Source organism: Leuconostoc gelidum subsp. gelidum KCTC 3527, from assembly GCF_000166715.1.
GTDB lineage: Bacteria > Bacillota > Bacilli > Lactobacillales > Lactobacillaceae > Leuconostoc > Leuconostoc gelidum.
In genome coordinates this window covers 115,343-171,517 of record NZ_AEMI01000019.1, presented here as the reverse complement: position 1 = coordinate 171,517, position 56,175 = coordinate 115,343, and the positions used below count along the sequence as shown (strand labels likewise).

The window sequence follows — 56,175 nt, the reverse complement described above, 5'->3', positions numbered from 1 at the left end:
TAATAATATATATATNTNTTTTTTTGTAATAATAATATTTAATACTATATTTTTTTTGGATTTTTTAAAATACTTTCCTCCCTTAATATTGTTTTCTTGTCCCCATGATCGTTTTCTAAAAGGAAGGCAGTAAAAATAGTAATAATTAACACAATACTTCCCATCAGTAAGTAGGTGTGTTGAAATCCGATTGAATCATACATATGGCCGGCTAACGCTGAAAATATAAAAACAGATATTTGCTTCATGAAATTAGCTGCCAAGGCGTAAATTGTAGCATATAAATTATTGTCAAATGTCCCGTTAATGTACTTCATTATTGAGACTAGTACCAGCGGCATTTCAAATCCGGCCATCAGACGTAGTATTACAATAAAAATCCAATTTGGTGCTAGCGCAGTACCTATAATACGAATAGCCGTAATAAATCCATAAATAATTAGTCCATTACGTGCACCAATTTTATTGATAATATATGGCATTGGTATCATTAACAAAATTTCAATCACCATTTGAATAGTTACAATGTTAGAATAAACTGTTGTAGCGTGTGCTACTGATGGAAAGAAGGTTTGAAAAAAAATGACAAACTGTTGATCAAACACGTCATACAGCGCTGATGCCCCCATGAAGAATACTCCAAGTACCCAAAAATTTCGTAATTTAAATAAATGACGAACATCGCTCATAGAAATTTTGTCGTTAACATCTGTGACTTCGTCAACATTTTCGAGGTTGATCTTATCAAAAAATGCAAACATTATTATTGCAATCATTGCTGTACCTGTGGCGGCCCAAAAAATAAGATTTGGATTAATTAGAAATAAACGTCCTCCGACAAACGAAGCTACGGCTCCTGCAATTGAACCGCCAATTCTTGAATGTCCGAACTCAAATTGATTGGTTATTGACGCACGTTGAATATATTGTTCAATAACTGAAACACCGCCATTTAGGACGAATGATAAATAAATTCCGGTAATAACAGCTATACTAAACGAGTTGGTAGCAGACAACAGTGGCATAAATGCCCATTCAAAGTAGGGGCCTATCAATAACCCTGCCCCCAAAATTACGAATACCAAGTTTTTTTTCATTACTAACTTATCGGAAAAAAATCCAAATATAGGTTGAAAAACCAATGACATAGCAGCCATCATTGAAAAAATAATACCGGCTTGGCTACCATTTAAATTAGCGACCTGCTCTAACCAAAGCGTCAAATATCCAGATACAATAGCCCAAATAAAGAAATATGAAAAATGAGAAATCGGAAATGACCAAAACATTCCCTTTCTAGTTGAGTGCTTCATTGTTATATTCCCTCCTAAATATTAGTTAGACATAAAGTGTTCAGGTTTACCAAATATTGGATAACCCTGTTCATCATACGAAAAAGGTTGTACCATAGTATGCCGATTGGGATCATATAGTGGATCCCCTTTGATATCCGAGTAATTTCTAATATGATAAACCAACAAGTCTGTCATGTCATCTTCCGATACAGTAAATGAATTGTGTCCAGGACCTAGTAAACTATTTTCCACATCCGATGTAAATACAGGGTGGTCTATTTTGCGCCAAGAATTTTTATCCAATATGTCAGAATTTTCATCGCAAACTAACATTCCAATGCAGTAATTTTCATCAGTAGCACTACCAGAGTATGTCAAAAAGAATTTACCATTGCGGTGTAAAATAGCTGGGCCCTCATTCACAGCGAATATTTTTGTTTCCCACTCGTATTCAGGGTGAGTTAACATAACAGGAGCAGTTTTTAAAGTCCAAGGGTTTTCCATTTCAGAAATATATAGATTAGTGTTTCCAAAGATTTTAGGATCTTTCTGGGCCCAAACATAATATAATCTTTTATTGTGCTCAAAAGTTGTTGCATCAAGAGCAAATGAATCGATAGGAGTTTGTATGCGTCCTTTTTCGATCCAACTAGCTTCACCAATCAGGGGGTCTTCGTCAGAACATTCAATAACATACATTCGGTGTTGAAACATACCATTTTCATCAAAATTGATTGTACTAGCGGCTGCGTAGTAAATATACCATGTATTATTAATATAGTGAATTTCAGGAGCCCAAATAAGTTCACTTTGTTCTCCAGTACCAGAGTCATGTTTTCTCCAAATAGTATGAGGCAAAGCATGTGCCAACCCAGAAATTGTTTTTGATTTGCGAATTTCAATTAAATTATAAGCTGGAATAGATGCTGAAAAGTAATAATAGCCATCAAAATGTTTATATATATATGGATCTGCCCGCTGAATAATTAGGGGGTTAGGGTAAGAAATAGAATTGCTCATAAAGAAACTCCTTTTAATTTTTTGAAAGCGCTTTCATAAATATAATTAAACACCTTTTTGAAAATATTTACAATACATTTGTTCTTTTTATTGTTTAAAAACACATTAAAAACATATTTATGTTATTATTATACGTATATAAGTATTTGTACATATATAGAAAAATACTTTTATTTGCCATTTTAAAATTGGAGGATAATTATGGAACTTGATATTGAAGAAAAATCGTTAGTTGTCTATAAGGCATTGGCAAGTGATGTCCGCTTAAGTATTATAAGGTTGTTATCTAAAAATAAAATGAGCGTTCAAAATATAGCTAGTGCACTAAATTTAAGTAGCACGATTATATTAATGCATTTGAATAAATTAGCTGAAGCTCAGATAATAACTTTTGAAAAAAAAGGTCATAACAAGATTGCTAAAATAAAAGTTGATAACATTAATATTCATTTTCCTATTGAAATTTACAGTGAGTTGGAACATTATGATGTAGAAATACCTATTGGTCAATATACTGATTTCTCTGTCAAACCAACCTGTGGCCTTGCAGGGAAAAATAACTACATTGGGAAGGTAGATGAACCACCATATTTTATGGACCCTGGGAGAATTGATGCTGGGATGATCTGGTGGAATGAAGGATTTTTAGAATACCAATTGCCAAACTATGTTGAAAAAAATAAAAAGGTTGAGATGATTGAGCTGTCCATGGAACTAGGATCAGAATTTCCATTTTCGAATAATGTCTGGCTATCGGATATTACGTTTTATGTGAATAATGTTAAGTTAGGAACATGGACTAGTCCTGGAGATTTTTCAGATACAAGAGGAATCTATACACCAAGATGGGTTCCAGATAATGTTAATCAATATGGAATTTTAAAGAACATTAGACTTACAAGTGAGGGTTGTTATCTAGATGGAAAGCCACTCTCAAATATTAAATTATCTGACATAATGAACGATGAAGCTACTGTTGTTTTTAAGGTGTCAATTGATGAAGATTCGATAAATAATGGCGGATGTACAATTTTTGGTAAAGGCTTTGGAAATCACGATCAAGGTATTAATATGAAACTTTTCTATGAATAAGAAAGTTGATTTATTTTTTAGTACGAACTCTGGTTGAGACATTATCTAATTTAGAATATTAAAAAGAGGCAGTGAGGACTGGAAATAAACACACTGTTCTTTGTGTGTTTATAGAGATGCTATTAATACTGGTATGATTTTTGCGTGGTAACCGCTGAAAGATGTTGGTACCTATCGATTTATTGGTGATGTGTCACTGCTAGAAAGATGGCACAATGTCAAGTTTCGAAGTAGCTATAAATGTTAGAACCTGCTCCTACACGGAAAATTCGGACTGCTTTGCCACTAAGGCAGAATCTAACATAATCAGGTATAGGCGTTTTTTATTAAGAAATCTAAAAGATACTCACCTGAATTTAAATCGTCAATAGTCACTTTAAAAAATGACAAACTGTGATCACGATGTTTTCGTAATTCAAAATCTTTTCACCAGCACCATTTTATTTTAATCAATACAAGAAAACTTAAAGAGTTGATTTTAAAATTAGATATAAAATATCTCGCTTTCTTTGGGGGCCAGTGTCAGACTTGTTAAGTGTGTAATCATAAGGTATTATTTCAATAACGCTCACTTTTTTATTTGTAGAAATGAAAGGAAAAATAATGAACGAATTTTTGACGACAGAACATGCGGATTGGATGGCTGCTGCACTAGAGAAGGAAACACTATCCGATATCGAAGTTGAAACAGAAATACTTGCAGAAATACTACGCGATAGTTTAACTGATTACGGAGTGGATTATCAAACAATGAGTAGAGTTTTGTATCGTGCCCTTGAAGCTGATTCATCAAGAAAAATCATTAGTCAAAATAAAGTAATTGGAGCATTCATCAAAAGAGACTATACCAATTGAAGTTAACATAATGCACGCTATAATAAGTAACGCTATAACAGGCTTTTGAAAGCCTTTTTTTGTTTGTGAAATCTCGAAATTCACAAGCAAACTTAAGTGTACATTTTTTCATTTCACAAGCATGTATGTTTTAGACCAATTGCTATTCTGGGTTACAGCAAACAAGTTAAGATGGTGGCTATCCTGGAAGGTGGTGGTGCTTATGGTTTTAAAACTGTAAACCCAGATCCTAGGAAAGGAGAGGCCTCGTGTCCGGTATCGGATGCGCTACAACTCATGCTTGCCTTTGGTGGATTCATCTTAGGCATCTTGACGTTCGTAGTTTTGTTAATCGAAAAAATTAGCAAAAAAAAATAACCATCTTATCTTTGGGATAATGGTTATTTTACGTAACTAAATTATAGCCACCGTCGAAACGGGTTTGCTAGGAGTCGTAGTTCGCGCTACGGCTCTTTTTATGTCTTTATTATAACACATGATTTATTCTATTTTCAATAACTTGCTTGCTGATATTGAAAGATATGGGGGGATATACGTGGTTCGTCCATTTTTTCAAGTGTTGGCAAATTACCTGATTCAACATTTTCTTTCATGGTTTTAAAATTTTCGATCAAATTATCAATGACTTTCAATACATCATCTTCATCTCCTGAAATGTCGCCACTTTCTATTTCGTTTTCAAATATGTTAAATGAAACACTAGTAACATCAATATCATGTTTTTTGAAATAAAGCATGTAATCGAGTAATTCGGTCACACGTGCCTTGTCGTGAATGTGGTATTTACCCAAGAAGTTAAATACTGTGTTCTCATCAGCTGTAATTTCATCATATACTTGCCCGCCAGTCTTGCCTAACACTAACCCTATGGCGTGATAAAAACGCCCAGCATAGTTATTAACATCTTGTAGCAATAGGTTCTTAAATGATGATTCAGATATGCCAGATATTTTAGCAACTTCATATCTCGTGGTATTGTTTGATTTCAAATATTCATCTAATTTCATGTTTCCCCTTTAAGAGTTATAGCTTACAAACTTGTTTCGTGCGTACCGTTCTATGGCCTTCGATTGTTCTGTTATTGTAGTCGTCTGAGAATTCTTGTAAGTTAGTAATAAACTGGTACAGGTCAATGCTACTATTGAATACGCTGTAGCAGTTTTAATATCATGATACCATACTACTGTTTAGTTCCTGCATGCGTTTTGTCATTTTTGTCATGTCGTTTACCTCTTTCTTAACCTTGAATTAATTATATCGTTAAATATAGCGGTATTAAATAGATCAATTGTTACTTTGGGTTACGTTATGGGACGTGGTAATACTGAAATACTTAATCGATGACAGCGATTGTTTAAAAAAACCTATATCCCAAAACTAATTAAATTCCAAATTGCTTCGAATCTTTTTTGATAATCAGGTAGATTCCATAGCTCTTTGAAATTTGGTAGCGTAAAAACGGCAAAAGCTGACATAATAGCTTCAGCCTTTTCTAAATCTGGATCATTATAATTCATTATAGCGTCAATTTTTTGGTAAGATTCTTTTAAAACCGATCTCAAGGCAAAGGGGTTATTATCAATATATTGCGTATTTAATACAAACATTTTTGGATTTTCATTATAAGCACGTTTTTTTGCATTGACAAATAGCCATAACCAATCGTGTAAATAGGTCTGTTTGTCTGGCATATTTTGTGCTGTTATAGTAATTTGCTCAGATATCATTTGATTAAACCATCCTTTTGCAACGGCCTCCCACAATTCTTGTTTATTCTTAAAATGCTTATATATAGCGCCATGTGTGACACCTAGTTTATTCGCAATTTGAGAAAGTGTCACATCAGTTGTGTTTGTTTCTAAAATTAACAATTGGGTGGTATCGATGATTTTTTTTTGTGTTAGTTTCTCCATGATTATTTTGTCCACTTTCTATACGTTAATGAAGAGTTAAAGTCTATTACATGATATCACACTAATCATTCAGTGACAAAGCTTGACATTTGTTACTCATAAGAATAATATAAAAAGTAACAAATGTTGTAAAATGTTACGTAATAAAAAATTGAGGAGTGATTATTAATGAAAGCAGCACAAATAATAAAATATTCAAAAGACTTTGAAGCTAAAATTGTCGATGTTCCAATACCAGAAATCAATGATGATGAGGTCTTGGTGCAGGTAAAAGCTGCAGCAGTCAACCCATTAGAAAAATTAATTGGAACAGGTGCTGTAAAGCTGATACAAAATTATAGCATGCCATTGATTCTTGGCAATGAAATGTCAGGTATTGTAGTAAAAGTTGGTAAGAATGTTACACAATATCAGATTAATGATGCAGTCTATTCCCGATTGCCACTAACAAAAATTGGCGCATTTGCAGAATATGTGGCTGTCGAAGCTGATGCGATTGGACTTCTTGCTGCTAATCTTGATTTTGTTAGCGGCGTTGCAGTCCCCCTAACAGGTTTGACAGCATTTCAAGGATTACATGAAGAATTAGAGGCTAAAGCTGGAGAATCAGTTTTCATCTCGGGTGGGTCTGGTTCCTTTGGGCAACTGGCCGTTCCAATTGCCAAAAGCATGGGACTGAAAGTTATTGTTAGTGGCAACTCCGAGTCACAAGAGCACATTTTGGCGTTAGGGGCAGATAAATATATTGATTATAAAAGAGAAAATTATTGGGAAGTATTGCATGATGTTGATTATGTCATTGATACATTAGGAGCAAGCGAAATTGCCCATGAATTATCTATCATCAAATCCGATGGCGGTGGGCGTTTACTTTCGCTTCAAGCTGGCCCAAATAGGCGTTTTGCTATAGCAAATGATTTTCCATTGTGGAAACAAAAATTATTTTCCATATCGGGTATGAAAGTTGATAGTCAAGCTGCGAAACGGAATATTGACTATCATTTTATTTTTGTACGAAGTGATGGAAAACAACTCCAAGAAGTAACCAAAATTATTGAAGATAATAATATTGTACCTTTTGTTGACCCCACTCACTTTATGCTTGATGATATTAACGAAGCATTATCATTGGTTGCGCATGGTCACCCTAAAGGAAAAGTAGTTATTAGATTTTAAGGAAAATTATTATGCAAGCAGTACAAATGTCAGTATATTCTCCCAAACTAAACGTAGATATCAATGATATTTCTACCCCTAAAATAAAAGATAATCAACTATTGATCAAAGTTATGGTAGCTGGTGTTGATCCTCATATCGTGTTGGCACTCACTGGAAAAGTGAAATTATTTGGTCGCTATGATTTTCCAAAAACTTTAGGAAATGAACTTTCAGGAATTGTTGTTGAAGTTGGTTCTCAGGTCAATAAATTTAATGTTGGTGATTATGTGTATACCATGCCACCACTTGATGATATGGGAGCTTTTGCTGAATACATTGCAGTAGACGCTGATTATGTTGCGCAAATGCCTGAAAATTTGTCTTTTGCGCAAGCAGCAGCAGTGCCGTTGTCTGGACTAACGATTATGCAAATACTCCAGATGATCAAACCAAAAGCTGGTGAGAGATTGTTTATTTCCGGTGGTACAGGTGGTTTTGGTCAAGTGGCGGTACCCTACGCCATATCTAAGGGATTGCAAGTAACAGTTAGTGGCAGCAAACCTTCAAGGGAAATAGCAGAGAAGTTGAATGCTGGATTTATTGATTATATGAGTACAGATTATGATCAACATGAACATATCTATGACTATGTGATTGATACACGTGGCGTTGAAACTGTAAGAAAACATTTAAAATTATTGAAGCCAGGTGGGCGTATGATTTCTTTAAACGGTGGACCAAATAAAAGATTTGCTCAGCGTAATCAAAATTTCTCGTACTCTAGAAAAATCCTGTTTTCACTTATTGGTTTTGTTTTGGATAATTTGGCGCAACTATCTAAAGTACAATATGATTTTTTATACGTAGAAGCCAATGGGGAACAATTGAAACAGGTAACTAAATTTATTGAACAAACGCACTTTGAACCAATAATTGATTCGGAATATTCTTTTTTACAAGTTAATGAAGCAATAAAAAAAATTGCAACGCAACAAAGCCAAGGAAAAGTTCTATTAAATTTAGAGAACACATATTAGAAAGGAAATGCTATTTATGAAAACTAGTTATATAAGAGCACCAAATCAGATGATTACAAGTTTAGATGGTACGAGATATGCGTACCGCGAGTTAGGTGAAAAAAAAGGTATTCCAGTCGTATTTTTTACACATTTATCGGCCAATCTTGATAATTGGGATCCTAGAGTTATTGATGGCATTGCTGAGAAACATTGGGTGATCACCTTTGATAATAAAGGTATCGGCTTATCTAGCGGAAAAACGCCAAATAGCATTAAGCAGATGGCTCAAGATGCTTTAGATTTTATTAAGGCATTGGGATTGTCAAAAATTGATGTTTTATCTTTTTCGATGGGTGGTATGATTGCCCAAGAATTAATAAATTACGAACCTAATTTGGTCCGTAAATTAATTTTGTCTGGTACCGGTCCTCGAGGTGGTGAAAAGATTGAAAACGTCGCAAGACTCTCTGATCTAGACACTATTCGAAGTGTCTTTACTCTAAAAGATGTTAAAACTTATCTTTTCTTTACGCGTACTGCTAACGGCCGAAAAAAAGCAAAAGAATTTTTGAGACGTTTGGAGGAAAGAAAAGAACGACGCGATAAGTCAACCAGCTGGTCGTCTTATCGTACACAATTGAAAGCTATTAGACATTGGGGATTAGCTGATCCTGCTGACTTATCTAAAATTACGCAGGCTACATTGGTAGTGAACGGTGATCATGACCGTATGGTACCGACGCCAAATTCAATTGAGTTGGCGCGTCGATTACCTAAAAGTAAACTTATCATTTATCCAGATGCTGGACATGGTGGCATTTTTCAACATTACGAAACATTTGTGAATGATGTTAATAAGTTTTTAGCACAAAACTAGTTATTGGAAAAATAGGAGATTAATTATTATGGCAGATCGTTTAAAGAATAAAGTTGCAATTGTTACTGGTGGTGTTTCAGGAATTGGTAAAGCAATTGCTAAGGACTTCTTGTCTGAAGGCGCCAAAGTTGTTATCACAGGACGTCGTGAAGAATTAGGAAATTCAGTTGCAAAAGAATTGGGTACTTCAGATGACGTGATTTACTTAAAGCAAGATGTTAGCCAAGAAGACGAGTGGAACAGTGTTGTTGATGCAACTATTAGTAAGTTTGGTAAATTTGATATATTAGTCAATAATGCGGGTGTAGGTGCTTCAGGTAAGTTACTGACACAAACAAGTTTGGCAGAATGGCAAAATGTCATGGATATCAATTTAACGGGTAATTTTCTAGGTATTCGTGCAGCGTTAAATAAAATGACAGCAGGGTCAATTGTCAATGTTTCTTCTGTGTTAGGTATGATGGCTGGTATGCCTGGCGTAAGTCCCTATGCTACTTCAAAGGGTGGCACGCGCATGCTCACTAAAGCTGCTGCTATAGAGGCTATTGCAATGAATAAAACTATTCGTGTGAACTCGGTTCATCCCGGATTCGTTGAGACAGCCTTGTTACCACCAGATATGAAATTAGCAATGGAGCAACAACATGAATCAATTCCATCATTTGGTCAAGGAGAAGATGTTGCTAAAGCTGTGACATATCTAGCTTCAGACGAAGCCAAGTATACAACAGGTTCAGAATTGGTGTTGGATGGTGGCGCAGTAGCCGGTCGTCGTTGAGGATAATAAAAAAATGGTATATATGGCAATTTGTAAAATGAGATTAAGCATTTGTCATAAAGGAAGCTTAAGAATACTATGATAAATGTATTGGATTATATGATTAATTTCTCGACATGACTTATAAATTCGACGTCCGTGTGACGATATGAAAATCGAACATGATTTATGAAGTACGTATTGTGGATGAAGTTTATTCCGGTATGATAAATATATTTTTTGAGTATTATAAAATAGGCTATGCGACAACGTCACAACAGATTGCTCGCCTTGAAGGAACATACCGTGAACAGATACCAGCAATCAAGCAACAAATTAAACATGAAACAGGGCTAATCGTCACTATTAAGTAGGTTAGTCTTTTTATTGTGTCGTATTTGTGTAACTATCTTTAGTTTTAAAATTAAAAAAATTGGTAATCATATTAGTTTAAGAGTATGCTTGTTTTATGACATTAGAACAAGCTGATTTACAAAGAACTGAAATTTTTAAAGTATTATCAGATATTAGCCGATTAAGTATTATCAGAACTTTGAATCAAAGTAGAAGAGAAATGACTTGTGGTGAAATCGGACAACAATTAAATATTAGTAAGTCTACCGTATCATATCATTTTAAAATGCTACGTGCAGTTGGACTAACAATAACAAGAAAGGAGGCACAAAGTAAGTTTTTATCTTTAAACTATCAAACTTTTGATAAGTTTTTGCCTGGTTTTTTAGATTCGCTATGAATCTTTTTATTTTAATTAATTGTTCTAATGTCATAGAACAATGAAACAACATAAGAAGTCAGTAACTTCGGGAGAATTATTTGACAAACGAGAACAAAAAATTAATAACTAGAAATTTTATTATGCTTGCCATTTTATTGGCAACATTTATGACTTCAGTTGAGACAACAATTATAATGACAGGTTTGCCTACTATCGTGAGTCAACTTCATGGTATCTCATTGCAAAGTTGGATATTTGCTACCTACTTATTGTTAACAGCATTAACAACACCAATTTATGGTAAATTTGCGGATCGAATTGGCAGAAAACCTGTATTTTTAACTGGATTAATTCTATTTTCAACAGGCTCACTGCTGTGTGGTCTATCAAACAATATAATCATGCTCGTATTGTTTAGAGCTTTACAAGGTATGGGGGCAGGTGCGATCATGCCCATTACTTTCACCATGATTGCTGATTTGTTTGATTATCAGAAGCGTTCAACAATGTTAGCATTGAACAATACAGCTTGGGGAGTATCTGCTCTTTTAGGTCCTTTGTTAGGTGGTTACATTGTGGATAAATTAAATTGGCACTGGGTGTTCTTTATCAATGTACCCATTGGAATTCTTGTCATAGTAATTATTTCACTGAAATACAAAGAGGAAAAGAAAGTACCAGAAAAGAAACCAATAGACTTTAAAGGTATTTTCTCGTTATCAGGATTTTTAGTGTCACTTTTAATACTTTTCCAAATTTTGGGTAATAGTGAAATTTCATTAATTAAAACAACAATCATAGTAGGGCTGACTTTTATCTTTGGATTCTTTTTTTGGAAAGTTGAAACTAAGGTCTATGATCCAATTATTCCGTTGTCACTGTTGCATAATAGTTTATTTTCAATTCAAGTGACAACTGCTTTACTTTTAAGTGCGATACAAATAGGATTTCAGACCTATTTTCCAATGTGGTTACAGGCCATATATAAAAGTACGGCTACTGTAGCAGGCTTGTCAGTGACGCTTAGTCCTGTATTCTGGTTAATATCATCTTTTTTTGTTGGCAAAATTGTTAAGCGTTGGGCACCAAAGTATGTTGCTATATGTCTCATCGTTATTATGGCAATTGCCTATTTACCTTTAATTTTTGTTGATAGCAATGTTACTAAAAACATATTCTTTATTATTTCTGCAGTGTCCGGTATAACGTTAGGAATTGTTATCACAATGAACACATTAATTGCACAAAGGGTAGTACCAGAAGAAAGTTTGGGTACAGCTTCAGCGATGATTACTTTAGGAAGAACATTAGGGCAAACACTCGCAGCAGGTATATTTGGTTTAGCGTTCAATGTTTCTTTGAATAGTGGCATTAAAAAATATAATTTCATTAATCGTAATCTTATTAACCAGTCTATAAGTGGCACTCACCATCTAGATGTCATTGTCCATAGAGACGCATTAAATGAAGTTATCTTAACCAGTATGCACACAGTATTCGGTATGGTATTACTACTTTTTGCTATCGTGTTATTAATTAATGTATTAGATAAGAATAAATCAGTTGTTAAATAGGGGGAAAATAATGAATAAAATAGAAAGCTTTTTCCATATATTAAAAAATAAATATTGTTCACCAAATGCAATATAAAATGGCTCAAAGTTTCAAAAAAACAGTCAATGAATTCGTCATGTATTACAACAATCGTCGCCTCAAAAAAAGGCAGTGGTTTGTCGCCTGTCAGGTATCAGCAACCCACTACTGAGTATGTTAGTTAGTCAATTCTATTTTGTCAAATTCTTTGAGTTCACATCAAGATTCAATAAATAACATTTACTTTTTGTAGGTTCAATTTGAATGATTCTCCCACTCATTAAGTTTCAAAAGCAATGGTAGTAACTCTTTAGACTTATTGGTTAAATAGTATTCTGAATGAAATGGTGCTTTATTTCCAGACAATGATTTCGAAATAAATCTCTCAGACAATAAAGTATCAAGCGAACGAACTAACATCATATTAGTAATTTCAGGTACTTGATTTCGTAGTTGATTAAATCCAATTCCTTCATTTTTAGCAATAATCCAAAACAAATTAAGACGCCATTTACCAGAAAAGGTATCCATTATTTTTGTAATGCCACATAACCATTTATCAGTAGATTGCATCTTGTGATTCCTCCTAAGTAACAAAATTGTGCCTACTAGTTTATCTCTATGATATTGATTATACTTACTTTACTGACAAAAAGAGAGGGTAAACATGAATTTTTTAGAACAATTAGACATGAGAAAATCAATCAGACATTTTGATAGTACTCATACTATTAGTGATGATGAAATTTTAAGCATATTAAATCATGCTTCTAATGCGCCATCAAATAACAATGCTCAACCATGGAAGGTTGTGGTCATCAAAGATAAACAATTATTAGTTGAAATGCAGAAACTTTCTTTTAATCAAGAACAAGTCGGGCAATCTTCAGCTGTATTTTTAATCTTAGGAGATCGACGAAGCTATGAAATTGATCGGTTAGTACAATTAAATCTTAAATATCATCTGATTACTGAGACAGAAATTAACGACAAAAAGCAAAGAATTAAAACATATTTTTCTTTGCATCCAGAAGATGAAGAGGAAGTTGGGCTTCGTTTTGATGTTGGTCTATTTAGTATGAATCTAATGCATGTTTTACGTACATTTGGCTATGATTCAGTGCCAATGAGAGGCGTCGATTTTGAAAAGATGATGCAAGTTCTTAAATTACCAGATGAATGGGATCCAATTCTTGTACTGCCTGTGGGTAAAGCAACTACAATCGGGCATTCACATCAGCGTGAGTCTGCTGAAAAATTTACAACCATTATTAAATAAAGTGTTCAAAAAAAAGCAAGCAAGTACTTATTTACCATAAAATAAGTACTTTTTTAATTACAAAATGAAAAGAGAAAATAATGATACAAAAAATATGGTTAAAGACCGTACAAATAGAGATCTATATTAAGAAACTAGAACGATTTAGGGACTTATATAGTCAATTGGGGCTGACCGCAATACGTAGACGGGATTAAACTTGATTGAACAACAACTTCATCAGGCTAAAAAACAATTAAAAGAAATAGCTATATAGTCGACCTTCACATGATAAAAAACAGATGCCACAACTATTAATTTGTGCCGTTTTTTTGTGAACCTGATTTTAGTGAGCTAACTTATTTAAACAATCTAACAACAGCCTGTATACTAGGTGGGAAAGTAACAAACTAATTTTATCAGTCAAATAATCTCCGCAAAAAAAATCTCGATTGGTTTTAACTCAATAATTTTTCTATTATCTATTGTTTTCAGAAACTCCTTTTTTAAGAGTGTTGTTAAGAATAAGTGTCCTAATTCACCAGATAAATAGGGAACTCTTTCTGAAAAACCAATACCTTGTTTTTAATTGTTGTTGCTGATTGAATATTTTAGTGTTTTTTTCAAGTTTTTCTGACCTTTTTCTGTTAAATAATAGGTATCCATAACCTTAGCTTTGACTAAACCCATATCTAATAATATTTGAAAAAGATTGATAAATGATCATAACAAGTACGTGCTTTATCTAATTTAAGCGCTTGTGGTCGGTTATCCATACAAGCGTTTGCTTTCTTTCAAAAATCTGTTAGTGTTTATAATTTTCGAGCTGCATCAGCTTGCGTTGACAAGAAGAGCCTTCTATTTGGATCAGATTGGAATCCATTCCATTCTAAACTTTTAGCTCATATAGGAAAAAATTGATTTTCACGATCTGATGCAACTTTTTTTAAAATGGTCAAAATAATTTGTGAGTCAGTTTGAATAAGATATTCTTTCAATTGTGAAACTGCTGTATCTGAATTAGCATTTAAATTTTCGAAATTATTAAATAAAACTGATGGCACGCCTAATTCATATATTAGTGAAAAGTAATGTAAATCATTAAAAGAATCATTCGATGAGTGAGACCAATTTGAATCAAACTGACATGCCTTCTTTGAATAAGAATGATAAAAATAATATTATCAATTCCGAAAATTTTTTCCGATCACTACTAATCACAATTTGAGAAACATTCAGAATAGCGATTTTATGACAGACTTCAAAATGACTTAAATCACCCAATATCAATGGTTTGGTCAATGGATGAATTTATTAAACACAGTGGAAAAAATACTATTTCTGGAAAGCATGTTGTGTTGACGTTTGATGATATTGATACCACCCTACCACGAAACATAGTACCAACTTTATGCAATTTAAGTATTTCATTTGCCATATTTGTAATCACAGGTAAAGCAGAGAGCAACTTGGACGGGGAACAATTAAAGAAATTGCAGAGTTTACCAATCATCAAGCTGTTCCTGGTGGACTTTATACCAATAATTTACATTATCAATAGAATAATAAACCAATTTTGTCGACTACGAACATATCTAATAAAACAATAATCTCAGTTTGCAAAAAATCATATATCTAGTTAAAAATTGAACTTGCTATTACCCCCACATTTTTTGCTTATCCCTGTGGAAGTCAGAATGCAACACTAACACTTTATATGCATAAGCATGACGTGAATGAAATGTTTCTGCTTGAATCTGTCACTGTTGGTAATGATATGACAAATATTATAGAGAGTGTGCCTCGATTCATTGTAATGAATACAAACTTTTATGAACTGCAGTTCTGGTTGAAATAATAGTTTAATAGGCTCTTCCAGTTAGATTAATAAGTTATTCACAAAATAAATGATAAGGCGCGTATAATGAGTGAGTAAATAACTTTAAATTTAATTTGAGAAAGGCATGTAGCAATTGAAAAAACATTGTGATTACTAATGAATCCTCAGGTGTTGGATTAGCGATTGCTAGAGATCTATATAAAGATTATCATGTTGTTTTTGTTGGGATAACTCGAGGAAAATCGTTGGGTATATCCAATCAATTGGACAATAAGGTCGATACTATCTCGCTGGTTTATCAGCAGGAGAAGGTATTGAACATGCCAACTCACAAATACGCAAAACATTTTCAAATTTTGACGTACTTATTTAGCAGTGCGATAATCATGTCTAATAGTGCTTCCAAAAATATTGCCAACAACCTGAATTGACATTACGAATTGAACTTGAAACTTAAAAGTCTACTGAAACAAGGTTGTGTATTACTGGTCAGTGGTAATCTAAGAATGATTCACATGTTGCCAATATATGACATTCAAGCAAACCAGATGGCTCGATTGGATTTTAACTTATAAGACTCTGTTAATAATCTTGTTAGCATATATCTTAAAAAAACAAAGAACCATTGTAAATTAATCTCCCTCTAGCGATATTCAGAGTGACTTAATGTCATTTACGCGTGGATTACTGAATCAATCGGTGCCACCCGGGAAATATTTTACTCTTGATTCCAGTGTGTCGGGTCTCACTAGATACTTGGTTGACAAAAGAGAGGCAATTACCACTTTTGAGGAACAAAAATATAATCTTTCAAAGGCAAAATCTGTATTAAAACAGTACCGAGATCGATGACATGAATTAATTTGGAGCTAAAATAAAAAGGAGATTTTAAATGATTGAAAAAAACGTTTTCCCCCAAGTTGAAGATGATTTCTTCAAGGCGGGAAACATAGGTTTAAAAATAAGAGAAATTATACTAGCTGTGATTGGTTGGATCATCTTCTTATTGCCCTTTATGTGGTTACTCATCACTTTATATACCCCATTTAATTGGCAAGATCTGCATTTTTTCCAATTTAAAACTGAGATTGATACTTTCCATATTTTAAGTTGGTTTCTCGGAGTCTCATTTGTTCTGATTTTGCTTCACCATGTAATAATGTCAATAAGAGTTAACCATTTCGTTGATAGTATGAGTAATGATAAAGACAGCGAAACAAAATACAGGATTGAAATACGTAATAAACGATTTGACGATATTTTTGAGGAGCGCTTTGGCAACAAAGACTTTAGGCACAATGTTAAATTCTTTAACGTTGATTCAGATAAAAATTTTGACAAGAACTACTTATTCAACAATTTACGGTCAGAGGGGAAAACAAAATGACTTCAATATTAACTATATTGTTATTGATTTTAATTTCTTATCCTATTTTAGGTTCAATGTCTTGGGTAATTGGCTCGGTGATATACAAAGTCAATTACAAATCAAAGCATAAGAATTGGGACACAGACGTTACTTACAAAGAACCCTTCATTTCTATACTAGTTGCGGCACACAACGAGGAAGATGTTATTGAGAAAACACTTGATTATTTGTTACAAGATTTAACATACAAAAGCTTTGAAATATTAGTAGTTGATGATGGCTAAACTGACGCAACTTTATCTATTTTAATGAGACATGCTGAAAAGTTCGATAAATTAAGAATTATTCATATTGAAAAAAATCAGGGTAAGGCTCATGCTCTTAATATCGGATTAGGTTTTGCAAAAGGGAAATACGTAGTAACAAACGATGCTGACACAATTCCTTCCACTGATGCACTTAACAGATACGCGAGTTACTTAAAAAGTGATTTTGCCAATTATATTTGTGCAGTCACTGCTAATATGGATGTTCAAAACCGAACAAAAATTATTACTAAATCACAGACAGTTGAATTTTCAAGTATAGTTGGCATTATTAAACGTACACAGTCAGCTGTTATGGGTGGCATATACGCATATAGTGGGGCAAACACTCTGTATAGCATGGAAGCACTTATTGATGTTGGTCTGTTTAGACAAGATCGTGCTACCGAAGATATTAGTGTAGCTTGGGATCATCAAATCAACGGATGGTTTTCAATTTTTGCTCCAGCCATAACGTTCTTTATGCAAGTGCCAGAAAATCTGCCAGATCTTTATAAACAAAGAAAAAGATGGGCTAAGGGGGGAACTGAGGTCTGGTTGACCAATGGTTTAAAAGTTGCGCGAAGACCCTTTAAAAATATTGGTCTTAGCATAATGTTTCTTGATCAAACTCTAAGTATCATTTGGTCTTTTTTCTTTTTTACTAGTTTGATATACTTTGTCACGATCTGTTTTCATTTTTTAATCATTGATGATTGGGGTAGTTTATTTAAAACGCTGACCGTATCGATGATTTTTTGTGTCTTTGAATTCACCGCCGGTCTAATGCAGGTTTTAGCTGCGTTAGTAATTGACCATGATGGTGATAAAATCAAGTACTTCCTATTTAGTCCTTTATATTTAATTTTTTATTGGATTATGAATGCCTTAACAATAGTAACCACCTTTGTTCCAGCAGTTAAAACAATTTTAGGATATGGAACTGGTGTTTGGACTAGCCCCAAAAGAAAAGTTATCAAATGAAAATTCTTTGTGATCTTTATAAAATAAAAAAGTTCACATTAAGCATCATCATGGCTGTTATCTATCATTAACACCGGAGAGATGTCTGCCTTCTTGAACCATCATATTGGTGTGCTGAAATGGTCCCAGAAACAGTCGCTCATTTTTTAGGCATTGCCTTAAAAAACATTTACAACTGGATTAAGCATGACTTTCTTAGAATTAAGTTATCCGATTTACCTGATAAAGGTGTTAGACAACAAAGTAAAAACAATGGTCGTCTATTGTCCTTAAGCAACATTCATAGAGTAATTTGATCGTTAACTGAGAACATGGAGAGTTTAGAATTAAAAGGATTACTTTATTAAGAAGAGCTTAAAAATGCAAAAAAGCACGAAAAAAGACCAGCTAACGGCTAGTCAATTATGTACCTTTAAAAAATTCACTACACTAATCTTCAATGAGATAATTGTAAAGTATTTTGTGAATTATAGCAATCATGTTTGACTTTTAATAAACTAACTCGGATCCTTTAAAAAGTGTAGATAGAGTACACCTTATTATAAAAACTGACAATTGAAGCGAAGTAGAACGTGATGATTATGATGAGCCAATCATTTCTAATTGTCAGTTCAATTTTATCCAATAAAGCAAATTAGGTAATGATGATAATATTGTCCGTATTTTGGTTGACCCAGTCGAAAGTGAACGATTACAAGTTGGTTTGAAAACGGGTGACAAGTTAGTGCCACAAGGTTTGAAATTTGCTTTTGCTGGTAATGATGCCACTGATTAGATGGTGTATGCTGATACACTAGTGGCTTTTGATGAAAAGAAATCCGAAAATCCAGCATCAAATCAAAGCAAGCTAGCTAATAATCAAGTTGACAAAAACAAATAAAAAGTATTTAAACGATCGTAAGGTAACATTTTGCATATAATCAAAACAGTATTATAATTAAATTAATTTTTGTGGAGGTTACGCATGTATAAAATAAGAAGATTTTCAAATACTGATGCTGAAGTAGTCGCACAATTAATTGCTAAAACAATGAGGATTACCAATCAATATAAATGATTATTCAATTGGATTTATTGAAACAGATTTACAATCACTAAAGGCTAGTAATTTGATTGAGCGTACAACTCAGTTTCATTGTTATGTGATTGAAAATTCGGATAACAAACAAATTGTTGGTATCGGTTCAATTGGTCTTTATTGGGGCAGTATGACGGAAAGTAGTCCCTTTAATATTTTTGTTGATCCTGATTATCAAGGACAGGGTTTGGGAAGAATGATAATTAACACTTTGGAAATGGACGAATACTTCTTTAGAGCTTCACGTATTGAAATACCTGCATCAAAAACTGCATTACATTTTTACAAGAAAATGGACTACTATTTTAAAAATGGTATAGATGAGGTAGATTCGGAAGAGTTGTACCGTTTAGAAAAATTCAACTCTGATGAACTTACAAAGGTTAAGTAATTCTGTTTAATTTAATAGAAAGGCTTAAAGCTGATTATATAATCGTTTTTTTAGTAGTTACAATGGTTCAAAAATGATTTATCTTAGTTTTATGGTTGAGTTTTGGCTAGTCTATGTTGGATTTAATTTGCCTATATTGTTACTCTTTATGAGTTTGCATTTAATCAATCAATTACAAAAGAATATTTTAGAGGAAGGATAAGTAATGTGTACCGCGAAATTTACTTTAACTTTCCGGGTACATATAAACTGAGTGGAGAGCAATTATTTGCATTATCTTGGGGCGTTGACCGCTCTGATTTAGCTGAAAATATTGTCACTAAAAACAAATCCTACAGTAATTCTCAAGTACTCTCTCGTGATTATCATAAGTGTGAAGAAATCGAAACAGTGATTCGAGAAATTGCTGATTAAGTCGCGTCACGTATCCGGTCGCATAACAAGCGGGCAACAGTTGTCGGTTTATTTATAGGATACTCATTTGCTGAGCAGGAAAAACAAGGGCACACTGATTTTAAAAAGCAACAACGAATTACGGCAACAAATGATTCTAAAATACTAATGAATACGGTGGTCTACCTATTTGAAAAGCATTGGCATGGAGAAGTTATTCGTCATATTGGCATTGATTTTGGTGGTTTAATTGTTGTTTTTTCCGATCGTGGGGTGATGGTGAATCAAGAGCATATTTTATTCGAAAATATAAGAGCGGTGGTTAAAGAAAAATGACAAACGAACTATTAAAAATAATTCAATCTAGTGTATGTTATACTCCTTTGGTTTATGAACGGGTGAACAAAAAGCTTAGCCAAATCATGTCACCAACTCAAGTTGATGAGTTAGTGACAAGGGTATTAAACAGTGAGTATGCGTCAATAATTAGTAGAGGTAAAAATTATTACATTGAAGAGAGAACCGAAGGTGTTATACTTACAATCAATAAAAATAATTATCGTCTCATTACTATAAATAAATCACAAGAAGTATCGAAATGAGTCGAATTGATGCTGTGATTGAAGATATAAAAAAGCTATTTAAAAAACAACCCAATACAATTTATAAAGTACGTATTGTGGATGAAGTCTATTCCGGTATGATAAATATATTTTTTGAGTATTATAAAATAGGCTATGCGACAACGTCACAACAGATTGCTCGCCTTTAAGGAACATACCGTGAACAGATACCGGCAATCAAGCAAAAAATTAAACATGAAACAGGGCTAACCGTCACTATTAAGTAGGTTAGTCTTTTTTACTTTGATGTTCTAGCATAATCATCATGCCAAAAAACAGTGAAGCCACAGTAATTAGCAACATGAACCAACCAAACTTAGCGATAAAAATTAGTGTGACGATTCCTAACAACATTAGACGCCAATGGATAAAGAGTGTCCCAAACAAAATAATCTGGGTATATAAAAACCAACCAATGATATGTCCTAAGAGCCAACAAGTAACCATCGCTAAATACATAAACTAAATATCAACATAATGATTGACCTCCTGTCGTTAATTTTCTTGTTGAAAACAGTATTGAAATATTTCTTGCGTGACGCTTTGGTAATTTAATAACGTTTTGATGCCAAAATAAACCTGAGTGTAGGCACAGACTAGGTAACCAAAATACCAATCATGACCACGTTCGGTTAATCCTTCTGGGTGATCTAATAACAACCTTTGCACACGTCGTTTAATCCGTGGGCCAAATAGGGCGTCGTTGTATATTTTGTAGACCAACCAGTCAGAAACCTTTTCCTGCCAGCCCTGTCTGTGATTGGTGTGTTATTTCGTTTTGACGAAGACAATGCGGCCACAACCAGTGACTTGTAAGCGAAGCGCATTTGATCGCGTTTGCGGGTCTGGGTAATATGGCAAAAGAATATGATCGTTTGCGTTCATATTCTTTATGTGCGACCATCATCATACTGACTATGTCATAACATAATCTTCATTTAAAATTCCTCGTATTTCGTTGTTTTTTGCTTGGTGAATGAGCTGATAATAAATTTTCATAAGAAATAAACCTCTCCAAAATTTTTTTCTGTTAGCAATCGCTCCTAATTTAGCCTGTTGAACTCCAAATTAAATTTACTGGTGTGAGTGGTATTAACCAGGCCTGCCAAGATTGTGTCCGGGGGACTGGGTTGGTTTATTTGTGATGACACAAAAAGGAACAACGCTAAAAAACAAAAGTGAAAAAAACAAGGGAAACTTTTGGTTTTTTCTCAAAATGTCATTAAACTGTAATAAACACTATCATCATTGATATGGCAAGCATGGCACGCTAAAAGATAGCCAAAAAAAGATGAAAAGTGCGTCAATATTCTATTTGGGGTTGACATGTGCCCGACTGTTTTTAGTTAACATAATCTGGTTAATTAAAAAAAGAAATGTTGATATAACAGTACGTCAGGTGACGTTGTAGGGATTGACAAATTAAGTTGCACGACGTATAATTTAGTGTAGTTCAATTGAAATGTCGCAGACTGTCGTTTGCGACATTTATTGTTGAAAGGTGGTCTATGGCAAGTCGAATTCCCGAATCGTTCATTACGGAAGTACGTCAAAAAGTGAATATCGTCGATGTGATTGGTCAATATACTGATCTCGTCAAGCGTGGTCGGCAATGGAATGGGTCTTGCCCATTTCATGATGATCATCATCCTTCATTGTTTGTTGAAGAAAATAAGCAAGTGTTTAATTGCTTTTCCTGTGGTCGTTCGGGTTCTGTTTTTTCATTTTTAATGGAAAAAGAAGGCATGAGTTATCCGGAAGCAATTTTGGCATTAGCTGAAAGTGCAGACATGCATGTTGACAGTAGTATTTCTGCTGGCGTAACGCAACAGGTTGATAGCACAACACAAGTTGTTTATCAATTGCATACTGCTGCGCAAAGGCTTTATCAGCATATATTGCTGAATACGACGTCTGGAGAGCAAGCATTGGCTTATCTTCATGAGAAACGTCAATTAACTGATGATATTATTAAACATTTTGGGATTGGATTTGTCCCAGAAGACAATGCACTCTTAAATTACGCGACCGAACAAAATATTTCTCGAGAAATGATGCGAACATCTGAGTTGTTTATTTCAAATGATCAAAGTGAATTGCGAGATCGTTTTTCTGGCCGCATAGTTTGGCCAATTAAAACTGAACGCGGTCAAGTTGTTGGCTTTTCTGGTCGTGCGTTAAATGCTAATAATAATATCAAGTATATGAACAGTCCAGAAAGCCCTTTTTTTACGAAAGGGAAGATTTTATATAATTTTGATCTTGCTAAAAATCAAATTCGGCAAACAAACACGGTTATGGTTTTCGAAGGATTTATGGATGTTATTTCTGCAAGTATGGCCGAAAAACCAGTTGGTGTGGCGACAATGGGTACGGCACTAACACGTGATCATGTGAGACAACTATCGCACGTAGCGAAACGCATTTTGCTAGTATATGACGGCGATGAAGCAGGACAAAATGCAGCACGTCGTTCTATTGATCTCATTCGAGAATACGCAAAAAATGTTGATATTGGTGTGGTATATTTACCAGATCATCTTGACCCTGATGAAGTACGTGTGCAACGTGGATTGCCAGTGTTAAAACAAACATTAGAACAAAATATTCAAACCCCAGTAGAATTTTTGGTAAATGCAGCACGTGTCGGGAAAAATTTAAGTAATCAAGTACAGTATCTTGCATTTTTACAAGAAGTAATGAAAACATTGAAATCGGCATCACCTGTTGAGCAAGATATCCAACTGACTCGAATTGCTAACGAATTTGGAACATCAAAGCACGCGCTACAAACACAATTGCAACAAAGTGTGAACCAAAAAGCCAATAAGTCCCAACAAACCTATAGTACAATGGTTGAACCACCAGTACACAGCAATGATTATGATATTGGTTTAAGACAAACAGATATTAATCAAAGTATTACGCAAGTTGAACAGGCTGAACGAGCACTAATCATGGCGATGATTAAATCACCACAAGTGATGATTCAAGTAAAAGAGACAGCAGGATTTGCTTTTGTACATCCAGATTACCAATTATTAATGATGCTGACAAATATCTATCAAACGCAGCATCCTGGAGATTTTGATTTGGCTCAATACATGGATTTTATCCAGAAACCAGAATTGAATCAAAAAATTATGGCAATTGATCGATCATATGGCGACATTGCAATTGAAAAAGCTGCAATCAATGATTATTTGCGTGTTATCATGCATGATGCACCTATTGATGCGCACATTCGTGAACTGCAACAAGCAATTAATATAGCTAAACAACAGCACGACGATGCAAAATTATTACAACTTATGACAGAGTTAATTAATATCAAAAAGAAACAATCAGAATTATAAATATAATCAAAGACGTATTTTTAGTACGAGTCTTTGAAATGCCCTTTGTGCTAGGAGAAATAATCAATGGCAACTATTTTAGCTTCAAGTAAAATTTCAGATATCAAGGACTATCTAGATGAACAAAAAATTTCATACAATAGTCGTGCTAAAAAAGCAGAACTTTTAGCGTTAGCACAGGGCAAGACACCAGAGGAGGCCGCAGCCGCTGGCAAAGCTTCCAAACCTAAAGTAGCAAAAAAATCAGGCATTATTAAAAATCCGGAATATGATAAAGCTGTTAAGGCGTTGATTGCAGAATATAAAGCTGCTAAAGCAATCACATATGCAGATTTGGCAAAAAGATTAGCAGAACCATTTAACTTAGACGGTGAAAATATCGAACGGTTAATGGAAAAAGTTGAAGATTCTGGTGTTGCAATTGTTGATGAAAAAGGTGAACCAGCACCAGAAGTATTAAAGGCAAAGCAAAATAAGCCCTCTAAAGAAGAGTTAGATCAAGCACAAGAAACGCCTGCCGGCATCAAAATAAACGATCCTGTTCGTATGTATCTTAAAGAAATTGGCCGTGTTAATTTATTGAAAGGTGACGAAGAAATTAATATTGCTAAACGCATTGAAGATGGTGATATTGAAGCCAAACAAGAATTAGCAGAAGCTAATTTACGATTAGTTGTTTCTATTGCTAAACGATATGTTGGTCGTGGTATGCAATTTTTGGACTTGATTCAAGAAGGCAACATGGGTTTGATGAAAGCCGTTGATAAGTTTGATTACACAAAAGGATTCAAATTTTCAACCTATGCTACATGGTGGATTCGTCAAGCAATAACACGTGCTATTGCTGATCAAGCGCGCACCATTCGTATTCCTGTTCATATGGTTGAAACAATTAATAAATTAATTCGTATTCAGCGCCAATTGCTTCAAGATTTGGGTCGTGAACCATTGCCAGAAGAAATTGGGGCTGAAATGGACTTGACACCTGATAAGGTACGTGAAATATTAAAAATTGCGCAGGAACCAGTTTCGCTTGAAACACCGATCGGTGAAGAAGATGATTCACACTTAGGTGACTTCATTGAAGACAATGAAGCAGTTTCACCAGCTGATTCAGCTGCATATGAAATGTTACGTGAACAACTTGAATCTGTGTTGGAGACATTAACTGACCGCGAAGAAAATGTTTTACGTTTACGTTTTGGTCTGGAAGATGGCCGCACACGTACACTTGAAGAAGTAGGCCGTGTATTTGGTGTGACAAGAGAACGTATTCGTCAAATTGAAGCAAAAGCATTACGTAAGCTCCGCCATCCTAGTCGCTCTAAGCAACTAAAAGATTTTATGGATGATGGCAATAATTAACCATTTTTGAAGCCGCAGATTCTGTGGCTTTTTTTATTATCATATGTTATGCTACTTGATAGCGGTTCATCAACCATCCCGCTTATAAAAAAACTAGGAGATTTTTGGTATGCAAAAAAATCTAGCTAAAACGAATACGTCTATTGGTTCAGTACAGAACATTACGCTGATCGCAGTCATTGCGGCTGTTTATGCTGCCATTACGTTTGTGATTCAACCTCTTGCTTTTGGACCCGTGCAATTACGCGCTTCTGAAGGGTTAAATCATTTAGCAGCATGGCACAAACGTTATATTATAGCATTAGGCTTAGGGGTATTTATTGCTAATCTTGTTTCCCCACTTGGTTGGATTGATTGGATATTTGGAACTATGGGGACTGTTATTATGACTAGCATTACTTATTTAGTGACACGTCGTGTTAAGCGTGCTGTTACAAAAATTGTAATCAGTTCAGTTGTGGTTGCCACCATAGGCATGGCAATTTTAGCTGCAGAATTTACATTGGCTTTTAATATTGGTGCTAGTGGTGCTTTCCCTTCTGGTTCAAATGGTGGGATTTTTGCTCAGTGGCTGGCGTATTATTTAAGTGTGATGCCTGGGGAAGTGGCTTCATTAATTGCTGGTGGTATTGTCATCTATGCATTAAGTAAAATGATTGATTTAAGTAAATAATGATTGAACAAAACTATACAAATAAAAATATTTTATTAACCGGTGCCGCGTCAGGAATCGGTTTTTCACAACTAACGACATATTTGGATGCTGGCGCGATTGTTTACGCGTTGGATTATCAAAAAATTCCTTTAAATCATCCACGACTTCACGCTTTTAAAATTGATTTAAGTGAACACGACGCCTTGCTAGAACTTGTTAAAAAAATAACGGATACAGTTGATTTTGATATATTATTAAATACGGCTGGTATTTTAGATAATTACCAATCGTCAACAAACACGTCACTATCTGATTGGCAATTAGTGTTGAATACGAATTTAACACCGATATTTATTCTAAGCAATGCTCTTTTACCAGCTATGTTATCACGCGGTTATGGTCATATTATTAATATGGCTTCAATTGCTGGCTTTTCAGCTGGTGGTGGTGGGGCCGCCTATACTGCAAGCAAACATGCCATTATTGGTTATACAAAACAACTAGCGTATGATTATGCGGCACAGGGATTACATACTAATGCCATTGCTCCTGGTGCAATTAAAACACCTATGAACGCGGCAGATTTCACTGGTAGTGGTGATATGGCAAAAAAAGTCGCGTCGCAAACACCAGCCAAACGTTGGGCCACAGCACAAGAAGTTGCTAATTTGACGCTATATTTAACAAGTCCGCAAGCTGATTATATCAATGGTGCGGTACTGCCAATAGACGGCGGTTGGACAATCGGACATTAACATCATAAAAAAATTGGTCAAGCGCATAGAAACGCGTGTCATAGTAAATTAATGGTGCAAATACCAATTTTTGAGTTAACTACTTTATTCATAGAAGCATACACACAAAATCACTATTTGACATGAACATCAAAAGACACAATTGCTGTAACTATTCAAAACTATAACGCATTTTTATCGCACTGTTTTCCAATTATTCATCCCTCGTCAGGTAATAATATTTGGTTCAAAAAAATTTTTTGGGTTGAACCTGAGTTAAGGCTGACAGTGCAAATATAATCAAATAACGTGGCCAATAAGTGGTAATTTAGAAGTACTATTGCATTATAAATTCTGTGACCATTTTCAATGAGTAGTGCTATAATAAAAGCAAGCGATAGCTAATTTTAAAATACGTACTCGTGGTAAAGGAGAATTATAATGAAGGCAGCTGTATGGCATGGCGTTAAAGATGTTCGCGTTGAAGAAGTAGAATTGAAACCAACCAAATCAAATGAAGTGGTTGTACGTGTTGCTTATGCTGGTATCTGTGGTAGCGACTTACATGAATATCTTGAAGGTCCAGTGTTTATTCCGGTTGATCAACCGGATGAACTAACAGGTGGTCAAGCACCATTGACGATGGGCCATGAATTTTCAGGTGTTATTGAAAAAATTGGTGCTGATGTTACTCAATATAAAGTTGGTGACCATGTGTCAATTAATCCAACGATAACAAAAGGAAATGTACCTGATGATGTAGATGTTTATGATGGCTACAGCTTTATTGGTTTGAGTACTGATGGTGGATTCACTTCACACGTCAATGTACCTGAAGATAGCTTGTATCGTTTACCAGAAGATTTTTCAATGAAATTAGCAGCTACAATTGAACCTACAGCAGTTGCTGTTCAGGCTGTTAAAGAAGGTGGTCTACGTTTCGGTGAAAAAGTAGTTATATTTGGTGCTGGACCAATCGGTGTACTAGTAGCTGCTGCTGCAAAAGCAGCTGGTGCAACTAAAATTGTTGCTGTTGATCTATCTGAAGTCCGTCTTAATAAAGCGCTTGAAATGGGGGCAACTGATATCGTTAACCCAAGCCAAGTAAATGATACAGTAGCTGCCATTAAAAATATTATTCCTGGTGGTGCAGATGTCTCGTTTGAAGTAGCTGGCGTACAACCTACATTCGAGCAGGCAATTGATGCAACACGACCACGAGGTACAATGGTTATTGTATCAATATTTGCGCGCCCAATTACATTTAACCCAATGCAACTTATGAATGCTGGCGTTAAATTAACAACAACTATTGCCTATTCAAAAGAAACTTTCCAACAAACTGTTGATCTTGTAAGCAGTGGCCAAATTGATGTGGCACCAGTAATTACTGATACGATTGAGCTAGATGACATTGTGACTGATGGTTTTGAGTCATTAACGCACGATAAATCTCAAGCTAAAATTATAGTTGACTTAAGCAAATAGTCTTTCAAGCAGTCTTTTTCTATTGGAAAAGGCTGCTTTTGTCTTATTATTAAAAGTATAGCCTATACCTTGTAGTTTAGGCCATAGAAAGGGAAATTAATGTCTGAAAATATATATCAATTTACTGTCATGAAGGAGAATGGGGAGACTTATTCACTTGATGAACTGCGAGGACGACCAATAATTATCGTCAATACGGCTACTAAATGTGGTTTTGCACCACAGTTTTCAGAACTTGAAGCCATTTATCAAAAATATAAAGATGATGGCTTGATGATACTTGGATTTCCATCAAATCAGTTTAAACAAGAATTAAATTCTAGTCATGATGCAGCTGAAGCATGTCGACTCTCGTATGGCGTTACATTTCCAATGCATCATTTAATTGCAGTTAATGGCAAAAATACAGACCCTTTGTTCAAATATTTGAACAAAAGCGTGCCCGGGCCGTTAGGAAGTACGGTCAAGTGGAATTTTACCAAATTTTTGGTCGATCGTGATGGACAAGTAGTGAAACGTTTTGCACCAAAGACAAGTCCAAACGATATGATTGATGATATCAAAAAAGTGTTAAAATAACAAAGTAATGCATTAAAAACATTTCAGATAATCACTATCTGAAATGTTTTTAATATTGTCTGACTTATTTTTGATATTTCGTATATAATAATGATATAGAGGGGGAATTCAATGAATTCATTTATATCTTGGCGTCATAGTCAACTGTACCGTTATTTTGTGTTAACAGTTATTATTGCACTTATTGTTTTTTTGAAACAATTTATGTCGTTATTACTACTCACAATTATTTTTTCATATCTAGCGATTAATGCTGGTAAACGGGTATCTGCTGTTTTAAAAACGTCGCGTGCAATATCAATTGCTTTAGTTTATATTTTGGTAATCACTTTAATTGTATTAGCTATTAATCATGGTACGACAACCGTGATGCATCAAGTTAAAAGTATGATGGCACTGGCAACAGACACCAGTTGGGATACCAATGGCTTCCTAAAGGAAGTATACACAAATATGCATCACTATACGACTACTTTAAATACTGATCAACTGATTTCAAAAGGAATTTCGCATTTAAATCAAGTTGGTCATGTATTGTATGAGTTGGTTTTGGCATTGTTGTTTAGTTTCATATTTAGCATGACATACCCACAGTTGCGGTCATGGTCATTGCATTTTCTACATAGTCCATACCATAAATTTTTTGGTGAATTTTATATTATTATTCATCGCTTTATTATTATATTAGGTAGATTATTTGAAGTACAACTCATGATATGTGTTATCAACACAGCAGTCATGGTGGCAGTACTAGCATTTTTGCAGTTTCCATACCTACTAGGATTTGCAATTCTGATATTTATTCTGGGATTAATTCCAGTTTTTGGTGTCATTATTTCCCTAGTACCGTTAACAATTACTGCTTTTATCATTGGGAACTGGCATACGGTATTGATTATTTTAGTAGCTGTCGCATGTGTCCATTTTCTTGAATCATATTTTTTGCATCCACACTTTATGTCACAGCGAACGCACATGCCGATATTAGTCATTTTGCTCAATCTGATTATCATGGAAAAACTATTTGGCGTCTGGGGATTGGTTGTCGGTTTACCTATCCTAACATTTTTACTTGATTTTTTTAGAATTCAAAAATTCAAAAACCAATGACATCGGATACTCTGAAAGTTAATTTAACTTTCAGAGTATTTTTTATTAACAGGCTCAATAATTAATCTTTGGATTAGGGGAGAATTTATAACCAACGATGATGATAACTTGCGACCGTCATCTGTGAACTGCGTTGTTATTAATGCTGCTTATCATAGATGCCAATTAGTATTTCTGCGTATGATTGCATGTTTGTGAATGCACATAGCAAAATAGTAATAGTATTACGAGCAAATTATCAACTTGCAATAATATTTTGTTGTATAATTGCAAATAATAAAGACAAACTAGGAGGATATCATGTTAATCGATCAAAACAAGGGTAAAATGATTAATAATCAGGCCATTAAATTAGGTATTGGCACCAATAAAGTGGGTGGTCACAATTTATTTGATAATTTAAAAGATCAAGATGGTTTTGATGTTGTCAAAGAAGCGCTTGATTCTGGTATCGCCATGATTGATACGGCATATATGTACGGGTTAGGACGCTCTGAGGAAATTATTGGACAGGTTATAAAAAATTATCCTAGGGAAAATTTTAAAATTGCCACAAAAGCTGCCCAAGATCCAGACAATAATTTAACGATCAATAATGATCCTATCTTTTTAGAAAAATCTGTGAACGATGCTCTGTCACGACTACAAACTGACTATATTGATATTTTTTATATTCACTTTCCAGATGACAAAACACCAAAAGATAAAGCTGTTGCAGCATTAAATGAATTGAAAAAAGCTGGCAAAATTCGTGCGATTGGCCTGTCTAATTTTAGTTTAGAACAAATCAAAGAAGCGAATAAAAATAATCAAGTGGATTATGTTGAAGATCATTATAATCTCATTCAACGTCATGTGGAGCGAGAAATATGGCCTTACTTAAAAGAAAACGACATCAAGTTCGTACCTTATTTTCCGTTGGTTTCAGGTTTGCTGACTGGAAAATATACAATTGATGATGCTGATAAATTTAAGCATTTGAATCGTGAACAGTTTGAAAAAATTATTCAAATACTAAAAGGTATTGATGTTATTGCTAATAAGCATGGTGCTACAGTTACGCAAATCATATTAGCTTGGTATATTAAAAACCCCGAAATAAGTGCTGTTATCCCAGGTGCACGAGTTCCTAGTCAAGTGGCTAACAACGTTGCCACGTTGAAGATTGATTTGTCTACAGATGAATACCAAGAGATTGACAATGCGTTTAATTTTTTCTAAGAAGATAGTCCGGCCTTACTCTCCTATTCAAAAACAACGTTGCGTGTCAGTTGTTATTTTGAACCAGTTGTTCTAAATAATATGAGAGTTTATTTTAACATATAGAGATATCATAGTTAAACGGCGCCCGTAGATTTATATTTATTTAAGTCTACGCGTTTTTTATGAGACTAAAACATAGAATCGACTAACTATGTTATGATATATATAGTACATTAATTAAACAAAAACCATACATCGTGTCATTGATTTATCATATAATGCCGATGTCTTTACCATGACAATAACATCATTTTAATGATATGAGAGTGATTGTTTAATTAAGAACATATTTTATCTATTGTTCAATCATGGCATATTTTAAAATGATGAACTTGTTATAAAAAATGGAATTGTTTATTTTATAGTTGTATTAAAATGACTAAAAGTCAAGGAGGAATTCGAATGACAGCGTACCGAAAGGGTATTAAAGAAACAATCGCTGCACAAAATGTTGATGTGCAAGAAGGATTAAGTAAAAAACAGGTGAGCGTTAGCCGGGAAAAATTTGGCAGTAACGTATTTGTCACAAAAAAGAAGGAACCATTGTGGCATAAAATCTTAATTAGTTTAAGAGATGTGGCAACTATTATATTATTGATTGCTGCAGTTATTTCATTTGTGGCAACATACATAGAGGGAACAGGGCATTATTTTGAAAGTTTGCTGATTATTGGTATTGTTATCATTAACTCGTTCCTTTCGATTTTTCAAGAAGGCAAAGCTGAAAATTCATTAGCAGCTTTACATAATTTAAATCGCACCCAGGTCAAAGTTTTACGCGATGGGGAAGTCAATCTTGTTGATGCAGACAATATTGTTTTAGGTGACATACTGATAATTGAAAATGGCAGTGCAATTGTAGCAGATGCCCGATTAATTGAGGCAATTGAGTTACAAGCAGAAGAATCTGCATTAACTGGGGAAAGTCTACCGGTTGAAAAAGACGCTGATGCAATCTTTAATTATGATGCTGAAGTGAGTTTAGGCGAGCGTGTGACAATGGTGTATCGTGGCACGACAATTGTTAACGGGCATGGTAAAGCTATCGTCACGGCTGTCGGTATGCAAACTGAGATGGGAACAATTGCTGGTCTCCTTAATGCTGAAAATGGGACATCGTTAACCCCGTTGCAACGACGTTTAGTTCAATTGGGTAAAAATATTTCTTGGGTTGCCATTGGGGCAGCGATAGTTGTTTTGATTCTTGGCATTGCGCAAGGAATGGATTTGAAACATATTTTCTTAACCGCAATATCGTTAGCAGTTGCGGTTGTACCTGAAACCTTAGCTGTTATTGTGACAATGACATTAGCTTTAGGTGTGCAAAGAATCGCACAAAAACACGCCATTATTCGACGATTACCAGCTGTTGAAATTTTGGGAACGACAAATGTTATTGCTTCTGATAAAACTGGGACATTAACACAAAACAAGATGACCGTCCGTAAAGTATGGCAGAATGAACAAAATCATTTAAGTGAAATACATGACGATTTAGACTCGCATGCTATAGAAGTTCTATCACTAGCAGCCATTTCGACAAATGTGTCAATCAAAAAAAATGATGGTCAAACTATATATGACGGGTTACCAACTGAAGTGGCCTTAGTACGTGCCATCGAAATGGATAAGTCTCGTGATGCACTATTGGCTACATACCCACTTGTGGATCAGATACCATTTAATTCTACAAAAAAGCGAATGACGACCGTTCATAAACAACCTGAAGGTGGTTATATTGCGATTACAAAGGGTGCTTTTGATGTTTTGTTACCCATGATTAAACATGGAAATATGGTGCAAGCTGAAAAGATTAATACAATGTTTGGCCGTGAAGCGTTACGTGTTTTAACCATTTCAAAACAAACTTTTGATGTGATGCCCGAAAATCCAACCCAGGCGTTTTATGAGCAAAACTTAACCTTAGTAGGGTTAGTTGGTATTATTGACCCACCACGGCCAGAATCAACTCTAGCTGTTGAAAAGGCGCGTTTAGCCGGTGTTAAAACAATTATGATCACCGGTGATCATGTTGAAACAGCCAGTGCAATTGCTTCTGAAATAGGTATTTTGCATGAGGGTGATCAGACAATTACAGGTTCAGAATTGGCTAAGCTATCAGATCAGGAACTCGATGCAAATATTACAGCCTATACTGTTTACGCGCGTGTCACACCAACTGATAAAATCAGAATTATCAAATCATGGCAGAGGCAAGATGCTACGATTGCAATGACAGGTGATGGTGTTAATGATGCGCCTGCATTAAAGGCAGCCAATGTAGGTATCTCTATGGGTGAAACGGGCACTGATGTTGCGCGTGATGCATCAGATATTATCCTAACAGATGATAACTTTGCAACGATTGTTGATGCCATTTCTGAGGGGCGTGGCGTATATATTAAAATCCGAAAAACCATTAACTTCTTATTGAGTGCAAACATATCAGAAATAATTGTGATTTTGATTGCAATGCTTCTAGGATGGGGATCACCATTACTACCAGTCCATTTATTGTTCATTAATTTAGTGTCTGATGGTTTGCCAGGATTCGCTTTAAGTCGTGAGCCGATACTAACAAATGTTATGAATGAACCACCAATGCCTAAAAAAACTAACTTATTTGCACAAGGGCTCGGTCGTCAAATAGCAATCAATGCGGTGTTATTTGCAATTGTAACGCTAATAGCGATTTGGATTGGTCAAAATGTCGTTTTTGGTGGCTTGGTACCAAATGAACAAATTGGTCAAACATTAGCATTTATTGTCTTATCAATGACGTCTATTATTCATGTCTTTAATATCCGTTCAGAAAAATCGTTATTTTCGATTAAATATAACGCCAATCCAGGATTAGTAAATATGGCTATATTGGCAACTGTTATCACGCTGGTAGTTGCATTATTGCCTGCTACACAAGTTTTGTTCGGACTAACAGCCGTTTCAGTAGGACATTGGATAATTATTTTTATATTGTCGTTAGTACCAACAATTATTCTTGAACTTTTAAAACGTGTTCAGCCAGCATTATTTAAGGTATAATATCATAAATCCAGCTGCTGAATAACAATTAAATTATAAAATGTTGAACCCCCGAATTTGGATTATATCCAAATCCGAGGGTTTTATTATGATTTTCAATTGATAACTATTTTTCAATTTGATAGTGTGTCAATATACGATCAAATAATGATTTAGTCGTGTCAATGTGAAGGCGATGCGTAATATCATAAGCATCATTAATTTTTTGTACATTATCTTCAAAAATACCTTCCCAAAATAATAACCAAGTTTGAAATTCAAAATTCTGTTGATAAAAGGTCAAAGGGGCAATTTTATCTAGCAAGTCACTCGTTAAATGATATTGATGTTGCACAATAGAAGCTTCTAAAATTACAATTAATACTGGTGCCACCATACGTGAGGTATTGGGAGACATGATTTTTTGAACATATTGTTCAATAATGTCCGTGATATAGGACTGTATATGTTCAACGCTTATCATATTAGCAACAAAAAAAAACAAGCAAAGATCATAATATTGCCAGTTTTCAATACCAAAGAAATAATCTGTGATTTCCTGTTGTATAGAGGCTGATGCTATATTAAAATCTAAATGATACATTGTAGATTTTGCCATCAAAAAGAAATGACGTAGGGCAACATCATTTGGACGGTTGGCAGACATTACTTTTATCGACTCACAAATTTTTTCGAGTCTCATTTTATTTTGATTAACAAATGCTTGTTCTAATTCCGCTTTTAATAAAGACAAATCGTTTTTTTTATCAAAAACGGTATCAAAATAATCAACAATAGGTACGTTTAAAATATCACAAATTTGTTGGAGTGCATAATCAGTAGGCGATGTGAGACCGTTTTCAATTCGAGATATCATAGACTGAGAACCTATTAATTGTCCCAACTCTTTTTGAGAAATGCCTCTTGATTTTCTTGTTTTTCTAATAATCGAATTACTTTGAACTATCATTATTCCCCCCTGGTCATAATATTCATTTATGCATATTATAAAAATCATTATTTTATTAGTGTATATTGAAAAGGTTGTTTGTGTCAATTAAAGGTTTGCCAATCTTAGGTGGTCAGAAATAATGAATAAGGTTTTGGAGAAAAGTGAAAATGAAAAATCAAGAAACAACATGCCGAAAAAAATTATACAAATCAGGGAAACTATGGGTTACTGCTGGCGTGTCACTGATTATCGGTTTAGGCATGTCTGTACAGCAAGTTAGTGCTGATACGATACACTATGCTACAGTAAAAAAAGTCAAGGATACATCACAAGACGTTCCTGTTGCTGCAACTAAAAAAATATCAAATATTGACCAAAATGTCCCTGTTTCATCGAATCAAACAAAGGGAGCAACAGACAACGTTCAAAATGACATTTTAACTCAGCCGGTTTCAAATGATCTATCAGCTCAAACTACGGTACCAGTTAGTAATGATAAAACAACTATTCAGGATTCAAGCAATTCTGTAGCTAATCAAAACAAAAATACTGATAGTAATGCAAATACAGTACAGGCAAAGGACAGCCTTGCAGTTACTGCACCTGTTAAAACATCTACTGATGTATTATCTACAACTGGTCCATCCACGACTAATTCAAATAGTCAGCCAAACACTGATACTACTAACAACCAGGTAGCTGTGGCTAACAATCACAAAGATAATGATGTTGCTACTAAAAATGACGATTCCGTATCCGTAAAAGCGCCAACAGAGGATCAGGCAAGCAAGGAAGCGCCGGTAAAAGAAAACAATCAATCTGAAACAAAAAAAGATTCAAATCAATATCATTCCAAAAATATCCAAACAATTGACGGGAAAACATACTATATTGATGACAATGGACAGGCAAAGAAAAACTTTACCACCGTTGTTGATGGACAAGTACTATATTTTGACAAAGAAACGGGTCTTTTATCAGCAACAAATGATTATCAATTCAAGCAAGGCCTGACAAGTCAAAACAATAGCTTTACAGCACATAATGCGGTTGAAAATACGACCAAGGATAACTTTACTGAAATTGATGGGTACTTAACAGCTGATAGTTGGTACCGCCCGAAAGATATATTAGTTAATGGAAAAGATTGGACACCTTCATCTGATAAAGATTTTCGACCACTTTTAATGAGTTGGTGGCCAGATAAAATAACACAAGTTAATTATCTTAATTATATGAAAAATCTTGGTTTAAGTAATAGTTCAGTTGATTTTTCTGCCAATGATGATCAAAGTATACTAAATCAGGCTAGCCAAGATACACAATTAAAAATCGAACAAAAAATTAGTCAGGAAGGCCAAACTAATTGGTTACAGCATGATATTTCTGATTTTGTTGATAGCCAATCCAATTGGAACGTTAATAGTGAGCTTCAAACAACTGGTAATGATAAAGACCATCTTCAAGGTGGCGCATTGCGTTATGTTAATAGTGATAAAACACCTAATGCTAATTCTGATTATCGCCTTTTAAATCGCACACCAACAAATCAAAAAGGCTATTCTTCATATTCTATCGATCCAACACAAGGTGGTTATGATTTTTTATTAGCTAATGACGTTGATAATTCAAATCCGGTTGTTCAAGCTGAACAATTAAATTGGATGTATTATTTATTGAATTTTGGTTCAATTACTAATCAAGATGCCGATGCCAACTTCGATGGTATTCGCGTAGATGCTGTTGACAATGTGGACGCGGATTTGTTAGAAATTGCCTCAGATTATATGAAAGCTGCCTACGGTGTTGATAAAAATGATACCACTGCCAATCAACACTTATCAATCCTTGAGGATTGGAGTGATAATGATGCAGCATACGTTAAAGATCAAGGTAATAACCAATTGTCAATGGATAATAAATTACGTTTAGCGTTAAAATATTCATTAACAATGCCATTAACTGATCAAAAGGGCACTGCTATTAGAAGTGGCCTAGAGCCATTGATTACAAATAGCTTGGTTGATCGCACCATAGATTCAACTGATAATATAGCGCAACCTAACTATTCGTTTGTACGGGCACATGATAGTGAGGTGCAAACTGTCATTGCTGAAATTATTAAGGAAAAAATTGATGCTAATTCTGATGGTTTAACCCCAATGATAGATCAATTAGAACAAGCTTTTAAAATTTATAATGCGGATCAATTAAAAACAAACAAAGAATTTACACAATTTAATATGCCCAGCGCATATGCATTATTGCTAACAAATAAAGACACAGTTCCGCGCGTTTATTATGGTGATCTATACACTGATGACGGTCAGTATATGGCAAACAAATCACCTTATTATGATGCCATTAATACTTTACTGCAGTCACGATTAAAGTATGTTTCTGGTGGGCAAAAAATGTCTATGGCATATATAATGGGTGACAGTAGCATGGCTGCGCAAGGAAACCGTGGCTTACTAACATCTGTTCGTTATGGTAAAGGTGCTATGACAGCAGATGACAAAGGAACGACTGAAACACGGGCACAAGGTATTGCTGTTATTGAAGGCAATAATCCTGAATTGAAATTAAGCACGACTGACCAAGTTATTTTAAAGATGGGCGCTGCTCATAAAAATCAGGCCTATCGGCCAGCAATACTGACAACTAAGAATGGTATTGTAACTTATTTAACTGATGCAGAGGTTGACCCATCATTAGTTAAATACACGACCGGTAATGGTGAACTCGTGTTTAATCAGTCTGACATACAGGGCGTTGCCAATCCACAGGTATCCGGCTACCTATCTGTGTGGGTGCCAGTGGGCGCAAGTAATATACAAGATGCAAGAACAAGTAGTGATAATATAAAATCTGTCAATGATAACAAAACATTACATTCAAATGCTGCATTAGATTCACAAGTAATTTATGAAGGTTTCTCAAATTTTCAGTACTTTCCAACGACTGAAAGTGAGTATTCAAACGTTGTGATTGCCAAAAATACTGATTTGTATAAAAGCTGGGGCATTACCAGTTTTGAATTGCCACCACAGTATCGATCAAGCACAGAAGGTAGTTTTTTAGATTCAATTATTCAAAACGGTTATGCTTTTACCGATCGTTATGATCTTGGATTTAATACACCAACAAAGTATGGTACAGTTGATCAATTACGTGATGCTATCAAGGCATTGCATGCGACAGGAATCAAGGCAATGGCTGATTGGGTGCCTGATCAAATTTATAATTTAACTGGTAAACAAATTGTGACAGCAGAGCGTGTCAATAATTCTGGGGTTTACAACGAAAATTCAGTAATTAATAAAACACTTTACGCAGCTGAAACTGTTGGTGGCGGTGATTATCAAAAGCTATATGGTGGCGCCTTTCTTGAAACGATTAAGTCATTATATCCTTCATTGTTTACAACAAATCAAATTTCAACAGGTGTACCTATGGACCCTAGTGAAAAGATACAAGAATGGTCAGCAAAATATTTTAATGGTAGCAATATACAAGGTCGTGGTGCCTATTACGTTTTAAAGGATTGGGCTACTAATTCGTATTTTCAAGTTAGTTCAGCAGACAAGAACAATGATTTCTTGCCTAAACAGTTAATGAATCAAATTTCTAACACAGGTTTTGCTTCTGATGATAAAGGCATGACATATTTTTCAACTAGTGGTTATCAAGCCAAAGATACCTTTATCCAAGATGAAAAATCAAATTGGTATTATTTTGATAAAAGTGGGTACATGATTTATGGGCTGCAAACCATTAATAATGACAATTATTATTTCTTACCTAACGGTATTGAATTACAAGATGCTTACTTGTCAGATAGTAAAGGTAACGTTTATTATTTTAATAAGCAAGGTAAGCAAACTGTTAACAATTATTTCATGGATAGTAATAAAAATTGGCGATATTTCGATCAAAACGGTGTCATGGCCAGAGGATTGTCTACTATTAAAGAACACGTACAATATTTTAATCAAGATGGCACGCAAGTTAAAGATCAATTTATCACAGATGCAGATGGTAAATTACGCTACTTTACGCTAGATTCTGGTGACATGTTAACTAATCAATTTAAAAAATTAGCAGACGGATCATGGGCTTACTTTGGCGTTAATGGGTTGGCAGTTAAAGGACAGCAAATAATTAATGGTCAAAATCTCTACTTTGATGATAATTATCATCAAGTTAAGGGGCATGAACAGGTAGACAATCAAGGAATACGTCACTTTTATGATGCAGATTCTGGTGAAATGATCAGTAACCGTTTTGAAAAGTTAACTGATGGTTCATGGGCATATTTTGATGCTACTGGTCAAGCAGTTAAGGGATATCAAACAATCAAGGGACAACAGCTTTATTTTGATGATGATGCTCACCAAATTAAAGGACATGAGACTGTTAATCAACAAGGTCAAATACAATTTTATGATGCAGATTCAGGCGAAATGATCAGTAACCGTTTTGAAAAGTTAGCAGATGGCTCATGGGCATATTTTGATGCTACTGGTCAAGCAGTTAAGGGATATCAAACAATTAATGGTCAAAATCTTTACTTTGATGATAATTATCATCAAATCAAAGGTCAAGCAGTTACTGATAATCACGGGATAGTACGTTATTATGACGCTAATTCAGGTGCAATGGTGACGGATCATTTTGAAAAATCATCTGATAATTCATGGCGTTATTTTGGTAATGACGGCACTGCTAAAGTCAGTCAACCTACTGTTTAAAATATGCTATTTGTAAAGCATCTAAATCGATTTTTTAGACACAATTATTTGTCTAAGAGGTCGATTTTTATGATGTCAGAATAGTAATCAATTGCAATTAAAAAACGCAAAGATTTTTTCTTCACGTTTTTAAATGACTACTGATTAAGTGTATATCCGAATGTTTTATAAAAAGATGTTAAATCAAATAGTACCATCAATACTATTCGAAACGTGAGGGAATCACTATTTGTTTTATATCAGTATTATGCTGCTCTAAAAATTGCGCCATTAAAATTTCAGCAGCTGTCGCACCCATAAGATAAGGGGATTGTTGAATGAATTTATATTTGGGCGCTAAATACTTAGGAATATTAGTATCTATAAAACCAGTCAATCTTTGTTGGCTATTTGTCTCATTCAAAAGATCAGTATTAGCTATTAATTGAATTAATAGCCGTTCTTTCAAGACAAATAAAAAATTTTTAGGATTTTTGATATCTATTTTATCAGATAATTCAGCCAGATCAAGATGATCCGTATCAACTTCGATAAGTTGGACATTGTCAAAAACTGAGCGAGCGCCTGCAACTCTTTCAACACGTGTTGATATATCATTAACAGGCTCTGTAATGATCGTAACTTTTTTAAAACCCTTGTCTAGAAAATTTGTCATTGCAAATTTTGTTATTTGAAAATTATTCGTGGTGACAGTACTAATTTCGCCATTACCAATATCTCGGTCAATTAGAACAACCGGTATATGGTTATTGGAAAATTTTTCAATCAAATGACGATCGGTTGATAATGGTTGCAAAATTAAACCTGCAAAGTTTTGGTTGTAAACGGATTCTAGCAGAGCGGATTCAATTATTTTATCTGAGTTTGAATCAAAAAGTACACCAATATAGCCTTGCGCACTTAAAATAGAGACAATGCCCTTGAAATATTCAGAAGAAAAATATTCATCAATATTTGAGGCAATAACAGCAATTAAGTTTGATTTTTGTTTTGCCAATTGCACAGCGGCTGAGTTTCTAATATAAGCAGTTTCTTTAATTATTTTTTTTAATTTTGCTGCTGTTTTTTCAGACATTTGATTCAATTGACCATTAAGATAACGACTAACTGTAGCGGTTGAAACATTTGCTTTAGCAGCGATATCTTTGATAGTTAATTTTTTAATGTTACTCATGCTACACAGTCCCCACCAATCAAATTAAAGGCTCAATATTTTAGACATACTCTAAAATACTGAGCCTTATTTATTCTAACATTTGCAAAGCATAGTTGCCAACGGTTTGTACGATTGCTATAAACGACTTACCGTAATAAATAACCACCATCAACTGGTAACGTTACGCCTGTAACATAGTCAGAGGCATGACTAGCCAGAAATACAACTGTCCCCATGAGTTCTTTAGGATTTGCCCAATGTCCAGCTGGAATGTGTTGCAAAATTTCTTTGTTTCTCGTTTCGTCTTCTTGCAATGCTTTGGTCATTGGTGTATCGATGTATCCTGGCGCAATAGCATTGACTTGAATATTATGAACTGCTAAAGCATCTGCGTAAGCTTTAGTTAGGCCAACAACGCCGTGCTTGCTAGCCGTGTAGGGGAAAATAAACTTCCCGGCACGATAGGACTGCATTGAGCCAATGTTGATAATTTTTCCGCCACCATTTTCAGACATTAGTAGGGCAGCAGCTTTAGAAATATGATATACAGCATTTAAATTCAAATTAATCACTGCATCCCAATCCTCATCTGGAAATTCTTGCCATTCATGACGCTTTTGCATACCTGCATTATTAACAAGAATGTCTAATGTCTGACTACTACTTTTTATAAAATTGATAATCTGATCTGCTGCATCCTTTTTTGTAATGTCTAACTTGAGAAAATTAACTGTCTGCCCATAGGACTCAACAATGTGTTTAGTTTCTGCCCAACCACTGTCATCACGAGAAACAACTAAAATGTTAGCGCCAACTGAACTTAATGCTTCAGAGTAGTATCGCCCAAGTCCAGATGCACCACCCGTAATTAAAGCAGTTTTTCCAGTGAGACTAAAAGTATTAATTGAAAAATTTGCTGTTGTCATGTTGTTTTCTTCCTTATTTAAAAATGTTGTTAATTTTTATTACGTAAGCGCTTACGTATAACGTATACCTGTATACTACTACTATAAAAATTGAAGTGCAAGTATAGACTTTTTAAAAGAAAGCGCTTACAATATCAATATAACGTAACCGCTTACGCAAAATTTGGAGGAATTGGATTATGCCATTATTAATAACATTAGTATTTATCATTTTATTGATAGTCATGATTGTTAAATTAAAGCTAAATACGTACATAGCATTATTGCTCACAGCAGTTCTGCTGGCTGTGTCTTTAGGTATCCCAACAGAAAAAATACCTGCTGTCATCGAAGCCGGTATTGGTTCTCAGCTAGGTCATCTGGCCATTGTCTTTGCTTTAGGGGCCATGATAGGTAAACTAGTTTCAGACACTGGTGGAGGATACCGCATTGCACAAACCTTAATAAAAAGGTTTGGCGTTAAACAGATTCAAATTGCCGTAGTTATCGCTTCGTTCATTGTTGGTATCGCACTTTTCTTTGAAGTGGGATTGGTCGTTTTGTTACCTATTTTATTTGTTATTGCAAATGAGTTGAAGATACCATTGCTGTATTTGGGTATACCAATGGCCGCTACATTAAATACAGCACACGCTTTCTTACCACCACATCCTGGTCCAACAGCAATTACAGCAATTTTCAATGCAAATATTGGCCAAGTATTGCTCATTGGTATTGTTGTATCAATTCCAACAATTATAATTTCTGGACCACTTTTTAACTGGTTTTTGCAAAAAGTATACCCCTCAGCCTATCACAAGACGCTGCCAAATATATTTGGCGATTTAAAAGAATTTGATATTGATGAGACACCAGGTGTTGGTATTAGTATTTTGACATCGATGATGCCTGTTATTTTAATCGGAGTGAGCACGATTATGCAGTCACTGTTGGTTGGTAAAAGTGTCCTAAAAACGGCAGTAACCTTCGTAGGTAGCCCAGACATTGCTATGATTTTATCTCTGTTATTTGCGTTGTACACTATGGGTATTAGACGTAAGCAAACTCTTGACCGGTTGAGTGGGAGTTTAACCGATTCTGTTAAACAAATCGCCATGATGCTCTTGATTATTGGCGGTGGCGGTGCTTTGAAGGAAGTTCTTGTTCAGGGCGGCATTGCAAACTATGTTTCTCAAATTTTTGCTACGAGTAATCTATCACCAATATTTGCCGCATGGTTAATCACTGCTATTTTAAGAGTTAGTCTTGGATCATCAACAGTTGCAGGTATAACGGGTGCTGGATTGGTATTACCTATGGTTCAGGCTTCGGGTGTGAATCCAGCTTTGATGGTATTAGCGGTTGGCGCCGGATCTGTATTTGCAGATCATGTTAACGATGCAGGATTCTGGATGATTAAAGAGTACTTTGGCTTATCTTTGAAAGAAACATTACTATCATGGACAACATTAACAAGTGTCTTATCTGTCTCAGGTTTAATCTCCGTTTGGTTAGCTTCATTCTTGTTCTAGAGATGAGCTACGCCCCCATAGAATAGATGTAGTCGATCAGATATTTGACATTTTGAGGATGCTATTAATTTTATATTAGAAAGAGTAAAAAAAGATGAGATTAAATTGGGCAATAATTGGCACTGGCACGATAGCTAATGAAATGGCGACATCATTTATGAAGAAAGATAAGAATATTTATGCAGTATGCGGGCGTAACATTGATAAAATGCAACACTTCGCTGATAAATATCATATAGAAAAACAATGTATAAAGTTAGAGGCGCTTCTTTCAGATGAGCACGTTGACGCAGTTTATATTGCGACACCGCATAATACCCATTTTGAGATAGCGAAGCAGGCTTTACTATATGATAAGCATGTATTGGTAGAAAAAGCTATTGTTACCAATCGAGATGAGTTAGATGAGCTCAATAATATAGCTTATGATCGGAATTTAATGATCATGGAAGCCATAACGCTATTGCATATGCCACTCATTAAAAAAGTTAAATCACTAGTGGCAGCAGGCGCGTTAGGGGATATAAAGACCATCAATGTTACTTTTGGTAGTCACAAACCATACGATGTTAAAAATAGATTTTTTAACCCTGACTTAGCCGGTGGTGCGCTACTGGATATTGGTGGCTATGCATTTACAGCAGCCCGTTATTTTATGTCGGAGCAACCAACCAATGTGAGTTCTTTCGTCAATTATTTTGAAACAGGGGTAGATGAGCAATCAGCAACAATTATAAGTAATTCAAAAAATGAATTAGCTACTATTTCTTTATCAATGCAAGCAAAACAGCCCAAAGCATTAACTATTTCAGGAACAAAAGGATATATTCGTGTGCTTGAGTTCCCCCGTGCGCAAGAAGCGACATGGTATCATACGGAAACAAAGACGTGTGAGGTGATTATCAGCGGAAATACGGATGATGCACTAGTATATGAAGTTGAAGATTTTGAGGATGCAATTGAAAATCCAAATCAAATCAAGGTTTATAATGACATGACTGCCGATGTATTCAGCATTTTCCAGACTATTCAAACTGAATGGCAGTCAAATAATTAGGGACAATTTTTGCTTTTTGTCTGCAATCGCCATAGGCCAAAATAAACCATATCCTTATTCTAAAAATGGCAGTTATCTGTTTTTTAAATCAAACCCGATTAGTTATATTTTCTACGACTAATCGGGTTTTACTATGCTTTTCAATAGAAACGACATGATTTGGTATGGTTTCAATGACAGAGAATTCATGAGATGATAAACTATAAGACTAAACTGCAGCTCTTTTATATGGATGTTGTAGACAATTACTATTAAAGTCGTGAGTAATCACTCAAAAGGAGAATGACTATGCAAACTGTCATTAGTGTAGAAAAAGTTTCAAAATCCTTCGGAAATCAACAAGTTCTAAAAAATATTGACATGCTGCTCAAAAAAGGAGAAATCATTGGGTTAATCGGTCCTTCAGGTTCAGGAAAATCCACTTTAATAAACATTGCCCTAGGTGTTGAAAGAGCAGATTCAGGATTGACCACAATATTTGGACAAAAAATGCCAAATAGAATGCTTCTAGGTAAATTAGGCTACATGGCACAATCAGATGCATTATATGAAAGTTTAACTGCAAAAGAAAATATTAGATTTTTTGCTGAGATGAAAGGTGTTGACAAAAAATTATTAACGCCAGAGATAACACGTGTTGCTAAAATAGTTTCCTTGGAAAACTATTTAGATAAAAGAGTATCTGGATTCTCTGGTGGCATGAAGAGGCGTTTATCTTTGGCTATAGCTTTAATTTCTGATCCCGGATTATTGATTTTAGATGAGCCAACTGTAGGAAGTGACCCAGCTTTACGGTTACAAATATGGCAAGAACTCCATCGTATGCGCGATGAAGGCCATGCTATTTTAGTGACAACACACGTTATGGATGAAGCTGAGTTAGTTGATCGTGTGGCGCTGTTATTAGGTGGCGAATTAATAGCCAACGATTCACCTCAAAACTTAGAGAGCCAGTATCATGTTGATAGCATAGAAAAAGTATTTTTGAAAGCTGAAGGTGAATTAAAATGAGGAGAACAATAGCTATTTCAAAACGAATATTTTTAGAATTAATAAGAGATAAGAGAACTTTAGCTATGCTATTTTTAGCGCCTGTATTAATATTGACACTGCTAAATTATGTTTTTTCAATTAATACTAGTACAAATGTAAATATAGGTGTTGTTAATGTGCAAAGGTCTATGAAATCTACTATTAATGACGTTAAACATGTTAATATAAAGGAATATGATAATAAAAAAGAAGCTAAAAAAGCGTTAGATAATCAAAAAGTAGATGCAATTTTCGAAGAAAACCAACATGATGACTATAGTGTGTTGTACGCAAACACTTCTGCCTCAAAAACTGCGATGATTAGGCGTATTTTGAGCGCTTCATTTACTCAAGAAAAAACTTTTCAAATGGCTGATACGCTTAAACAAATGACAGAAAAACTTGGCATGAATTCTGATAATAAAAATACTACTAATGATGTTAATTTAAAAGAGTCATATAACTACGGCAATAAAAATACAACTTATTTTTCATCAATAATGCCAATATTTATGGGATTTTTTGTTTTCCTATTTGTCTTTTTGATTTCAGGCATGTCTTTACTCAAAGAACGTACTTCAGGCACACTGGGCAGGTTACTCGCCACACCGGTTAAAAGATCAGAAATAGTTTTTGGATATATTTTGAGTTATAGTTTAGTGGCTATTATTCAAACAACGATAATTGTATTTTTCACCATTTATGTATTAAATGTCCAAGTAACAGGCTTGATACTCAATGTATTCATAATTAATCTATTACTGGCTTTAGTTGCATTAACTTTTGGATTACTACTATCAACATTGGCAAATTCAGAATTTCAAATGATGCAATTTATTCCTATTATTGTTGTACCACAAATTATTTTTTCAGGAATTATACCATTAGATTCTATGGCAACCTGGGCACAATGGATTGGCAATATATTGCCAATGAAGTACGCTTCAAATGCAATGACTGATGTTATTTTGTATGGGAAAAGTTTTGCAAATATTTTACCTGAACTTTTGATGCTAATTATATTTATAGTTGTCTTACTAGTGGCCAATATTTTTGGACTGCGTCGTTATCGTAAGGTATAATAAATAATTAATGTTAAAAGAAAAATGGTGATCTATGGCCTTAAATCTAACAAAAGGTGACGAAATTAGAATTATATCTCCCAGTTCCTCAATAAAGAGAGTTGGTGGTTTTAAGGACAATTTAATTGCAAAAAAACGATTAGAGAACTTGGGATTTAAAGTAACTTTCGGGAAACATATTCTTGAAAACGATGCGTTCTATTCTAGTAGTATATCATCGCGGAGTTTCGGACTTTCACGATGCGTTCGGTGACAAAAATGTTAAAGCAATTATGACTACCATTGGCGGGTTGAATTCGAACGAATTATTGCCACATATTGATTGGAATGTTGTGCGTTTGAATCCAAAAATGTTTTTTGGGTATTCGGATACAACCAGTTTACATAACGCAATTCGTGCAATGACAAATGAGGTTACTTATTATGGACCATGTTATTCTTCATTCAAGATGGACGATTTACAAAAATATCAAACAACAGAGTGGTTAAAGGCAGCATTAAATAGTTCATTTGAATTAAAACCTAGTAATGTTTGGACTAGTGATTTGTGGTTTGACAAGTCATTGGCACGTAATCCAATGGCAAATAAATGAAAAGTGTATACTAATGGTCAAGAGACAGGTATCTCAACTGGTGGCAATAGTCAGACATACTGTTTACAAGCAGGAACAAAATTTTTTCCGAAAACACAAAGTCCAATTGTTTTTATTGAACAAGCAGAAGATGGAGACCCACTTGAGTTTTCTCGTGAGTTAGCTCAGATATTACAAATACACACTGATATAAAGGCACTTGTAATAGGCAGATTTCCTACTGTTAATGAAATGAGTGAACAGAAACTTCGAGCTATTTTAGATAAGTTTTTAATCTTAAAAACAATACCAGTAATATATGATTTAGATTTTGGACATACTCAACCAATATTCACCGTGCCATTGGGCCAAAATATCATGGTTACTGCAAGTAGCAGTGATAAGATTAAAGTTAACGTACAAGAAATATAGTTTTTTTAAGCAAAGTTGCTATATTTTATTTTTACAGCAATTTAGCTCATTATTGAGGACTAGGTTGCAAAGTTAGCATGAATATGTGTTGGCTTTTTTATTTGTAATTAAATCCAATGAATAGGAATGATATTTTAACATACCTTTATAGATAGGAAAAATGTCTTGAAATCTTCCGACATATGCTACTTTCGATAATATATATTATGTTAACTAATGTGTTCGGGGAAACTTGCAAGTAATTCATCAGATGCTTAATCAATTTGTAAGATACTTCTTTTGTACCAATCTCATACATCAATGTTAAATAGTTATTCACGGTTTCTAAAGCTTATTTTAAGGCTATTTAACATCTTGAATTCACAATTTTATTTCAAAAATCATGATATTTATATTTTTGCTGTGCTTTGATATAAGTTATACGTCGCAGTTTATTGAAATCTTTAGAGTTAATGCTGTCTATAACATTCTTCATTATTAGAGGCCTAGCTAATTAATATTATAATATGGTTCGTACGTGAAATAAGAAATTTATAGTAACGGTGTATCGTTATCATGTATTCGATTCGTTTTTTCAAAATGAACATGAATATCATGCAATAAATTGATATTAGTCAATATTGCTTCACCTTGATTTAACTTTTTAATTTGTGACAAAGTGTTTTCTTTCATTATTGTTATTTATCTTCCTTTGCTCAATAATATACAATTTCAGACTAACAAACGTTTATAACATCAAGATGACTTTCACTATTCACATCACGACCATTTAATAAGTTGGTTAAGTCACGGTATTCAAAGGTTAAAGTGGTACTGGTTTCAATTAAAGTTTGTACTTGCTTATCTAACTCTTTATCAAAAATCAGGACATCCCAAAGGCTTGTTGACTGTACTGATTGAATGTAACGATGTATCTCCATTGACATCTGGAGCGTATTTTTAAAATTTGGTGAATCTCGTTTGAACACAAAATTTTGGCGGTCAGATGCTAAAACTGTCAATAATGATTGATAAGTGTTTCTAAACCCCTGTAACTGGGCAATATAATTTTCTAGTTGATCTAGTTTTAACAATATTTTTTGTTTCATTATTTATTTTTTCAGTCGATATCGATTGTAAATTAAAAACCTATCGCTTTAGCCACAGGTTTGTAGTAATGTTTATCGTTAAAAATTCTCATGCATTTTCTAGTTAATTGTTTTTATGATAATAAGAGAAAGCCAACAGATTAACGATTTTTATAATTAAGTAAGCAGTCAAAGTTAAAACTAAAGCAATGAATGTGACATGCATGATACTAAAACTGAGTAAAAACAAACCAAACACCATCTCAAGTATGTTAAATGCAAATGCTTTAGATTGAAGATCAATTTGATAATTTCTTTCATCATGGTCAACAATTTTTTTCTTTGTCATAGGCATAACAATCATAGAAATACCAACAGCTATCAAAATACCATATCTAAAATTAGTTGGTATTACTCTTAGCAAAATGAATATAATTGCTAGTAATACCAAAATAAAAATGCCAATTTCCTTATAATTAACTCTATTTTCTTTATGTTTCATCATTATCTTCTTCCTCAGTATAAATAAAAATATTCTCAACACTCTTCCCAAAGTATCTTGCAATCTTCATTGCTAATAAAATAGAAGGATTGTAACGACCATTTTCTAGTGAACTAATTGTTTGTCTAGTCACACCTAGATACTGCGCAAAATCTTGTTGGCTAACTTTGTGTTCTTTGCGTAATTTTTCCAAATTATTTAACAAGGTAAGTCACCTTTCTTAATGTAAAGCACCCTTTCCATTAAGTATACTACTTTATTTTTTGAATGTAAAGTTAACTTTCCAAAATAATTTTTATATTATCCTGACTAATTGTTCTCCGTCAAGTAATGTCTTCAGTATTTTCCTTTTTCCTGATTACTAGACTCAATACTCAATACATTTCTTCTTAGGGTCTTCAAAATTGATATTCAACGTCTTACTGGCCTGTGTAATGGCAGTTTTCATTGTTGCCATAACTAATTTTTGATGTTCTGCTGATAGCTCAGTATTATTCATTGCTTCAATAACTTCTTACCAATGACCGGTTTTCTTTAAGACTGCTAGACTTGGTAAAATTGACTCTAAAACCCATTTTTCAATGCGTTCCACACTCTGTTCTTTGGGCTTATGACCTAACGCTGTTAGTAATGACCATGACGGCATCGATTCAACTGAATCTTCAATCGTATCACGCACTTTATCAGCTTTTAGTAGCTTTTTCTCAATAAGTTTATCAGTAAACCACGCATTAATCACATATTCTGCTTTATCTTGATGCAATTCTAGTTCCACACGGTTTTGTATGCCCGTATCATATTCTCTTTACTGGCTTGTTTCTTGCGTTTGTCATAAGCACGAATAACAAATGGCAATTTCCCAAAGTTAACCATCCAACCATCATCAACGTTGCCATGAACGGCATAGGACTTTGATTTACTCCAAAAACGTTTTTCTTGTCCCGCTTTTACGAGGTAGTTCATACTTAGTAGACCCCCATTTATCGTTGATAGCAATATCTAAACGGGTGAAATATCCTTGATATTTTCTCGTTTTTTGGAAAGAAATCATGCCAAGTCATATTTTGTTCTAACAAGGCTTTTTAAAATAGCCGTGTGCCATACTTTTGTTCAACTGCCTGTATTTCAGGATTTTTGACTGGTGTAAAGTCTTGAATATCTTTCAATAATTTTTAGAAAAATAAAAACCAATCATATAAAATGATTGATTTTGCATAATTGATAGTCAGTTAGACATTTTTTTAAAATTTTTTATTGATCAAAATCAGTACGGATAAACCTATTGCCAACGCCAACGTGTATATTGGAAAAACTAATATGTTGCCTGTATGAATTACGCTCATGATGAATGTTAAAACACCAATCATACAATAATACATAAAACCAAAAATGCCACTAGCAATCCCGATTACATCTTCATAAGCGTATAAAGATGTTTTAAGAATGACAGGTAATGCAATATTGATACCTAAGAATATGCCAAAAATCGAGATATAAATCATAAAAATATTGGCGTTAGCAAAAGTAAAAATTGAAAAAATTGAGAAAGCAACTGCTATACTAATTCCTAATCGAATAACATCGAAACTACTAGTTTTGACAGCCAAACTATTCACTACATAGGCTCCTGTAATCGTTCCTAGAGCAATTAAAATTCCCGTATTATATGCACCTGTACTAAGTTTTAAATTATTAATAAAAATGAATGGTGCTTCGGAGTAAAAGTTAAACAATATTGCATTAAATACGGCAATTGCAAAAGCATTCAACAGAACGAATCTGTCTTTTAGTAATCTCAATACAACAGCAATTATGTCTTTGGTTGAATAATCAACTTTTAGCAAGTTAGTTTCAGGTAACTTCACGAAATTGAGTATCAACAAGATCGTGGCCAATGCTATCAGAAATAAAAATACGCTCATATAATGAAAATGAGTTTCTAATTGTGCGCCAATAATCGGCCCAATTGAGTGAAAGTCATTAGAACAGAGTAAAAAGATATTTCCTAACAGATATATCAAAAGCCCTAGTAGCATGATTGGCTTTCTGCCATATTTATCAGATAGTATACCCCAAATTAATACGCCTAGAGCGAATCCAATAAAATAAATACTCACAGTCAGTTGAATGTTAGAATCGGTAACATTTAATGCATTGCTCAGTGTGGGTAATATTGGTGTAAATATTGACTCACTTATTTGAGGAAAGCCAATTAATAAGCACAGTAATGCTACTGATAGTTTAGATTTTTTTCGGGTGTCCATTTTTTAACCTCATAGTTTATTTAATCTTTGAATGAACACCCTAATTTGACTACAGCCTCTAATGCAATAAAAACAACGCAAGGTATTTTTATTAATCCTCCAATTTTTTTAAAAGTACTGAAAAAGATCAATATAGTATTAATGCCTTTGTATTATAATATACCTATACGAATGATTAATCCTAGTTTTTTTAATGTGAAATAGCAAATTATTCTTAACTGCAAAGGAAAGAATGTTACAAATTCTTATGCTTGCATATCAAAACACCTAAAGCAATTAAACCAGACATAGTCAATGCCAAGATGCCACCCATTGATGATTTTGTGGTATCTTTGCCAACGCTTGATTACAGGCTTCAATGGCACGAGTCATAACTTGTGTCGGTACATCAACGAAATTAATATATTGTATTAGTTGATTGTTGCGCAAAACAAATTTATAAAACAAACATTGTTTTTAGAAACCCTTTTTTTGTTCCTTAAGAAGGTTTAACTTACGCTGATGAAAAGTGATAGTATTGGCGAGTTGCTTGAAGAATAATCCGATTTTTTCTTGTTCATCTATTGAATTTGGAATCATCAAAAAAGTACTAAAAAAATCAGTAGGAGCAATATTCAAAAGATCATGATTACGGGCATCTTCAGCAGCATTCTTTGAAATTTCTCTGTACCATTTAGTAGTGTGGTTCTGTTGCAAAGTTTAATTTAGCTCATGAAAACCGGAAAAATAGGAATAAATAAAAAATAGAAACGCTGTTAAATCAACGTTTCTATTTTTTTGAAATTTTGATTTTGAGACAAATTAGCTCATTTTTTAAACCTTGCAACAGAACCTTGATTTTTATTTATTCTAATTCCAGTAGTTCGTTATTTATAAGTAAATTGCCAGGTCACCCCAAATTTATCGGTCACCCATGTTGCTAACTTATAGTCACCAATTGGCATTGGTCCCATAATGATGACGCCATCTTTTGCAATGGGATTAAAGACTTTATAAAACTCTTCTTCTGACTCCATCTCACTATACAAAGAGATTCCCCATTCAATAGGAACCTTATCATCTGATCCCATATCTAAAAAATATAAATCAAGACCATTTAGTTTCAATTGACCATTCATGAGTAATTCAGGCTGATCTGGATAAGAAACGCTCGATACAACGCGGGTATTAGGAAAAATAGTAACATAATAATCCATAACATCTTTTGACTCAGTTTGAAATGTTAAAAAAGGAATAACTGCTTTCATTTACTTTTACCTCCACTTTTTGAATTATTTTAGTTCTTTTATAAAAGTTTTCTAATATCTTTATTTTAACACAAAGGAATATAAATATACCGAATTGCACATTTAAACCGTGTCACTATTTTACAAAGAATTGCTTCAATTGAAACGCAGTCACAAGTTGTCAATCTCGAAAAACAAAGTAGTACACCAACGCAAAATGATGAACTTGCGAGTTTAAACTACAGTGGACAAATAGTTGTTGAAATCAATAATAATCAACCCATTTTCACCGCAAAAAAATTACAGCTTCAGCAAGACGGATAGCAAAAATTATCCAATGTCATCACTGCATTGACTATTTATTAACTGGCTTTTTTATGATATTTGAATCGACTTCGTGTGCATTTAAAAAAATGTCTAAGCCCAATTTCTTAATTTCATTCTCAACCATGTCTCTTGTTACTTTCATAAAAATCTCCTTTTGAAATTTACTCAAAGATTCCTTAAAATAAAACACTAAAAAAATTTGCGGGTACAACTAGTCTTCTTATTTTATTAATTTTGCAAAACATTAATTTACTAGAAATCTGTATCTATATTGAATTCTAAAATATCCCATTTCGTGTTTATTACCTTTATCATATCTACAATTGACATTAATACAAAGATCGCTAATGAAAGTAAAAGGGAGGGGAGCCAGATATTAATCCAAACCATGGTTTTATTAAACAGTTGGGTTATTCTAACAAACATTAAACTCAATACAAAATTACACGTCAAAGATATTATTAATGTTGTAAATGAATAAATCAAAATTTCCAATTCTTTTTTTAAAAAAATATCTAAAGGTCTTAAACCTAAAATAAATAATTGTTTCATTTCAAATGTTTCTTTTTCTTGTAGTAGCAGCATCATACATATAGTATTTGCTACTGTAATAAGTATTGGAGCACTTAAAAATACAACCATATTTGATGTTCTAGTCCCTGAATCCCCACCATCAGGTAAATCAATAAGTAGTGACGAAAATCCCGAAATAAATATGTTTATAATTGCTACTGGAATATAGATCCTTTTGAAAATATCGTCATTATCATTAATATTATAAGTTGCCAAGTTTAACAAAGATAATTTGAATCTATTTGATATAATATTAAAAGTTTTAGAAAATATCAATAAGATTATTTTTCCACATACAATTATTAATAATGATATTGCAATAATTTCTAAGAAAATTAATAAAATGCTTAGGATACCAAAAGAATTAATTCCTAATCTTTCTGGTAAAAGTGACAGAAAATATGCAATTATAGCTATATTTAAAATTAACATCACTATCACTTTTGTGTAATAAAATCTATCATTACTTTTTATGTTCATGTTTTCAATATTTTTTTGGATTTTATAGAATGTACGTCTTGAACGAATATATCCACTGTAAAAAGTTACTATTGTAATTAGTAGTAGTGTGATAATGAAAGATTGAAATGAGAACTTGATAGTCATAGGGGGAAATTGATGAGATCCTTGAGTACTGACAAAAAAATTATAAAACATTTGAGCAAAGGGAGTTGATATAATAGAACCCAATATTGTACCCACGGTACTTACAATAGATAATTCTATACCTGATAGAATAGCGAGATACTCTGGTGTTAATCCCAAAATAACTTGTAGATTGTTTTGTTTTCTCAAACCATTTAATATTTCTCTAACAGTATTTTTTAAAACTATTGGTATCATGATACTACCAAATAATATTGGAATAAAAAAAAGTTGTGTATTAGCTAATATATCATCATTTATCCAACTACTATTAATAAAATTAAAATAATTAGTTAGGCACATATTAATTATAAAAGCAGAAGTAATAAAAACAGGAAGCGAAAAAATCCATATTTTCCAAGAATATTTAAATTGAAGCCATGCTTGTGAAATCATATTATAAGTTGCCCCCCATCTCGTGAAGGATTAAAGTTTCAGTAGGCTTCGATAAAATATTTTGTATTTTTCCATCACGTATAATAATTGCTCTATCAGTTCTCGACGCCATCTCAATATCATGAGTTACCATGATAACTGTTTTCCCTTGCTTAGTTATTTCTTTTAGAATATTAAATACTTTTTCTCTTGAGATGGAGTCTAATGCACCTGTTGGCTCATCTGCAAAAATAATTTCAGAGTCAGTTGCTAATACTCTGGCTATAGCAACTTTTTGTTTCTCTCCTCCAGAAAGGGAATCAATACTTGCAGTTGCCTTTGGTTCAAAATTAATACTTTTAAGTAATTTATCAATTTGAGCCTTAGAAATTTTTTGATGGCTCAATCTTAATTGCAAAGAAATATTTTCAAATACTGGTAGAGCAGAAATTAAATTGTATTGTTGAAAAATAAATCCAATTCTTTCTCTTCTTAATCTGGCTAACTTTGTTGATCCTAGCTTATATATATTTTGACTTTCTAAAAAAACCGTCCCTGTTGTCGGTGCTGATAAGCCAGAGATAATATTTAATAATGTACTTTTACCAGAGCCAGATGGACCAACTATACTCAAAAATTCACCTTTATTTATTTCAAAAGAAATGTCATTTATTATTCTTATTTTATTATTCGATTTCCCTAACACTATTTCCTTAGTTATATTTTTAACACTTATAATTATACTGTTCATAATTTTCCCTCAACTTAAATTTTACATTCTATCATACATAAACTCCTAATATAGTTTCCTTAAATTCTTTTGATTATCATCTTTGCATGATTTCTTCCTTTGGCTACATTATACAATGATCACTCTAATATTGTAGGATACCATCTGCTCCTATGTCAAATATCCGGACAAAAATATTGTTGAAACTTAACTAACTTTTGAAAATATTTGCTGATAACTTAATCGCTCATTATTGAACCAGTTAACATATCGATTCATTAATACAATAACGTGTTCATTTGAAATTAGTTTTTATAATACAATTGAACTAAAGATATTTTTAGGAGGAATATTTTCATAACTTTTATTATTACATTCCTCTTGAAATCGTTGATTCGTATTCTTCCTGAGCCTTTTTGTTTCTAACTTGTTTTTGATTTTGCAAAAATTTTCGCTCTGCATTGGTTTCCGCTCGGATATCTTGACGCAAAAAACGACTAATTTTATTAAACGATGATTCTTTTGTGGATAGCGTATGTCACATGGTATATTATCTGACCTAGCAATATGTTCTGGTTATTCACGTTGCTTAACATTTTTAAACAGTTCGGTCATTTGAGTATCAATTTCAACCGTCTATATATCTTCAATTTGTCCTAGATGACGGTAGAGTTGATTGGCTAAACGCTTACGTAACTCATTGTCCTTATTCTCAGACTATTTGCGTTGCCCTTTGTACGGACCTGATTTAATCATTTCAGGTCTAGTTTCAGCGGTTTTCTTTGCAAACCACAGGTGCATATTAAGATGATCAGTATTTTGATGGATGACACCAAATCATATTTTTACAGCCACACCGTAAAGT

Annotated in this window: 50 protein-coding genes, 5 pseudogenes and 1 riboswitch; of the genes and pseudogenes, 35 read left to right on the top strand and 20 right to left on the bottom strand. The window is 33.9% G+C overall.

The annotated features are described in order from the left end of the window. Positions 1–44 precede the first annotated feature (44 nt). On the bottom strand, positions 45–1,313 hold the full coding sequence (locus tag EUI_RS0105970) for an oligosaccharide MFS transporter (protein WP_010016774.1): 1,269 nt from the start codon (positions 1,311–1,313) through the stop codon (positions 45–47). Between the two features lie 21 nt (positions 1,314–1,334). Next, a complete protein-coding gene (locus EUI_RS0105965; RefSeq protein ID WP_010016773.1) occupies positions 1,335–2,315 on the bottom strand; it encodes a glycoside hydrolase family 43 protein in 981 nt (326 codons plus the stop codon). 201 nt (positions 2,316–2,516) lie between these two features. Here EUI_RS0105965 and EUI_RS0105960 point away from each other — a divergent pair, with 201 nt between their 5' ends. From EUI_RS0105960 to EUI_RS0105950, 3 genes are all read left to right on the top strand, one after another. Then, complete coding sequence (locus tag EUI_RS0105960) at positions 2,517–3,407, top strand: ArsR/SmtB family transcription factor (RefSeq protein WP_010016772.1); 891 nt, start codon at positions 2,517–2,519, stop codon at positions 3,405–3,407. Positions 3,408–4,010: 603 nt separating this feature from the next. Continuing rightward, entirely contained in the window at positions 4,011–4,262 is a 252-nt protein-coding gene (locus EUI_RS0105955) for a hypothetical protein (RefSeq protein WP_010016771.1), read from the top strand. A 171-nt stretch (positions 4,263–4,433) separates the two neighbouring features. Further along, complete coding sequence (locus EUI_RS0105950) at positions 4,434–4,619, top strand: putative holin-like toxin (protein WP_010016770.1); 186 nt, start codon at positions 4,434–4,436, stop codon at positions 4,617–4,619. 134 nt (positions 4,620–4,753) lie between these two features. Here the strand turns inward: EUI_RS0105950 and EUI_RS0105945 are convergent, their stop codons facing one another. Beyond that, complete coding sequence (locus EUI_RS0105945) at positions 4,754–5,269, bottom strand: hypothetical protein (protein ID WP_010016768.1); 516 nt, start codon at positions 5,267–5,269, stop codon at positions 4,754–4,756. Positions 5,270–5,626: 357 nt separating this feature from the next. Beyond that, positions 5,627–6,175 carry a TetR/AcrR family transcriptional regulator gene (locus EUI_RS0105940; RefSeq protein ID WP_010016767.1) on the bottom strand — a complete coding sequence of 183 codons (549 nt, stop codon included), beginning with the start codon at positions 6,173–6,175 and terminating at the stop codon, positions 5,627–5,629. Between the two features lie 168 nt (positions 6,176–6,343). Between EUI_RS0105940 and EUI_RS0105935 the strand changes: the two genes are divergently transcribed. The 8 genes from EUI_RS0105935 (at position 6,344) to EUI_RS11015 (ending at position 12,487) form a co-directional block, all read left to right on the top strand. Next, positions 6,344–7,351 (top strand): NADP-dependent oxidoreductase, encoded by a 1,008-nt coding sequence (locus tag EUI_RS0105935; protein ID WP_010016766.1) that lies wholly within the window; start codon positions 6,344–6,346, stop codon positions 7,349–7,351. Between the two features lie 11 nt (positions 7,352–7,362). Further along, positions 7,363–8,370: an NADP-dependent oxidoreductase gene (locus EUI_RS0105930; RefSeq protein WP_010016765.1), complete on the top strand. Its 1,008-nt coding sequence runs from the start codon at positions 7,363–7,365 to the stop codon at positions 8,368–8,370. Between the two features lie 16 nt (positions 8,371–8,386). After that, on the top strand, positions 8,387–9,229 hold the full coding sequence (locus EUI_RS0105925; RefSeq protein WP_010016764.1) for an alpha/beta fold hydrolase: 843 nt from the start codon (positions 8,387–8,389) through the stop codon (positions 9,227–9,229). A gap of 28 nt (positions 9,230–9,257) precedes the next feature. Continuing rightward, positions 9,258–10,007: an SDR family NAD(P)-dependent oxidoreductase gene (locus tag EUI_RS0105920; RefSeq protein ID WP_010016762.1), complete on the top strand. Its 750-nt coding sequence runs from the start codon at positions 9,258–9,260 to the stop codon at positions 10,005–10,007. A 161-nt stretch (positions 10,008–10,168) separates the two neighbouring features. Next, the gene (locus EUI_RS10100; RefSeq protein ID WP_010016761.1) at positions 10,169–10,360 is read left to right on the top strand and encodes a hypothetical protein; all 192 of its coding nucleotides are present in this window, start codon (positions 10,169–10,171) and stop codon (positions 10,358–10,360) included. Positions 10,361–10,455: 95 nt separating this feature from the next. Beyond that, complete coding sequence (locus EUI_RS0105910) at positions 10,456–10,740, top strand: ArsR/SmtB family transcription factor (protein ID WP_010016760.1); 285 nt, start codon at positions 10,456–10,458, stop codon at positions 10,738–10,740. An 80-nt stretch (positions 10,741–10,820) separates the two neighbouring features. Then, positions 10,821–12,296, top strand: coding sequence for an MFS transporter (locus tag EUI_RS0105905; protein ID WP_014947604.1), 1,476 nt, complete (start codon positions 10,821–10,823; stop codon positions 12,294–12,296). 47 nt (positions 12,297–12,343) lie between these two features. Next, positions 12,344–12,487 (top strand): IS3 family transposase, encoded by a 144-nt coding sequence (locus EUI_RS11015; protein ID WP_408605583.1) that lies wholly within the window; start codon positions 12,344–12,346, stop codon positions 12,485–12,487. An 83-nt stretch (positions 12,488–12,570) separates the two neighbouring features. Here EUI_RS11015 and EUI_RS0105900 read toward each other — a convergent pair whose 3' ends face one another. Continuing rightward, positions 12,571–12,888: a winged helix-turn-helix transcriptional regulator gene (locus EUI_RS0105900; protein WP_010016758.1), complete on the bottom strand. Its 318-nt coding sequence runs from the start codon at positions 12,886–12,888 to the stop codon at positions 12,571–12,573. A 94-nt stretch (positions 12,889–12,982) separates the two neighbouring features. Between EUI_RS0105900 and EUI_RS0105895 the strand changes: the two genes are divergently transcribed. Next, the gene (locus tag EUI_RS0105895) at positions 12,983–13,594 is read left to right on the top strand and encodes a nitroreductase family protein (protein ID WP_010016757.1); all 612 of its coding nucleotides are present in this window, start codon (positions 12,983–12,985) and stop codon (positions 13,592–13,594) included. A gap of 881 nt (positions 13,595–14,475) precedes the next feature. Here EUI_RS0105895 and EUI_RS10640 read toward each other — a convergent pair. Next, the gene (locus EUI_RS10640) at positions 14,476–14,637 is read right to left on the bottom strand and encodes a hypothetical protein (protein ID WP_010016755.1); all 162 of its coding nucleotides are present in this window, start codon (positions 14,635–14,637) and stop codon (positions 14,476–14,478) included. Between the two features lie 225 nt (positions 14,638–14,862). Between EUI_RS10640 and EUI_RS11010 the strand changes: the two genes are divergently transcribed. From EUI_RS11010 to EUI_RS0105785, 17 genes and pseudogenes are all read left to right on the top strand, one after another. After that, the gene (locus EUI_RS11010; RefSeq protein WP_141557731.1) at positions 14,863–15,183 is read left to right on the top strand and encodes a polysaccharide deacetylase family protein; all 321 of its coding nucleotides are present in this window, start codon (positions 14,863–14,865) and stop codon (positions 15,181–15,183) included. Positions 15,184–16,305: 1,122 nt separating this feature from the next. Beyond that, on the top strand, positions 16,306–16,800 hold the full coding sequence (locus EUI_RS0105880; RefSeq protein WP_010016751.1) for a hypothetical protein: 495 nt from the start codon (positions 16,306–16,308) through the stop codon (positions 16,798–16,800). Next, positions 16,764–18,071 (top strand): annotated as a pseudogene (locus EUI_RS10095) (glycosyltransferase family 2 protein). Before EUI_RS0105880 ends, EUI_RS10095 begins: the two are co-directional and overlap by 37 nt. Before the next feature lie 562 nt (positions 18,072–18,633). Continuing rightward, positions 18,634–18,951: pseudogene (locus EUI_RS10690) on the top strand (hypothetical protein); the annotation flags it as partial. 229 nt (positions 18,952–19,180) lie between these two features. Continuing rightward, positions 19,181–19,540, top strand: a complete 360-nt coding sequence (locus EUI_RS0105855; protein WP_010016746.1) for a GNAT family N-acetyltransferase — start codon at positions 19,181–19,183, stop codon at positions 19,538–19,540. Between the two features lie 249 nt (positions 19,541–19,789). After that, positions 19,790–20,218 (top strand): annotated as a pseudogene (locus tag EUI_RS10685) (DinB/UmuC family translesion DNA polymerase); the annotation flags it as partial. 47 nt (positions 20,219–20,265) lie between these two features. After that, positions 20,266–20,535 carry a DUF3781 domain-containing protein gene (locus tag EUI_RS0105840; protein WP_010016743.1) on the top strand — a complete coding sequence of 90 codons (270 nt, stop codon included), beginning with the start codon at positions 20,266–20,268 and terminating at the stop codon, positions 20,533–20,535. Continuing rightward, a pseudogene (locus tag EUI_RS10635) lies at positions 20,532–20,783 on the top strand (hypothetical protein). The gene EUI_RS0105840 and the pseudogene EUI_RS10635 overlap by 4 nt, the downstream one beginning before the upstream one ends. Positions 20,784–22,064: 1,281 nt before the next feature. Further along, positions 22,065–23,912: a DNA primase gene (gene dnaG, locus EUI_RS0105825; RefSeq protein ID WP_010016738.1), complete on the top strand. Its 1,848-nt coding sequence runs from the start codon at positions 22,065–22,067 to the stop codon at positions 23,910–23,912. Positions 23,913–23,978: 66 nt separating this feature from the next. Beyond that, positions 23,979–25,277: an RNA polymerase sigma factor RpoD gene (rpoD, locus tag EUI_RS0105820; protein ID WP_010016737.1), complete on the top strand. Its 1,299-nt coding sequence runs from the start codon at positions 23,979–23,981 to the stop codon at positions 25,275–25,277. A gap of 55 nt (positions 25,278–25,332) precedes the next feature. Beyond that, positions 25,333–25,380: riboswitch (PreQ1 riboswitch) on the top strand. A gap of 6 nt (positions 25,381–25,386) precedes the next feature. Further along, complete coding sequence (locus tag EUI_RS0105815; protein ID WP_010016736.1) at positions 25,387–25,950, top strand: QueT transporter family protein; 564 nt, start codon at positions 25,387–25,389, stop codon at positions 25,948–25,950. Further along, positions 25,950–26,687: a 3-oxoacyl-ACP reductase gene (locus tag EUI_RS0105810; protein WP_010016735.1), complete on the top strand. Its 738-nt coding sequence runs from the start codon at positions 25,950–25,952 to the stop codon at positions 26,685–26,687. The genes EUI_RS0105815 and EUI_RS0105810 overlap by 1 nt, the downstream gene beginning before the upstream one ends. Positions 26,688–27,107: 420 nt before the next feature. Then, the gene (locus EUI_RS0105805) at positions 27,108–28,154 is read left to right on the top strand and encodes a 2,3-butanediol dehydrogenase (protein WP_010016734.1); all 1,047 of its coding nucleotides are present in this window, start codon (positions 27,108–27,110) and stop codon (positions 28,152–28,154) included. 99 nt (positions 28,155–28,253) lie between these two features. Next, positions 28,254–28,733: a glutathione peroxidase gene (locus tag EUI_RS0105800; protein ID WP_010016732.1), complete on the top strand. Its 480-nt coding sequence runs from the start codon at positions 28,254–28,256 to the stop codon at positions 28,731–28,733. 111 nt (positions 28,734–28,844) lie between these two features. Then, positions 28,845–29,843 (top strand): AI-2E family transporter, encoded by a 999-nt coding sequence (locus EUI_RS0105795; RefSeq protein ID WP_010016731.1) that lies wholly within the window; start codon positions 28,845–28,847, stop codon positions 29,841–29,843. 300 nt (positions 29,844–30,143) lie between these two features. Next, complete coding sequence (locus tag EUI_RS0105790) at positions 30,144–31,064, top strand: aldo/keto reductase (RefSeq protein WP_010016730.1); 921 nt, start codon at positions 30,144–30,146, stop codon at positions 31,062–31,064. A gap of 444 nt (positions 31,065–31,508) precedes the next feature. Next, positions 31,509–34,148, top strand: coding sequence for a cation-translocating P-type ATPase (locus EUI_RS0105785; RefSeq protein ID WP_010016728.1), 2,640 nt, complete (start codon positions 31,509–31,511; stop codon positions 34,146–34,148). A 106-nt stretch (positions 34,149–34,254) separates the two neighbouring features. Here EUI_RS0105785 and EUI_RS0105780 read toward each other — a convergent pair whose 3' ends face one another. Then, on the bottom strand, positions 34,255–35,097 hold the full coding sequence (locus EUI_RS0105780; RefSeq protein ID WP_010016727.1) for a helix-turn-helix domain-containing protein: 843 nt from the start codon (positions 35,095–35,097) through the stop codon (positions 34,255–34,257). Between the two features lie 149 nt (positions 35,098–35,246). On the opposite strand from EUI_RS0105780, the gene EUI_RS0105775 reads away from it, so the two are divergent. Further along, positions 35,247–39,833: a glycoside hydrolase family 70 protein gene (locus EUI_RS0105775; RefSeq protein WP_010016725.1), complete on the top strand. Its 4,587-nt coding sequence runs from the start codon at positions 35,247–35,249 to the stop codon at positions 39,831–39,833. A gap of 202 nt (positions 39,834–40,035) precedes the next feature. Here EUI_RS0105775 and EUI_RS0105770 read toward each other — a convergent pair whose 3' ends face one another. Together EUI_RS0105770 and EUI_RS0105765 are read right to left on the bottom strand one after the other, a co-directional pair. After that, entirely contained in the window at positions 40,036–41,007 is a 972-nt protein-coding gene (locus EUI_RS0105770) for a LacI family DNA-binding transcriptional regulator (RefSeq protein WP_010016724.1), read from the bottom strand. A gap of 128 nt (positions 41,008–41,135) precedes the next feature. Beyond that, positions 41,136–41,915: an SDR family oxidoreductase gene (locus EUI_RS0105765; RefSeq protein WP_010016723.1), complete on the bottom strand. Its 780-nt coding sequence runs from the start codon at positions 41,913–41,915 to the stop codon at positions 41,136–41,138. Between the two features lie 179 nt (positions 41,916–42,094). Between EUI_RS0105765 and EUI_RS0105760 the strand changes: the two genes are divergently transcribed. From EUI_RS0105760 to EUI_RS10090, 5 genes and pseudogenes are all read left to right on the top strand, one after another. Then, complete coding sequence (locus tag EUI_RS0105760) at positions 42,095–43,426, top strand: gluconate:H+ symporter (RefSeq protein WP_010016722.1); 1,332 nt, start codon at positions 42,095–42,097, stop codon at positions 43,424–43,426. A 94-nt stretch (positions 43,427–43,520) separates the two neighbouring features. Continuing rightward, a complete protein-coding gene (locus EUI_RS0105755) occupies positions 43,521–44,483 on the top strand; it encodes a Gfo/Idh/MocA family protein (RefSeq protein WP_010016721.1) in 963 nt (320 codons plus the stop codon). A gap of 288 nt (positions 44,484–44,771) precedes the next feature. After that, complete coding sequence (locus tag EUI_RS0105750; RefSeq protein WP_010016720.1) at positions 44,772–45,494, top strand: ABC transporter ATP-binding protein; 723 nt, start codon at positions 44,772–44,774, stop codon at positions 45,492–45,494. Further along, entirely contained in the window at positions 45,491–46,597 is a 1,107-nt protein-coding gene (locus EUI_RS0105745) for an ABC transporter permease (protein WP_029508531.1), read from the top strand. The genes EUI_RS0105750 and EUI_RS0105745 overlap by 4 nt, the downstream gene beginning before the upstream one ends. Positions 46,598–46,631: 34 nt before the next feature. Then, a pseudogene (locus tag EUI_RS10090) lies at positions 46,632–47,601 on the top strand (S66 family peptidase). 531 nt (positions 47,602–48,132) lie between these two features. On the opposite strand, the gene EUI_RS10560 reads toward EUI_RS10090, so the two are convergent. From EUI_RS10560 to EUI_RS0105670, 11 genes are all read right to left on the bottom strand, one after another. Next, positions 48,133–48,273, bottom strand: a complete 141-nt coding sequence (locus EUI_RS10560) for a hypothetical protein (RefSeq protein WP_010016718.1) — start codon at positions 48,271–48,273, stop codon at positions 48,133–48,135. A gap of 44 nt (positions 48,274–48,317) precedes the next feature. Beyond that, on the bottom strand, positions 48,318–48,689 hold the full coding sequence (locus EUI_RS0105730; RefSeq protein ID WP_010016717.1) for a hypothetical protein: 372 nt from the start codon (positions 48,687–48,689) through the stop codon (positions 48,318–48,320). Between the two features lie 103 nt (positions 48,690–48,792). Next, the gene (locus tag EUI_RS0105725; RefSeq protein ID WP_224144590.1) at positions 48,793–49,173 is read right to left on the bottom strand and encodes a DUF2178 domain-containing protein; all 381 of its coding nucleotides are present in this window, start codon (positions 49,171–49,173) and stop codon (positions 48,793–48,795) included. Next, on the bottom strand, positions 49,160–49,375 hold the full coding sequence (locus EUI_RS0105720; protein ID WP_010016715.1) for a helix-turn-helix transcriptional regulator: 216 nt from the start codon (positions 49,373–49,375) through the stop codon (positions 49,160–49,162). The genes EUI_RS0105725 and EUI_RS0105720 overlap by 14 nt, the downstream gene beginning before the upstream one ends. 309 nt (positions 49,376–49,684) lie before the next feature. Further along, a complete protein-coding gene (locus tag EUI_RS11005; RefSeq protein WP_029508530.1) occupies positions 49,685–49,945 on the bottom strand; it encodes a hypothetical protein in 261 nt (86 codons plus the stop codon). After that, positions 49,936–50,133, bottom strand: coding sequence for a replication initiation factor domain-containing protein (locus tag EUI_RS11000; protein WP_029508529.1), 198 nt, complete (start codon positions 50,131–50,133; stop codon positions 49,936–49,938). The genes EUI_RS11005 and EUI_RS11000 overlap by 10 nt, the downstream gene beginning before the upstream one ends. 278 nt (positions 50,134–50,411) lie before the next feature. Beyond that, positions 50,412–51,434, bottom strand: a complete 1,023-nt coding sequence (locus EUI_RS0105700; RefSeq protein WP_010016713.1) for an MFS transporter — start codon at positions 51,432–51,434, stop codon at positions 50,412–50,414. Positions 51,435–51,890: 456 nt separating this feature from the next. Then, positions 51,891–52,130 carry a restriction endonuclease subunit S domain-containing protein gene (locus tag EUI_RS0105690; protein ID WP_010016710.1) on the bottom strand — a complete coding sequence of 80 codons (240 nt, stop codon included), beginning with the start codon at positions 52,128–52,130 and terminating at the stop codon, positions 51,891–51,893. 170 nt (positions 52,131–52,300) lie between these two features. Continuing rightward, positions 52,301–52,681, bottom strand: coding sequence for a VOC family protein (locus EUI_RS0105685; RefSeq protein ID WP_010016708.1), 381 nt, complete (start codon positions 52,679–52,681; stop codon positions 52,301–52,303). Between the two features lie 558 nt (positions 52,682–53,239). After that, positions 53,240–54,601: an FtsX-like permease family protein gene (locus tag EUI_RS0105675; RefSeq protein WP_010016706.1), complete on the bottom strand. Its 1,362-nt coding sequence runs from the start codon at positions 54,599–54,601 to the stop codon at positions 53,240–53,242. A 1-nt stretch (position 54,602) separates the two neighbouring features. Continuing rightward, a complete protein-coding gene (locus EUI_RS0105670) occupies positions 54,603–55,331 on the bottom strand; it encodes an ABC transporter ATP-binding protein (protein ID WP_010016705.1) in 729 nt (242 codons plus the stop codon). Positions 55,332–56,175 lie beyond the last annotated feature (844 nt).

Coding starts and splice junctions, on each gene's coding strand:
- EUI_RS0105970 (WP_010016774.1), bottom strand. CDS start 1,313: ATGAAGCACTCAACTAGAAAGGGAATGTTTTGGTCATTTCCGATTTCT.
- EUI_RS0105965 (WP_010016773.1), bottom strand. CDS start 2,315: ATGAGCAATTCTATTTCTTACCCTAACCCCCTAATTATTCAGCGGGCA.
- EUI_RS0105960 (WP_010016772.1), top strand. CDS start 2,517: ATGGAACTTGATATTGAAGAAAAATCGTTAGTTGTCTATAAGGCATTG.
- EUI_RS0105955 (WP_010016771.1), top strand. CDS start 4,011: ATGAACGAATTTTTGACGACAGAACATGCGGATTGGATGGCTGCTGCA.
- EUI_RS0105950 (WP_010016770.1), top strand. CDS start 4,434: ATGGTGGCTATCCTGGAAGGTGGTGGTGCTTATGGTTTTAAAACTGTA.
- EUI_RS0105945 (WP_010016768.1), bottom strand. CDS start 5,269: ATGAAATTAGATGAATATTTGAAATCAAACAATACCACGAGATATGAA.
- EUI_RS0105940 (WP_010016767.1), bottom strand. CDS start 6,175: ATGGAGAAACTAACACAAAAAAAAATCATCGATACCACCCAATTGTTA.
- EUI_RS0105935 (WP_010016766.1), top strand. CDS start 6,344: ATGAAAGCAGCACAAATAATAAAATATTCAAAAGACTTTGAAGCTAAA.
- EUI_RS0105930 (WP_010016765.1), top strand. CDS start 7,363: ATGCAAGCAGTACAAATGTCAGTATATTCTCCCAAACTAAACGTAGAT.
- EUI_RS0105925 (WP_010016764.1), top strand. CDS start 8,387: ATGAAAACTAGTTATATAAGAGCACCAAATCAGATGATTACAAGTTTA.
- EUI_RS0105920 (WP_010016762.1), top strand. CDS start 9,258: ATGGCAGATCGTTTAAAGAATAAAGTTGCAATTGTTACTGGTGGTGTT.
- EUI_RS10100 (WP_010016761.1), top strand. CDS start 10,169: ATGATTTATGAAGTACGTATTGTGGATGAAGTTTATTCCGGTATGATA.
- EUI_RS0105910 (WP_010016760.1), top strand. CDS start 10,456: ATGACATTAGAACAAGCTGATTTACAAAGAACTGAAATTTTTAAAGTA.
- EUI_RS0105900 (WP_010016758.1), bottom strand. CDS start 12,888: ATGCAATCTACTGATAAATGGTTATGTGGCATTACAAAAATAATGGAT.
- EUI_RS0105895 (WP_010016757.1), top strand. CDS start 12,983: ATGAATTTTTTAGAACAATTAGACATGAGAAAATCAATCAGACATTTT.
- EUI_RS11010 (WP_141557731.1), top strand. CDS start 14,863: ATGGTTTGGTCAATGGATGAATTTATTAAACACAGTGGAAAAAATACT.
- EUI_RS0105880 (WP_010016751.1), top strand. CDS start 16,306: ATGATTGAAAAAAACGTTTTCCCCCAAGTTGAAGATGATTTCTTCAAG.
- EUI_RS0105840 (WP_010016743.1), top strand. CDS start 20,266: ATGACAAACGAACTATTAAAAATAATTCAATCTAGTGTATGTTATACT.
- dnaG (WP_010016738.1), top strand. CDS start 22,065: ATGGCAAGTCGAATTCCCGAATCGTTCATTACGGAAGTACGTCAAAAA.
- rpoD (WP_010016737.1), top strand. CDS start 23,979: ATGGCAACTATTTTAGCTTCAAGTAAAATTTCAGATATCAAGGACTAT.
- EUI_RS0105815 (WP_010016736.1), top strand. CDS start 25,387: ATGCAAAAAAATCTAGCTAAAACGAATACGTCTATTGGTTCAGTACAG.
- EUI_RS0105810 (WP_010016735.1), top strand. CDS start 25,950: ATGATTGAACAAAACTATACAAATAAAAATATTTTATTAACCGGTGCC.
- EUI_RS0105805 (WP_010016734.1), top strand. CDS start 27,108: ATGAAGGCAGCTGTATGGCATGGCGTTAAAGATGTTCGCGTTGAAGAA.
- EUI_RS0105800 (WP_010016732.1), top strand. CDS start 28,254: ATGTCTGAAAATATATATCAATTTACTGTCATGAAGGAGAATGGGGAG.
- EUI_RS0105795 (WP_010016731.1), top strand. CDS start 28,845: ATGAATTCATTTATATCTTGGCGTCATAGTCAACTGTACCGTTATTTT.
- EUI_RS0105790 (WP_010016730.1), top strand. CDS start 30,144: ATGTTAATCGATCAAAACAAGGGTAAAATGATTAATAATCAGGCCATT.
- EUI_RS0105785 (WP_010016728.1), top strand. CDS start 31,509: ATGACAGCGTACCGAAAGGGTATTAAAGAAACAATCGCTGCACAAAAT.
- EUI_RS0105780 (WP_010016727.1), bottom strand. CDS start 35,097: ATGATAGTTCAAAGTAATTCGATTATTAGAAAAACAAGAAAATCAAGA.
- EUI_RS0105775 (WP_010016725.1), top strand. CDS start 35,247: ATGAAAAATCAAGAAACAACATGCCGAAAAAAATTATACAAATCAGGG.
- EUI_RS0105770 (WP_010016724.1), bottom strand. CDS start 41,007: ATGAGTAACATTAAAAAATTAACTATCAAAGATATCGCTGCTAAAGCA.
- EUI_RS0105765 (WP_010016723.1), bottom strand. CDS start 41,915: ATGACAACAGCAAATTTTTCAATTAATACTTTTAGTCTCACTGGAAAA.
- EUI_RS0105760 (WP_010016722.1), top strand. CDS start 42,095: ATGCCATTATTAATAACATTAGTATTTATCATTTTATTGATAGTCATG.
- EUI_RS0105755 (WP_010016721.1), top strand. CDS start 43,521: ATGAGATTAAATTGGGCAATAATTGGCACTGGCACGATAGCTAATGAA.
- EUI_RS0105750 (WP_010016720.1), top strand. CDS start 44,772: ATGCAAACTGTCATTAGTGTAGAAAAAGTTTCAAAATCCTTCGGAAAT.
- EUI_RS0105745 (WP_029508531.1), top strand. CDS start 45,491: ATGAGGAGAACAATAGCTATTTCAAAACGAATATTTTTAGAATTAATA.
- EUI_RS10560 (WP_010016718.1), bottom strand. CDS start 48,273: ATGAAAGAAAACACTTTGTCACAAATTAAAAAGTTAAATCAAGGTGAA.
- EUI_RS0105730 (WP_010016717.1), bottom strand. CDS start 48,689: ATGAAACAAAAAATATTGTTAAAACTAGATCAACTAGAAAATTATATT.
- EUI_RS0105725 (WP_224144590.1), bottom strand. CDS start 49,173: ATGATGAAACATAAAGAAAATAGAGTTAATTATAAGGAAATTGGCATT.
- EUI_RS11000 (WP_029508529.1), bottom strand. CDS start 50,133: ATGAACTACCTCGTAAAAGCGGGACAAGAAAAACGTTTTTGGAGTAAA.
- EUI_RS0105700 (WP_010016713.1), bottom strand. CDS start 51,434: ATGGACACCCGAAAAAAATCTAAACTATCAGTAGCATTACTGTGCTTA.
- EUI_RS0105685 (WP_010016708.1), bottom strand. CDS start 52,681: ATGAAAGCAGTTATTCCTTTTTTAACATTTCAAACTGAGTCAAAAGAT.
- EUI_RS0105675 (WP_010016706.1), bottom strand. CDS start 54,601: ATGATTTCACAAGCATGGCTTCAATTTAAATATTCTTGGAAAATATGG.
- EUI_RS0105670 (WP_010016705.1), bottom strand. CDS start 55,331: ATGAACAGTATAATTATAAGTGTTAAAAATATAACTAAGGAAATAGTG.